The organism is Streptosporangiales bacterium (genome assembly GCA_009379955.1).
Lineage (GTDB): Bacteria > Actinomycetota > Actinomycetes > Streptosporangiales > WHST01 > WHST01.
Genome location: WHST01000002.1, coordinates 57,672 through 115,342 on the forward strand (window position 1 = coordinate 57,672; position 57,671 = coordinate 115,342).

Below are 57,671 nucleotides of genomic sequence, written 5' to 3' on the forward strand. Positions count from 1 at the left end.
GCCGACATCCAGCGGATGATCTGCCTGCCGAAGGGATGGCTGCAATGAGCACCTACCGCGTGCGCGCCGTACGGTGGGAGCACGGCTGGGAACTCCACGTCGACGGCGTCGGCGTCACTCAGTCTCACGGGCTCGGTGACGCTGAGATGATGGCTCGCGACCTCATCCACCGCCGTTGCGACATCCCCGTCGACGGCTTCGACCTTGACATCACGCCAGAGGTCGGTGACGGCCTCGATGACGAGGTCCGCGCCGCACGCGAGGAGGTCGCCGCCGCCGACGCCGCTCAACGTCGCGCCGCGGCCCGGTCACGCGCCATCGCCCGGCGGATGAAGGAACAGGGGATGTCCGGTCGTGACATCGCCGTCGTGTTGGGTGTATCGCCGCAGCGCGTGTCGCAGCTGACGCGTAAGGCCGGTTGACTCGGACCCTGCCAGGCGCCGGACGACCTTGACACGGTAGTGGTAAGGTTTCGTCGCGATGGACGGGCTGACGATCGCGGAGGCGGCGGCGACCACGGGGTGGTCGGCGCGCATGCTCCGGTACATCGAGGATGCGGGGCTGGTCGCCCCGCAGCGCTCGGCGTCCGGGTACCGCCTCTACGGTCCCGAGCAGCTGCAACGGCTGCGCACGCTGCGCGAGCTGCTGCAGGAGTTTGACATCGGGCTGTCCGAGATGGGCTTCGCCCGCCGGCTCCGTACGGAGGAGCCGCTGCGGACGTCCGTCGAGGAATGGCTCGCCGCGACACCCGCCCGGCCGGTCCACGTGGACGCGTCGGACTGGCTTCGCTGGGAACAGGACAAGCACGAGAAACTGCTGGCCACGGCGCCGGCCGTACCCGAGGAGCACAACAGATGACGGTTGACCACAAGGTCAAGGATCTCTCGCTCGCCGCCGCCGGGCGCAAGCAGATCGATCTCGCCGAGCACGAGATGCCCGGCCTGATGGCCATGCGAGAGCAGTTCGGCGAGAGCAAGCCGCTCGCCGGCGCGCGCATCACCGGCTCGCTGCACATGACGGTGCAGACGGCCGTCCTCATCGAGACGCTCGTCGAGCTCGGTGCGCAGGTGCGGTGGGCGAGCTGCAACATCTTCTCCACCCAGGATGAGGCGGCGTCGGCCGTCGTCGTCGGACCGAACGGCACGGTCGAGAACCCGGCCGGCGTGCCCGTCTTCGCCTGGAAGGGCGAGACGCTGCAGGAGTACTGGTGGTGCACCGACCAGGCCCTCACCTGGTCGGACGGCCTGCCCAACATGATCCTCGACGACGGCGGCGACGCCACCCTGCTCGTGCACAAGGGCGCCGACTACGAGAAGGCGGGATCGGTCCCCGACCCGTCCACCGCCGACACCGAGGAGTTCCAGGTCGTCCTCGAGCTGCTCACGAAGTCGCTCGGCGAGACCCCGGACAGGTGGACCCGCACGGCCGCCGCGATCAAGGGCGTCACCGAGGAGACCACCACCGGCGTCCACCGGCTGTACGAGATGGCGCGCGACAAGACCCTGCGGTTCCCGGCGATCAACGTCAACGACTCGGTGACCAAGAGCAAGTTCGACAACAAGTACGGCTGCCGCCACTCGCTCGTCGACGGTATCAACCGGGCCACTGACGTGCTCATCGGCGGCAAGGTCGCGGTCGTCGCCGGGTACGGCGACGTCGGCAAGGGCTGCGCCGAGTCGCTGCGCGGCCAGGGCGCGCGGGTGATCGTGACCGAGATCGACCCGATCTGCGCGCTGCAGGCGGCGATGGACGGCTACGAGGTCAAGACCCTCGACGACGTCATCGCCGACGCCGACATCATCATCACCTCGACCGGCTGCTACGACGTCGTGACGGCCGAGCAGATGAGCCGGATGAAGCACCTTGCGATCCTCGGCAACATCGGCCACTTCGACAACGAGATCGACATGGCCGGCCTCGCCCGCCTCCCGGGCGTCACCCGCGAGGTCATCAAGCCGCAGGTCGACCAGTGGACGTTCGCCGACGGGCACTCGATCATCGTGCTGTCCGAGGGCCGGCTGCTCAACCTGGGCAACGCGACCGGGCACCCGAGCTTCGTCATGTCGAACTCGTTCACCAACCAGGTGCTCGCGCAGATCGAGCTGTACACCAAGACCGAGGAGTACCCGCTCGGGGTCTACGTCCTGCCGAAGTACCTCGACGAGCAGGTCGCGCGGCTGCACCTCGACGCGCTCGGCGTCCGCCTGACCGAGCTGAGCAAGGCGCAGGCCGACTACCTCGGCGTGCCCGTGTCCGGCCCGTTCAAGGCCGACCACTACCGCTACTGACCGGCGCGCTGTCCCGGTCCTCGACCCTCGTGGTCGCGGGCCGGGACACCGGCCGTCACCTCTGTCATGGCGACGAAGAGACGTAGCGCGACGCACAGCGTCGCCGACCTCGGGCTGGCGCCGTTCGGCGTGCGCCGGATCGAGTGGGCGGCGCGCGCGATGCCGGTGCTCGAACAGGTGCGTACGCGGTTCGAGGCGGAGCGCCCGTTCGACGGCGTGCGCATCGCGGCCTGCATGCACGTCACCGCCGAGACCGCCCACCTCGTCCGCACGCTCGCGGCGGGTGGTGCCGACGTCGCCCTCTGCGCCGCCAACCCGCTCTCCACGCAGGACGACACCGCCGCAGCACTCGTCCGCGAGTACGGCATCTCCGTCCATGCCGCCGCCGGGGTCGACCGCGACGGCTACTACGCGCACATCGACGCGGCCCTCGACGCCAAGCCCGACCTCGTGCTCGACGACGGCTGCGACCTGACGAGCACCCTGCACGCGCACCGACCCGAGCTGCTCGACCGCGTGCGCGGCGGCTGCGAGGGCACCACGACCGGCGTCGTCCGGCTGCGGCAGATGACGAGGGCCGGCGCGCTGCGCGTCCCGATGCTCGCGGTGAACGACACCCGTACCAAGCGGATGTTCGACAACCGTTACGGCACCGGGCAGTCGACGGTCGACGCGATCATGCGGGCGACGAACATGCTGCTGGCCGGCCGCACCGTCGTGGTCGCCGGCTTCGGCTACTGCGGACGCGGCGTCGCCGAACGCGCGCGCGGTCTCGGCGCCCACGTCGTCGTCACCGAGATCGACCCGATCAAGGCGCTCGACGCCACGATGCAGGGCTACCCGGTCGAGCCGATGGAGGTCGCGGCCGCGCGCGGCGACGTCTTCGTCACGGTGACCGGCAACCGCGACGTCGTCACCGCCGACCACTTCGCGCTGATGAAGGACGGCGCGGTGCTCGCCAACTCCGGGCACTTCGACGTCGAGATCGACGTCCGTGCCCTCCGCGAGCTGGCCGACGACGTCGTCCCCGCCGTCCGCCCGCACGTCGACGAGTACGTCCTGCGCGACGGCAGGCGGCTGCTGCTGATCTCGGAGGGACGTCTCGCCAACCTCGGCGCCGCCGAGGGACACCCGGCGTCGGTCATGGACCTGTCGTTCGCCGGACAGGCGCTCGCCACGGCCTGGCTCGCGGCCAACGCCGACACGCTCGACCCGGGTGTCCACGACGTGCCCGAGGACATCGGCAGGGACGTCGCGGCACTCGCGCTGGAGGCGCTCGGCGTCCGCATCGACGCGCTCACGACGGAGCAACGCCGCTACCTCGGCTCCTGGGAGCACGGCTCCTAACGAAGCGCCGTGGGGCTCCAGCCGGGTTGCATGCGCAGGGCCTCGCGGCGGCGGCGTTCGGCGAGGACGGCGGAGAGGTAGACGTACGGCGGGTACTCCGGGGGTGGCGGGGGGGTGACCCGGCTCGACACCTGGGCGGCGATGCGGCGGCCGAGCTGGTCGGCGATCGCGGGGGTGAAGTCCTCGTACCTGGTGAGGTACTGCCGGGCGGTCAGCGCGAGGTCGTCGTCGAGCAGCGCCAGCTCCAGCGTCGCCGCCCAGGCCTCCGCGCCCTGCGGCATCTCGACCATGAGCCGGCGGCGCCCCGGCGTGCGCTCGCCGATGACCATCGTGCCGGTGAAGACGTCGCCGAGCCGCTTGCCCCGATGGTTCACGAACGACACGATGATCGACAGGAACCCGGCGGTCGCCCAGATCTCGATGACCCCGGTCAGGGCGCGGAAGAGCGCCTGCCGGAACTGTTCCGGCCCGCCGTCGTCGCGGACGACCCGCAGCCCCATGACCCACTTGCCGAACGTCTTGCCCCGCCAGAGGGTCTCGGCGACGGTCGGATAGCCGACGATGATCGTGACGTACAGGACGAGGTAGATCGCGGCCGCTGCGGCGCCGTCGAGGTCGAGTGTCGGCATCAGCCAGAACGTGACGGCGTAGAGCACGAACAGCTGCAGCACCATGTCGATGCACTTGGCCACGCCACGGCTCGCCAGCTTCGCGACACGGATGTCGAGGACGACCGCCTCACCGTTCACCAGCTCGGACACCGTGCACCCCCTCCGTCGTCGGCAACAGGTTACTGTGCTGACGTGGATCTGGACGTCTTCGTGTCGATGCATGCGCAGGAGTGGCGCCGGCTCGAGGAGCTCGTCAAGCGCCGCCGCCGGCTGACCGGCGCCGAGGCCGACGAGCTGGTGGAGCTCTACCAGCGAGTGAGCACCCAGCTGTCCGCGGTGCGGTCCAGCTCACCCGACCCCGGCCTGCTCACGAAGCTCTCCACGCTCGTCGCGCGCGCCAGGTCGGCGATCACCGGTGCGCACACGCCGGCGTGGCGCGACCTGCTGCGGTTCGTGCTCGTGGTGTTCCCGACCGTGGCCTACCGCTACCGGTGGTGGTGGCTGATCGCGGGCGCGGGCACGCTCCTCGTCAGCACCGTCACCGCCGCGTGGCTCGTCGCCAACCCCGACCTCCTCACCGAGCTCGCCCCGCCGGCGTACCTGAAGGAGTACGCGGAGGAGGACTTCGCGTCCTACTACGGCGAGTACGGCGCGAGCAGTTTCGCCGGCCGGGTGTGGACCAACAACGTCTGGGTGTCGGCGCAGGCACTCGCGTACGGCATCATGCTCGGCGTCCCGACGGCGTACGTGCTGTGGATGAACGCCGTCAACCTCGGTATCTCCGCGGCCATCATGATCGTGTACGGCAAGGCGGAGCTGTTCTTCGGCCTCATCACGCCGCACGGCCTGCTCGAGCTCACCGCGGTGTTCCTCGCGGGTGGCGCCGGCCTGAAGCTCGGCTGGACCATCATCTCGCCCGGCCCTCGCCGCCGGCTCGAGGCGCTCGCCGCCGAGGGACGCGCGGCCGTCAGCGTCGCGCTCGGCCTCGTCGGCGTCCTGCTGGTCGCCGGCATCGTGGAGGCGTTCGTCACGCCTTCGGGGCTGCCGACATGGGCGCGCATCGCCATCGGTGTCGTCGTCGAGGTCGCGTTCCTCACCTACGTGTTCACGCTCGGCCGCCGCGCGGCCCGTGCGGGTGAGACCGGTGACCTGATGAGAGGCGAACGCGACGACGTCCTGCCCAGTGCGGGCTGAAAAGCCGGGTCTCCGGTGCCTGTCGGCATAGGGTCGGGATCGTGACGAACGTGCAGCGCGAGATGACCCGCCGCGGCGAGTGGGCGAGGCAGGCGAACAGGTTCACCGACCGCATCATGGCGGACGGTTCGACGGCGTGGCCGGTGGAGCCGGGACGTTACCGGCTCGTCGTGTCGCTCGCGTGTCCGTGGGCCCACCGCTCGATCATCGTGCGCCGCCTCCTCGGGCTCGAGGAGGCGATCGGGCTGGCGGTCGTCGACACCGTCACCGGCCTGGTGGTCACCAACGACTTCCCGCAGATCTCGCTCGACCTCAGCACGCAGTGGCGTGCGCACGCGCGGCCCGACGCCCCCGACCTGTACCCGGCCGAGCTGCGCGACGAGATCGACGACGTCAGCACCGGGGTCTACGCCGACGTCAACAACGGTGTCTACAAGGCCGGCATCGCGACGTCGCAGGACGTGTACGAGGCCGCGTTCGAGGCGCTCTTCGCGCGGCTCGACCGGCTCTCCGAACGCCTCGCCACGCGCCGCTACCTCGTCGGTCGTGCGATCAGCGAGGCCGACGTCCGGTTGTTCGTCACGCTGGTGCGCTTCGACGCCGTCTACCACGGGCACTTCAAGTGCAACCGGCACAAGCTCACCGAGATGCCGGTGCTCTGGGCGTACGCGCGTGATCTCTACCAGACGCCGGGCTTCGGCGAGACGGTCGACTTCGACCACATCAAACGGCACTACTACGTGACACACCCGCAGATCAACCCGAGCGGCGTCGTGCCCGTCGGCCCCGATCCGGCTGGATGGACCACTCCGCACGGCAGGGAGGGGCTGCGGTGAACGGCGGGCAGATCACCGGCCTGGTGCTCACCCTGGTGGGCGTGGTGGCGGCCGTCGTGATGTTCCTGGTCTGGCGTCAGCAGCGGGCGTTCTGGCAGCGTGCCCGGCCGGCGGAGGCCACGGTCGTCGGCCATCAGCAACGCCGGCACCGGGAGACCTCCCGCAGTTCCGGCGACAGCGGTTCCCGGACGACCTACCGCTACTACCACGCGCTCCACCCGGCCTTCGCCTTCCGCACGGCGGAGGGCCTCGACGTGCAGACGGTGTCGGGCACGGGTGCCCGCGGGTATCCCAGGTACCACAGCGGGCAGCGGGTGCGGGTGAGCTACGACCCGCAGTCGCCCGATGACGTCTCGACGGGCAAGGGCGGCGAGGTCCCCGTCTTCCGCACGGTCATGCTGGCCGGCGTGGCGCTCGCGGTCGTCGGTCTCGTCGTGGTGGTGTTGACCAGTGTCTGAGCAGGAGACCAGGCCGGGGACCGGCACGCTGACGCAGCGGCTCGTGGCGGCGTCCGCGGACACACCGTACGACGTGCAGCCCACCCCCACCGGCTTCGTCGTGCGGCTCGACCTCGCCGACGAGCGCTGGTGGGAGTTGATGCACCGCTACGACGTCCGTCGCGCGTTCGTGATCGACGCGAGGGTCGACGAGGAGTCGGGCACGGTCGAGACGACGACCACGCTGTTCGGAGTCGCCTGGCAGTCCGGTGCGCAGGGCCGAGAGGTGCCGGTCGTGGCCACCGCGGGCACGGTGCTGGAGAAGGAGTTCGGCCACGAGGGTCGGGTGGTCGAGTTCGGCGATGCCGACAACGGCGCGATCCACAGCTGCTCGGCCGTCGAGGCCGCCGGCTGGATCTGGCGCGAGGTGACCGGTGCCGGCCTGACCAAGAAGAGGACCACGGCGCAGAAGATCGGCTTCGTCGTCGCGGTCGTGGCCGCGGTGATCGGCGGCCTCGGCGCGATCGCCGTGCTGGTGGGCCTGCTGGTGACGCGGGTCTTCTGACCAACCCGCCCCTGGCGTTCACCTCGTCGTCGCATCCCCGTCGCGTGGATCGGGCAGCCTTCCCCTCCCAGCCGTGGACGACCGAGGGAGCAGCAGATCACCGCGCAACGCGACCGGCCGGTCATCGTCCTGGGCTGTCCGCGGTCGGGGACGACCATGCTGCAGCTGATGCTGCACGCGCACCCGCGCCTCGCCGTCCCGCCGGAGACCCGCTTCGTCGAGCGGACCTACTTCGCGCGGCGGACGTTCGGCGACCTGCGCGACCCGGACAGCAGGCGCCGGCTCGCCGAGTCGATCGTGCGGCCCGCGGACACGAGGTTCGCCCATCTGCGACTCGACGCCGATGAGGTCACCGAGCGGATCGTGGCGGCACCGCCGACCGTCGGGTCCGCGTGCGCGGCGGTGTTCGAGGCGTACGCGGAGCGCTTCGGCAGGCCGCGCTGGGGCGACAAGCGTCCCGGCTACCACAACGTCGTACCGGTGCTGCGGCGGATGTTCCCCGACGCCGTGTTCGTGCACCTGCTCCGCGACGGGCGTGACTGCGTCGCCTCGCTCAAGCGCGCATCGTGGTGGAGGCGCTCGACGTACGGGTCGATCGTGAGCTGGATGGACGCCACCCGCAACGCCGGGCATGCCGCGCGAACGCTGCCGTCCGACGCGTTCCACGAGCTGCGGTACGAGGATCTCGTCGCCGATCCGCCCCGCGTGCTCGCGGAGCTGTGCGACTTCCTCGGCGAGGACTACGACGAGGCGATGACCCGTCCCAGGGACCTCGCCGGCGTTGCCGTGCCGACGCGCAAGATGCGGGTCGAGGGCACCTTGCGCGACGTCTCGACCGCGTCGATCGGCAACTGGCGGCAGGTGCTCGATCCGTGGGAGGTCGAGCTGTGCGAGGCCGTGATGGGGGACCGGCTGAGCGGCCTCGGCTACGAGCTGTCCGGAGCTGCGCGCCCCGACGCCGCGCACCGCCGTCGCTACCTGCGGGCCGCCGCCGCCACCCGCGCCCGCCGGTACCGGACGCTCGCCGCCGACCGCCTCGACCTTGCCCTGCACCGCCCCGCGATCGCGGCGTCCCCGGTGCGCCCTCGCTGATCACGTTAACGTGATCAGCACCGACTTCACCTCGTCCCTGCGCTGGGTGAAGTCCACGTTGATCACGTTAACGTGATCAGCAGGGCCCCCCGGAGCTACAGGCGGCCCGCCGCCTTGAGGGCGATGTAGCGGTCGGCGAGCGCCGGGGCGATCTCCTCGGGTAGCGCGTCGACGACCTCGGCGCCGTGCCGGCGCAGCAGCGCGGTGACGTGCCGGCGCTGCTGGCCGGTGCGTTCGGCGGACGCGGCCTCGTAGATGCCGGGCGCCTCGCCCCGCCGGCGCTCCATCTCGCCGACGTGCGGATCGGTGACGGCGGCCACCAGCACCAGGTGCTTCGCGGACAGCAGCGGCAACCGTGGGATGAGGCCGTCCTCGAGCGCGCTCGCCGACAGGTCGGTGAGCAGCACCACGAGGCTGCGCTGGCGCGCCTTCTCCAGTGCGACGGACGTCAGGCCGACCGCGTCGACCTCGATGAGCCGCGGCTCGAGCAGCGCCATCGCCTCGACCACGGAGTTGAGCACCTTCGCGCGGGAGGCGTGGCGCACCTGCGCGCGCACCTCGCGGTCGTACGCGACGAAGTCGACCCGGTCGCCGACCCGCGACGCCAGCGCGGTCAGCAGCAGCGCCGCGTCCATCGACGCGTCGAGACGCGGGATGTCGCCGACGCGCCCCGCGGATGTGCGGCCGGTGTCGAGCACGATGAGGATGCGGCGGTCGCGCTCGGGACGCCAGGTGCGGACGACGACGTCGGACCTGCGCGCCGTCGCACGCCAGTCGATCGAGCGAACGTCGTCGCCGACGACGTACTCGCGCAGCGAGTCGAACTCCGTGCCCTGACCGCGCACCCGCGCGGCCTGCCTGCCGTCGACCTCACGGAGCTTCGCCAGCTTGCCCGGCAGGTGCCGGCGGCTGGGGAACGCGGGCAGGATCCGGGCGGTCCACGGCACGTGGTGCGACCCCTGCCGCGCCGCGAGCCCGAGCGGTCCGTACGCCCGGACGGTGATCCGCACGGGATGCCGGTCGCCGCGCCTGGTGGGATTGAGCGTGGTGTCGAAGCGCCGCTGCTCCCCGGCGGGGATGTCGACGCGGTGCCGGCGCGGCGCGGATCCCGCGCTCGGCGGCCAAGCGTCGCGCAGCAGTCCGCGGACCCGTCGCCGGCCGGGGTTCGCGACCGTGAGCGTCACCGTCGCGGTGTCGTCGAGCCGGCAGGACGTGTCGCCCGAGCGGGAGATCCGCAGCTGCGAGACGCTGCCCGCGAACCAGAGGTCGACGCAGACGAGCACCAGCAGCAGCCCCCACGCACCGGCGAGCACCCACCAGCCGCCGGGGACGACGAGGACGAGAGCGGCGCCGACGAGCGCCGCGAGGGCAACCCTCCCGGTCAGGGCCACGTCAGCGCGGGACGGGCACGGTGGCGAGGATGCCGTCGAGGACGCTGTCGCTCGTGATGCCCTCGAGCTCGGCCTCCGGTCGCAGCTGCACCCGGTGCCGCAGCGTCGGCCGCGCGAGCGACTTGACGTCGTCGGGCGTCACGTAGTCGCGGCCGGCCAGCCACGCCCATGCCCGGCTGGTGGCGAGCAGCGCCGTCGCGCCGCGCGGCGAGGCGCCGAGCTGCAGGGACGGTGACTGCCGCGTCGCACGGCACACGTCGACGACGTAGCCGACGACCTCGGGGCGCACGGTGACGCCGCGGACCGCACGCTGCCCCGCGGCGAGCTCGGCCGGGCCGGCGACCTTGCGCACGCCCGCGGCCTGCAGGTCGCGCGGGTCGAAGCCCTGGGCGTGCCTGGTGATCACGTCGATCTCGTCGGCCCTGGTCGGCAGCGGCACGGCGAGCTTCACGAGGAACCGGTCGAGCTGCGCCTCGGGCAGCGGGTACGTGCCCTCGTACTCGACGGGGTTCTGGGTGGCCGCGACGAGGAACGGGGAGGGCAGCGCGCGCGGCTCACCCTCGACCGTCACCTGGCGCTCCTCCATCGCCTCCAGCAGCGATGCCTGGGTCTTCGGTGGTGTCCTGTTGATCTCGTCGGCGAGCAGCAGGTTGGTGAAGACGGGCCCTTCGCGGAACTCGAACTCCGCCGTCTTCGTGTCGTAGATGAGCGAGCCGGTGACGTCGCCCGGCATCAGGTCGGGCGTGAACTGGACGCGCTTCATCTCGAGCTCGAGTGTCGCGGCGAGAGTGCGGACCAGCAGGGTCTTGGCCACGCCGGGCACGCCCTCGAGCAGCACGTGGCCGCGGCAGAGCAGGGCGATCACCAGGCCGGTGACGACCGCGTCCTGGCCGACGACGGCCTTGCCGACCTCCTCGCGTACCGCGGCGAGCGCGTCGCGTTCGGGGCTCGACACCTCGACGGCGGGTGGCTGGTACGCCTGGGCAGGTGCCTGTGGCGGCGGGCCCTGTGGTGGCGGCCCCTGCGGTGGCGGTCCCTGGGGCGGCGGTCCCGCGGGTGGGCCCGACGGCATCCCGGGAGGCCCGTAGGCAGGCCCGTCCGGCTGCGGTGGCGTCGTCACAGAGGTCGTCCCCTCGGCATTCGTCTGGGTGGGTGATGGTACGGGGTCACGATCGGCGGACCTCGCTCTCCAGCGCGTCGAGGTCGTCCGCGAGACGCACCAGCGTCGCGTCGTCGGGTGGGGCGCCGCCGAACAGCAGCGCGGCCACCGGGGCCGGATCGCGGTCGACCCGTCCGGCGACGGCCGCGACGACGGCCTCGGGGTCGCTGCCGCGCGGGAGCCGCAGCAGTGGGCGCATCCGGGAGACGGCGCCGCGGCGCATCGCGTCGGCCGCGCGTTCTCGCGCGCGCAGGGACCGGTACAGGCGCGCCCGCCCCTCGGTCGTCTCGGTCGCACGGACCACGACGGGCAGCCGCTCGGTCACCACCGGGCCGAGGCGCCGCGCGCGGGAGAGCGCGAACAGGACGAGGGCGGCGATCGCGCCGAACGCCGCGATGCGTGCGGGCATCGGCACCAGGCTCGCGAGCGATCCGGTCTGTCCCGACGGGGCGTCGTCGGGACCGGGCAGCAGCCAGACGAGGTCCTCGTGCTGGCCCAACAGGTTGAGGGCGAGGGCGGCGTTGCCCTCCCGCGCGAGCCCGCCGTTCTGGAACGGGAACGCCGACCCGACGACGGTGATGGTGCGGTCGCCGTCGCGCACCTGCACGAGCGCCGCCGCGTCCTCGCCCGACGGGTAGCACGTGGTGCCGCCGGAGGTCGTGCGGTAGGAGGCCTGGCCGCCGAGCTCGGCGGCGCCGGCGCGCGTCGCGGCCGGCAGGTCGCACTGCGGCGCCAGCAGCGTCTCGTCGGACGGCGCCGCCGTCGAGGTCTCGACGAGGGCGGTGATCTGGGCGAGGCGGGAGTGGTACGGGGCGAGCAGGACGAGGTCGGCATCGGAGTCGGCGACCGCCTGGGCGGACTCCTCGGACAGGAACAGGGTCTCGGCGACGACGAGGGTGGTGCCGGCGCCGGCCCGTTCGACGGCCTCGCGGGTCGACGTCACCTCGTCGACGCCGACGCCGCGGTCGTCGAGCAGCTGGGCGAGTGCCCGGGTGCCCGACTCCTCCGCCGACTCCGTGGAGAGCGGCTCCTCGCTCCGGTCGCTGCCGACCAGCAGCACGAGGCCGACCGTCACGAGGACGACGAGCGCGAGCACGAAGAGGACGATAGGCCGCGCGTTGCGTGCGGCGGTGCTGGTCGACGGTGTGAGTGAGGTGCTCAAGTGCAGCCGGCTCCCGCTGTGGCGGTGGCGAGGGCGGGCTTGGCGTCGCGGACGCGCTCGTCGACCCGGGTGATCTCGTCGTACGAGGTGCGGCTGCCGCTGCGTCCGCCGTACCAGACGTCGTCGAAGATCCGCGCGGCCGCGCGCAGCTCGTCGACGTGGCCGGGCAGGCTGCGGGCGGCGTCGGTGGCGACCTCGTCGGCGGTACGGCCCGGCCGGCGGTCGAGCAGGGCGCGCTCTTCGAGGCCGAGTGCGATCGCGCGCATCCGGGCGCGGATCGCCTCGGCCCACTCCTCGGACCCGGCATGACGGGTGGCGGCGGCGCGCTGCTCCGCCGCGGTCATCGCCCCGCCTGTCTCGAGGAGCGCGGCCCTCGCCCGCCGCTGGGTGCGCTGCACCGTGCCGGCGCGACGCCAGATCAGGACGACCACCAGCACCACGAGCGCGACGAGGACGGCGATCCCGACCCACCCGCTGACCGTGGTGTCCTCGGTGGCGCTGAGGATCTTGTCGATGAACTCCGTCAGCCGCTCGAGCCAGCGTTCGAAGGGCGTGGGCTTGGCGTCCTGATAGATCGCCTTCCGCAGTTCCTCCTGCGCGGCACGCCGGGCCTCGTCGCGACCGATCACGATGGGCACACTCATGTCAGCCACCCGCCCTCACGCCCGGAGGCGGGACGGGCAGTGGCCGCGGTGGCATCGGGGGAGGCCGCACCGGACGCCTGCGGGGCTGCGGTTCCGGCGGCCGCCGGTCCGTGGGCGCGGCGAACGGGGTCGCCGGACCGATCAGCGTGAACTCGACGGGGAGGTCACGCAGCCGGCCCGAGGTGCGCGCCTCGCCCAGCGTCAGGTCGAGTCCCTCGGCGCGCATGCGCTGGTCGGCGTACGCGACCGCGGAGATCACCGACAGGAAGGGGGTACAGACCGTGCCGATCATCAGACCGCCGAGGAACGTGGCGATGAGGAGGATGACCGTCAGGGTGGTGGGGGAGAACGCGATGCTGAACGTGTACGCGAGCAGGCTGGCGACCGAGTAGAGGCCGCTGGAGATCGCGGCCCACAGCAGCAGACAGATCAGCATGGTGAGGCCGAAGACACCCGTCGCGCGCCAGCGTCCGGTGGAGGTGACCTGCCACGAGCGTGCGATCCCGCGGGCCACGTGGACGCGTTCGAAGACGATGGCCGCGGGCGCGAGCCACACCTGGGCGTAGAAGAACGCCGTCACCACCGCGAGCAGCACGACGGTCGCGAGATAGAGGTACGGTCCGACGGCGGGGATCGCGCCCGCGAACGCCGCCACGCCGAGCAGCAGGAAGGGCACCACCGAGGCGGCGCTCAGCATGAGCGCGTAGAGCACCAGCCAGCCGAAGCTGCGCTTGGTGTCGTGCCACACGGCACGCAGCGGAGCCGGCCGGCCGAGCATCGCCCGCGCGACCGTGCCCGACATCAGGGTGCTGAACGCGGCGACGGCCGCGAGCTGGAGGAGGCTGCCGACCGACTGGGCGCCGATGAACCCGAGCGTGGCGAGACTCGCGGCGAGCATCTGCGCCACCGGGTCGTCGTTGGAGAAGATCAGGGCGGCGAGCACACCGGCGAGGGCCAGGCTGACGACGAGCGCCGAGGCGTACATCAGTGCCGAGGGGCCCAGGGTCACCCGCGGGTAGGCGCGCATCGTGGTCACCGCGGCGTCGAGAACCTCGCCGACGCCGAGCGGACGCAGCGGGAAGACGCTGCGTCCCACCGGCGGTTCTCCTGCGGCCATGCGGCCATCCTGGCATGCCGGCACCGTGGCTGGTGACGTCGCATGCGACGGGTGTTACCGGGGCGTGCTGTACGGCGCGGGGCGGTCGTGGTACACAAGGGGCTGGGTCGGTCTCGGGGTAGTCCGTGTGTGTGTGTTTCCCCTACTTTCCGACCCGTTCACGCCGGGACGGTCAGGCGGCAAACCAGGGCTGTCCCGGCGTTTCCTCATTCCCACGCGACCCGCTCCGAGCGGTGCGCTGCCTCATCTCGGCCTCGAAAGTGAAACTATGTGCCCATGAAGGGACGCGTCCTGGTCGTCGACGACGACCCCGCACTCGCCGAGATGCTCGGCATCGTGCTCAAGAGCGAGGGCTTCGAGCCGCACTTCTGCCCGACGGGTGACAAGGCGATCGACCTGTTCCGAGAGACACGACCCGACCTCGTCTTGCTCGACCTGATGCTGCCCGGCAAGGACGGCATCGACGTCTGCCGCGAGATCAGGGCCGAGTCGGGCACGCCGATCGTCATGCTCACGGCGAAGAGCGACACGGTCGACGTCGTGCTGGGACTCGAGTCGGGTGCCGACGACTACATCGTCAAGCCGTTCAAGCCGAAGGAGCTCGTCGCGCGGGTCAGGGCGCGGTTGCGGCGTTCCGACGACCCGTTGCCCGAGGTACTCCAGATCGGTGACCTCACCATCGACGTGGCGGCGCACGAGGTGCGTCGCGACGACAGGTCGATCGGGCTGACCCCGTTGGAGTTCGACCTCCTCGTCGCGCTCGCCCGCAAGCCGCGCCAGGTGTTCACCCGCGAGGTGCTGCTCGAACAGGTGTGGGGCTATCGTCACGCCGCGGACACACGCCTCGTCAACGTCCACGTGCAGCGGCTCCGGTCGAAGGTCGAACGCGACCCGGAGAACCCGCACATCGTCGTCACCGTTCGCGGAGTCGGTTACAAGGCCGGCCCCGCCTGACCGATGTCCCAGGGGGAGACGTGACCACGACACGGCGCACGAGCCGTGGCCGTGCCGGCGCGTTGCCCCGGGCCGTCGGTCGTCGCACCGGTGCGGCGGCACGGTTCGTCGCGGTCTCCTGGCGCCGGTCCCTGCAGCTCCGCGTGGTCGGCTCGACGCTCGCGGTCTCCTGCCTCGTCGTGGTGCTCCTCGGCTGGTTCCTCGTCGCCCGCATCGAGGAGGGGCTGCTCGCCGAGAAGGTGAAGGCCGCGACCGAGGAGGCCTGGTCGGGCGCGCTCTACACCCAGGGCCAGCTCACGGCCCTCGGCGCGAGTGACCCGCAGGCGCTCGAGTCGCTGCAGGCGGGTCTCGTCACCGAGCTGGCCAACAGGGGTGGCACGGCCGGGCGCTACGCCATCGTCGTCCGCGCATCGACCCGTGACCTGCCGCCGGGAGCGCACCCGGCGCGGGCGACCGGCGGGGTCGATCTCGACAGCGTCCCGTTGTCGCTGCGGAGCGCGCTCGACACCACCCGGCCGCTCCAGCAGCGCTGGACCTACACGGCGATCACGTACAACGACCGGCGGGAGACCCAGCCGGGCGTGGTCGTGGGCACTCGGGTCGGGCCCTGGCAGCTGTACTACCTGTTCCCGCTGGAGCAGGAGCAGGACACCCTCGCGCTCGTCCAGCGCACCGTCGCGCTCGTCGGCGCCGCGCTCGTCGCGTTGCTGTGCGCGATCGCGTACCTCGTCACCAGGCAGGTCGTCACGCCGGTACGCATGGCCGCGCAGATCGCGCAGCGGTTCGAGGCGGGCAGGCTGACCGAACGCATGGCCGGCAAGGGCGAGGACGACCTCGCCCGGCTGGCCACGTCGTTCAACTCGATGGCCGCGAGCCTGGAGCGCCAGATCGGGGAGCTGGAGGAGCTCGGTCGCGTGCAGCGCCGGTTCGTCTCCGACGTCTCGCACGAGCTGCGCACCCCGCTCACGACGGTGCGCATGGCGGCGGACATGCTCTACCACGCGAGGGAGGGGTTCGACACCGACGCGGCACGTGCCGCCGAGCTGTTGCAGGCGCAGCTCGACCGGTTCGAGTCGCTGCTCGCCGACCTGCTGGAGATCAGCCGCTACGACGCGGGCGCCGCGAGCCTCGATGCGAGCGCGTGCGACGTCCGCGACCTCGTGCGTTCGGTCGTCGAGGCCGACGCGCCACTGGCCGAGCGGAGCGGCAGCGAGATCACGCTCGTGCTCCCCGACGAGCCCTGCATCGCCGAGGTCGACCCCCGCCGCGTCGACCGCATCCTGCGCAACCTCGTCGTCAACGCCGTCCACTACGGCGAGGGCCATCCGATCGAGATCCGCGTCGCGTCCGACGAGACCGCCGTCGCCGTCGTCGTCCGCGACCACGGCGTCGGGCTCGAGCCCGACCAGGTGCGGCGGGTGTTCGACCGGTTCTGGCGCGCCGACCCCGCACGGGCCAGGGGCGGTGGCGGCACCGGTCTCGGCCTCTCGATCGCGCTGGAGGACGCGCGGCTGCACGCCGGCTGGTTGCAGGCCACGGGGGTACCCGGCAACGGCGCGCTCTTCCGCCTCACGCTGCCGGTGTCCGCCGGCGAGGAGCTGCGCGGGTCACCACTGTCGATGGACCTCCCCGGCATGCCCGTGGTCGTCAGGGACGACGTGGAGGTCGCCTCATGACCCGTCGCCGACTCCACCTCGTCGCCGCGGTCGCCCTTGCGGCCGCCGTCCTGGTGAGCGGGTGTGCGCGGATCCCGACGAGCGGGCCGATCCAGCCGGGCAAGGCCGGAGCCGAGAGTGCGGCGGGGCAGCAGCCCGTCCAGGTGTTCGCCCAGCCGCCGCGCAAGGGGTGGACGCCGTCGCAGGTCGTCGCCGGCTTCTTCGCCGCGATGGCGAGTCCCGCGAGCGGCCATGCGGTCGCCCGTTCGTACCTGACGCCGGACATCCAGAACGGCTGGCCGAACGGCAAGGACCCCGCGGTGGTCGTCTACACCCAGGACGAGGACTTCCGACTGGAGATCGGGCGCGACAACACGGTGTCGGTCACCGCCGCGCAGCAGGCGACCATCACCGCGAAGGGCGAATACCGGCCCTCGCCCGAGGGCTCGACCATGCACCCGGTCTTCCGCCTGCAGCGGGTGGCGGGCGAGTGGCGGATCGGCAGCCTGCCCGGCAACCTGATGCTGACCGAGACCGACGTCGTGACGGCGTACACCCCGTTCGACCTCTTCTTCTTCGGCAAGAGCGCCGACGTCCTCGTGCCGGACTCGATCGTGCTGTCGGCGGCCGACCAGGACTCCTGGCCCACCGACGTCGTCAGGGCGCTGCTCGCCGGACCCACCACGGCGGTGGAGCACGGTGTCGAGACGGCGATCCCGAAGGGCACCGTGCTCGAACGGGCGCCGGTGCTCGACGAGAACGGCACGATGACCATCTCGCTCGGCGGGGCCGCGAGCACCCTGTCCGGCAGCCCGCGGCGCCGGATGATCGCGCAGATCGCGGCGACCATGATGCGGGTCGACGGGGTGAGCCGCGTCAGCGTGCAGACCGGCACCGCGCTGGACGGTCCGACGGCCGACGCCGACGCGTACCGCCCGTACGAGGCGTCGAGCGTGGTGGCGAACCTGCGCGGCTACTTCGTGCGCGACGGCAGGCTGATGAGCATCGACACGGCGACGGCCGAGGTCGAGAAGCTCGGCGGGCCGCTCGGCACCGGCGCGGTCACCGTGGGCAGGCCCGCGGTCTCGCTCGACGCCAGGTCGGCCGCCTCCGTCTCGACCGACCACCGCATGCTGTCCGTGGGACCGTTGCGCACCAAGGGCAGGCCGACGCTGCTGTACCAGGGCACCCGCCTGTCGGCCGCGTCGTGGGACAGGAACGGCGACCTGTGGGTCGTCGACAACACCTCGCGCGGGCCGCGGGTGCTGCTGTTCACCGACGGCAAGGGCCGACCTGCCGAGGTGCCGGTGACCGGGCTGTCGCGCTCGACGCGGCTCGACGTGAGCGCCGTGCGGGTGGCGTGGGACGGCGTGCGCGTCGCATTCGTGGCGACCGGGGGCCCGGCGGGTCAGCTGGTCGTCGGCACCGTCGCGCGCGACGGCAAGAAGGTGACGGTCGGCGCACTGCGACCGGTGGCGCCGTCCCTGGTCGACGTCGGTGACGTGTGGTGGTACGACCACCGCAGCCTCGCCGTCGCCGCGGGGGAGCAGGGCAGCCAGCAGGTGACGTACGTCGCGTCCGTCGACGGCCTGTCGATCAGCAAGGCGTCGAGCGTCGGCAACCTCAGCGGTGTGGCCGCCGCGTACAACATGCCGCTCCTGGTGAGCGACCGCGACGGCGAGATCGCCATCTCCCAGCCCGACGAGTTCAGCTCCCGCCCCGCCGGCCGCGGCACCTCCCCGACCTACCCCGGCTGACCGGCGGCCTCGGCCAGGACCAGGCGGGTCAGCTCGGTGCGGGAGGTGACACCGAGCTTCTGGAAGACCTTGCGCAGGTGGTAGTCGACGGTGCGCGGGCTGAGGAAGAGCTGGGCGGCGATCTCGCGGTTGGTCGCCCCCTCGCTCACGACGGTGGCGATGCGCAGCTCCTGCGGCGTGAGCGTGGTGAGGGTGCTCGGCTCGCGCTGCCTGGCGGTCTCGCCCGTCGCGCGGAGCTCGTCGCCCGCCCGGTCGGCCCACACCGCGGCGCCGATGCGGCGGAACGTGTCCTGGGCGGCACGCAGGTGAGTGCGGGCGTCGGTGCGGCGTCGTTCGCGACGCAGGTGCTGGCCGTAGAGCAGTTCCGTGCGGGCGCGTTCGAGCGGGCTCCCGGTGCCGGTATGCAGCTCCAGCGCCCGCACGTACGCCTCCTCGGCGGCCGTCCCCGACGCGAGCAGTGCCCCGCACCTGGCCGCGAGCGCGAGCAGGTCGGGCGCGCCGGTGGCGTCGGCCCAGGTGGCGAACCGCTCGTACGGTGCCTGCGCGCGCTCCGGCCGCCCGTCGCGGACGGCGGCCTCGACGAGCTCGGGCACCGTGATGAGGACGAGGCCCGGGTGCACGGCGGTGCGGTCGCGACCGATCGCCTCGAAGTGCGCCAGCGCCTCGGTGGCACGGCCGGTGGCGAGGTCGAGCAGGCCGAGCGTCCGGTACGCGACCGCGGCCGTGCTGCGCAGGTCGCGGTCGTTCGCCTCGGCCAGCACCTCGTCGGCGAGCTCCCTGGCCCGCTCCTCGTCACCGCGCAGCGCGGCGAGCAGCGCGAGCGAGCTCTGGTGCCGGCAGGCGGTGCTCGGCTGCCCCGACTCCACCGCGAAGCGGTACGCCTCCTCGGCGTGGGCCTCCGCCGTCGCGAACCGGCCCGCCGAGATCTCGTCGCCGACGACGTACTCCAGGATCCAGGCGAGCGTGCCGGCGGCACCCGACGCGCGCGCCCTGTCGGCCGCCGTGCGTCGCATCCGCAGGGCGAGGTCGCGCAGGCCGATGCCGTACGCCATGCCGCCGGCCCACGCCATCGTCGTCGGATCGGTCAGGCGCTCCAGCGCCGCGACGTCGTCGGGACCGAAGTCGTGGTCGCGCCCGGCACGGGAGCGGCACGCGCCGCGGAACAGCCGGATGAGCAGGTCGGTGTCGCCGCCGGTGTTCGCGGGCAGCCGCTCGGCGAGCACGGTGATCTCGTCCCAGGCGGTGCCGGCGTTGGCGTGGAAGCCGGCCTCGCCGAACAGCATGAGCAGCTCGACCGCCTGCCCGGACTCGGCGCCGACCAGGTCGGGGAGCACCGGCAGCAGCCGGGCCAGGGCGTCGGCGGGACTCCCCGCGCGCAGGTCCATCAGCGTCTGCAGCGCTCTCAGGTCGAGGCGTTCGGCGGCGGCGAGGGACGGCATACGTTCCGCGCGGTCGAGCAGGGCGTGGGCGGACGTCGCGTGCCCGCCGCGCCACCAGGCCCTGGCCGCCGCCACCCACCGACGGGCGCGGGCGTCGTCGGACCCGCTCAGCGCCGCGGCCCGTTCGAGCGCCGCGGCGGCCGCCGCCGGACCACCGCGCCTCATAGCACGCTCGGCCGAGCGTTCGAGCTCGTCGGCAGCGGCGTCGTCCGGCCCGTCGCTCGCCTGCCCCAGGTGCCAGGCGCGGCGGTCCGCCTCGGCGGGGTCGGCCTCGAACGCCGTCGCGAGCGCGCGGTGCGCCGACCGCCGCTCCGCCTGACTCGCACCGTGGTAGATCGCGGACCTGATCAGCGGGTGGCGGAACGCCAGCGTCGCGCCGTCCGCCACCAGCAGGTCGTCGAGCGCCCCGGTCTCCAGGGGCTGCATCGGGACGGGTGTATCCCCGCCGTCGTACGTCTTGGCGGCCCGGCGGATCGCGTCGACGCGTCCCGAGCCGTCGGCGGCGACGAGCAGCAGCAGCCGCTGGGCGCCGGGGTCACGTCGGCGGGCGCGGTCGAGGAACGCCTGCTGCATCCCCGCGGCGAGAGGCGCGGGCTCGCCCTGCGCCGCGAGGGACCGCGGGACCGCCGGCAGCTCCCTGATCGCGAGCGGGTTGCCGCCGGTCGCGACCAGCAGCTCGTCGCGCTCCGCCGGGGACAGCCGCTCACCGCCGTGCTCGGCGAGCAGGGCGCCCGCGGACTCGCGGTCGAGCCCGGCGAGCGGCACGTCGACGAGCCCGGCGACGTCGATCGCGCGGCCCTCGTCGGCGCGCGCGGCCATCGCCAGCGCGATCGGCTCGGTGTCGAGCCGCCTGGCGACGAACGCGAGGACGTCCATCGACAGCGGGTCGGCCCACTGCGCGTCGTCGACCAGGCAGAGCAGCGGCCGTTCGCCGGCGGTCTCGGACAGCAGGGACAGGACGGCGAGGGCGACGAGGAAGCGGTCGGGCGCCGTCCCTTCCGCGCGCCCGAACACGACGCCGAGCGCACGCGCCTGCGGCTCGGGCAGCCGGTCGAGCGAGCCGAGGACGGAGAACATTAGCCGGTGCAGGGTGGCGTAGCCGAGGTCGGCCTCGGGCTCGACGCCGGCCGTCCGCAGGACGCGCATGCCGTCCGCGCGCTCCGCCGCGTACGCGAGCAGCGCGCTCTTGCCGATGCCCGGCTCGCCGTGCAGCAGCAGGCCGCCCCCGGTGCCGGCGCGGGCGCGGTCGAGGAGGGCGTCGACCGCCGCCCGTTCCCTCACCCGACCCCTGAGCACGCTGCGAAGGCTACGGGGCGCCGCCACCGGCGACCAGACCGGCGATCTCGCCGATTCGACGGACGGTCACCCGGTCCTAACGTTCGAGCCACGAACCGACGAGAGGAGATCGAGATGAACGTGAACGACGAGGTCACGGCCTTCCTGGTGGCGTTCGAGGAGGCCGAGCGGACCGGTGACACGGCCGCGCACGAGGACCTGCTGACCGACGACTTCGTCGCCGTAGGCCCGCTGGGGTTCCTGCTGACGAAGAGCGACTGGAAGGACAGGCACGGCGACGGCGGCGGCCTGACGTACGACAGCTTCGAGCTCGCCGAGCGCGAACTGCGGCAGTACGGCGACACGACCGTCGGCATCGCGATGCAGAGGTCGCCGGGGAACTACCACGGCAACCCGATCCCGTCCGCGTCGCGCGTGACGTTCGTCCTCGTGCGCGACACCGGACGGATCCGCATGGCCGGCATCCAGATGAGCTTCGTGGCCGGCACCCCCGGGGCGCCCCCGATCCCCGGCAGGCCGTCGTGAGGCGCCCATCGCTCACCGGCCGGGTCGCGATCGTGACCGGCGCGAGCCGCGGGATCGGAGCCGCGACGGCACGGGCGTTCGCCCGGGCCGGTGCGAGCGTCGTCCTCGCGGCGCGCGACGAGCAGGCGCTGGCCGCGGTGGCGGAGGAGATCTCCGCCACCGGCGGCCGGGCGCTCGCTGTCCCCACCGACGTCGGCGAGGCGGCGTCGGTGCGACGCCTCGTCGAGCAGACGCTCGGGGCGTACGGCCGCCTCGACGCCGCGGTGAACAACGCGGCGGGCGGGGGACACCGGCCCACGCCGCTGGCCGACGTGGCTGTCGCGGACTACGACAGCGCGCTGCAGGTGAGCCTGCGCGGCGTCTTCCTCGCCATGAAGTACGAGATCCCGGCGATGCTCGACGGCGGCGGCGGCGCGATCGTCAACATGGCGTCGACCGCCGGGCTGGAGGCCGTGGGCGGGCTGGCCGGCTACGTGTCGAGCAAGTTCGGCGTCGTCGGCCTCACCAGGACGGCGGCACTCGACTACGCCGGCTCCGGTGTCCGCGTCAACGCGCTGGCGCCCGGGCCGATCCTCACCGAGCAGCTCGGGCGGGCGGGGGAGCAGGCCCAGCGGGCCGCGGCCGCCGCGCTGCCCGTCGGGCGGCTCGGTCATCCGGACGAGGTCGCGGCGAGTGCGGTGTGGCTGTGCTCGCCCGAGTCGTCGTTCGTCACCGGGGTCACGCTCCCCGTCGACGGCGGCATGCTGGCCGGCATGCCGCCCTTCCAACGAACCATGAAGGAGAGGGCGTCATGAACGAAGAGATGGTCCTGAAGACGTTGCAGCTCACTCACCTGGAGAAGCTCTACGGCTACCTGCCGGGGATGGTCGACGCGCTGCCGTCGATCTTCGGCCTGGACAAGGACAGGTACGCCGAGCTGACCGAGGGTTTCGCCGTGCACGCACGGCAGGCAGCGCAGGAGCTGCTCGACGACGACGCGTTCGCGTCCGCCGTCGACGCACTGCCGTTCGCGCCGGGCCAGACCGTGCTCGCCGTCGGCGACAGCATGACCGACGACCTGCAGTCGTGGGCCGAGATCCTGCGGCACGTCCTCGAGCTGCTGCGTCCCGACGACGGCGTCCGCATCGTCAACGGCGGCCTGTCCGCACACACGACCGCGATGGTGCTGCGGCGCTGGGTGCCGACCGTCGCGCAGCGGCCGGACTGGATCATCTGCTTCCTCGGCGGCAACGACGTCACGCGCGTCGGCCCGGAGCCGACCAAGTCGCAGGTGAGCACGGCGGAGACGGTGGCCAACCTGCGGGAGCTGCACCGCATCGCCGCGGCGCGCGCCGACGCCTCGTGGGTGTGGATCACGCCTGCGCCCGTGCACGAGGAGCGTGTCGCCGCGTTCCCGCCGTTCCGGATGGGCGAGTCGACGTGGCGCAACGACGACATCGTCGCGCTCACCGAGGCGATGCGGGACTTCCCCGAGCCCGTCGTCGACCTGACGACCGTCTTCGGCGTCCCCGCCGCCGACGACCTGCAGGGCCCGGACGGTGTGCACGCCTCGCTCGCCGGCCAGCAGGCCGTCACCCGCGCGCTCGTCACCCGCCTCGTCTCGTAGGTTCTGTCGCGACGACGACGGGCGGCGGGAGGGGCACATGGGTGAGGTCGGCGTACCGGGGCTGCTGCGCCGGGTGCTCGGGGACCGGGCCGACCAGGTCGTGCTCCGTACGCTGCCCGCGATGGACGGCCGCGAGGCGTTCGAGGTCGACACCGACGCGGCGGGACGGGTCGTGCTCGCCGGCACCGGCCCGGTGGCGCAGGCGGCCGCCCTGCGCGCGTACCTGCGGGAGCGCTGCGCCACGCAAGTGACGACCGACGTCTCGCAGCCGGACCTGCCCGACCGGTTGCCCGGCGGTGAGCCCCTACGGCGCGAGGCCGCGTTCGCGCACCGATACCACTTCAACGTCGTGACCTATGCCTACACCGCCGTGTGGTGGACTGGCCGCGCTGGGAACGCGAGCTCGACCGGCTCGCCCTGCACGGGGTGAACCTGCCGTTCGTGCTCACCGGCCACGAGGCCGTGATCCAGCGCGCGTTCCGCGGCCTCGACCCGGGCCTGGACGACGCCGGCGTCCGTGCCTTCCTCGGCGGTCCGGCGTACCTCCCGTTCGTCACCATGGGCTGCCTCGCCGGGTGGGACGGGCCCGCGACGCAGGGCTGGGTCGACCGGCGCGCGGAGCTGGGCGCGCGGGTGATCGGCCGTGCGCGCGAGCTCGGCATGCGCCCGGTGCTCCCCGGCTTCGCCGGGCACGTACCGCAGCAGCTCGCCGGTCGTGCCTCGACCCAGGTCGTGGACTGGACCGGCTTCACCACCCACGCGCTCGACCCGACCGATCCTCTCTTCGCCGACCTGGGGGAGCGGTACGTCGCCGCGCAGCGTGAGCTGTTCGGCGGCACCGACCACCTCTACCTGGCCGACCCGTTCATCGAGTCGGTGCCGCCGGCGCAGACGCTCGACGAGGTGGCCGCGACCGCGGCGGCCGTGTACGAGGGCATGCGCCGCGGCGACCCCGACGCGACCTGGGTGTTCCAGAGCTGGCCGTTCACGTACCAGGAGGACTACTGGAGCGCGGACCGGATCCGCGCGTTCCTCGGCGCCGTGCCCGACGACCGGACGATCATCCTCGACCTGTGGTCGGAGCACCGGCCGGTGACGGCCGCGCTCGGCTCCGGCAAGCCGTGGCTGTGGTGCATGCTGCACAACTTCGGCGGCCGGCCGGGGATGTACGGCAAGCTCGGGACGGTCGCGACGGCACCAGCGGCGTCGGGTGCGGTCGGCCTCGGCGCCACCATGGAGGACGACCGCGGCGACCCGGTGCTGTACGAGCTGCTCGCCGACGTCGCCTGGTCGGGCGCGGTCGACCTCGACTCCTGGCTCCCCGGCTGGGTCGACGCCCGTTACGGCCGGGTCGACGCGGAGACGGGTGACGCGCTGCGCCGGGCGTGGGGGCTGCTGCGCGACACCGTGTACGCCGCCGACGCGCCTGGCCCGCCGGGCGCGGTGCTGCTGCGCAGGCCGGTGGCCGACGGCGACCTCGTGCCGGCGCCGTTCCTGCTGTCCGAGGCGCCGCGGTGGCGGCAGGTGCCGGACGAGCTGTGGACCGCGTGGGAGCTGCTCGCCGGGGCGGCCACCGCGATCGCCAGCACCGGCCCCGACGCGGCCCGGACCGCGATAGGTCGCGACCTCGCCGACGTCGCGTACCTCGTCGTCGGCACGCTCGGCGACCACGCGCAGGCCGAGGCGGCGTCGGCGTACCTCGCCGGCGACGAGGCCGCCTTCGCCGCGGCGGCACGCCGGTTCCTCACCGGCATCGAGGACCTCGAACGGCTGCTCGCCACCCGCCCCGAGTACCTGCTCGGCCGGTGGCTCGCCGACGCGGCCTCGTGGGGAGAGACCGGCGACGAGCGGCATGCGTACGAGGCCGACGCGCGCCGCATCCTGACGCTCTGGGGTCCACCCGACGGGGCGCTCGTCGACTACGCGCGGCGCGGCTGGTCCGGCCTGCTCGGGACGTACTACCTCCCGCGCTGGCGCCGCTGGGTCGACGCGCTCGGCTCGGCGCTGCGGGCCGGCCGCCCGGTCGACCCGGTGGCGTTCGACGCCGACCTGCGCACGTTCGACGCCGCCTGGGTCGAGGACGGCCCCGCAGCTGGAACCCTGCCGACCGAGCCGTCCGGCGACACCGCCGCCGTCGCCTGCGACCTGTACGCCCGCTGGCACTCCCGGCCGACTTGACATGGCACTACCGGCAGCTGAGCCACTTGACATGGCACTACCTGGTCGAATGCCACCTGCGTCCCGATTTGTCGCCGGTAGTGCCATGTCAAGTGAGCAACCTCCCCGGTAGTGCCATGTGAGGTGGCAACGACCCACGGTCCACAAATCGACCGCCGGGTCTCGTGCCGCGGGTACCTGCGGCCGACGGTACGGGTATGGACGACGCGAAACCCCGGCTGCTCGCCGGTCTCCTCGACCTGGTGCTGCCGCTGTGGTGCGCGGGCTGCGGGCGGGTGCCCGGCCGGCTCTGCGCCGGCTGCACCTCCCGGCTCGCCGCCCCGGCGTACGCGGCGGAGCCGCGGCCGCCGCCGCCGGGGCTCCCGCCGGTGTGGGCCGCGGCGCCGTACGACGGGCCGGTGCGCGCCGCGCTGCTCACCTACAAGGAGCGCGGCCGGCACGGGCTCGCCGGTCCGCTGGGCGCGGCGCTGGCACGTGCCCTGGCCGCGGCCGCGCCGTCCGATCACGCGGCGCCGGTGCTGGTCGTGCCCGTGCCCTCGACCCGGCAGCGACTGCGTGAGCGCGGGTACGACCCGCTCGCCGGGCTCGTCACCCGGGCGCTCGGGCACGCGCGCGACGGGCCCGACCGGTGGCGGTACGCGCCGGTGCTCCGCCACGTGCGGCGGGTCGCCGACCAGTCGGGGCTCGACGCGCGGGCCAGGTCTGCCAACCTCGCGGGTGCGCTCGGGGTCGCGCGGGCCGACGTCGGCGCGGTCGCCGGGCGGTCCGCGGTCGTCGCCGACGACGTGCTCACCACCGGCGCCACCCTGGCCGAAGCGGCACGCGCGCTGCGTGCGGCCGGCGCCGAGGTCGTCGGTGCCGCCGTCCTGGCCGCGACGCCCCGCCGGTTCTGAGCCGCGCGGGCGGGTTCTGAGATGAGGGGAAGGTTCTCCGTACGCTCTACTGACAGACAGCTTCTCGTGGGCTAGCGTTCGGTCATTGGGCGTTTGAGGCCTACGGTGAGTAGTCGGCACCAGGAGGTGGTCGCGTGTCGGTGACCGCTCAGCGGCGAGAGCCGGAGTGCCGGGCCCGTAGTCGGTTGGCGCGCATGCGCGCGGCCACACAGCACGATGCCCCGCGGGCTACCAGCGGAAACGGCCGTTCCTCACGCCCACCGGTCGAGTCGAGCATGTCGCGAGGAGGGGGATCGTCCGTGCAGATCGTTGTCAAGGGACGTCACGTCAAGGTGCAGGACCGGTTTCGTCGGCATGTGACCGAGAAACTGACCAAGGTGGAGCGGCTCGTCGACGGCGCCGTCGCACTCGACGTGCTGGTCTCGAAGGAACGCAACCCGAGGCAGGCGAGCGTCTCGGACAGGGTCGAGATCACGGCGCGCTCCCCCGGGCTCGTCGTGCGGGCCGAGGCGCGGGCCGCCGACCAGTACTCCGCCTACGACAGCGCGTGGGCGAAGCTGGAGTCGCGCCTGCGCAAGCTGAAGGACAAGCGCAAGATCCACCGCGGGTCGAGGTCTCCGGTGTCGGTGGCCACCGCGACGGCGCCGCTCGCCGACGGACTCGTCGAGCCCTCCGCCAACGGCACGTCACCCGGCGACGAGCATGACTCCGAGGACCAATCGATCGTCCCCGTCGAGATGGAAGGCGACGGTCCGCTCGTCGTCAGGGAGAAGTCCCACCCCGCGGGCCCCATGTCGATCGACCAGGCGCTGCTCGCCATGGAGCTGGTCGGCCACGACTTCTACCTCTTCCGCGACACCGCGACCGACAAGCCGAGCGTCGTCTACCGCCGGCGCGGCTACGATTACGGCGTCATCCGCCTCGAGGAGGAGCGGGCCACGCAGGAGGCGTAGGCGACTCGGCGCGCCCCGGCAACTGGGAAGGCTGACCTTGCAGACCCCGACGCAGGGCTCCTTGCCGACGCCCGCCGCCCCTGCGCCGGACGCGCAGACCGACCCGATCCGGGTGCTCATCGTCGACGACCACGCGCTGTTCCGGCGCGGCCTCGACCTCACCCTCCGCCAGGAGGGCGACATCGAGGTCGTCGGCGAGGCGTCCGACGGGCGCGAGGCGGTGCGGCAGGCCGTCGACCTGCTGCCCGACGTCATCCTGCTCGATGTCCGCATGCCGCGCGGACACGGCATCGACGCCTGCTCGGCCATCCACTCCGAGGTGCCGAGCGCGAAGCTCGTGATCCTGACGATCAGCGACGAGGAGGCCGACCTCTTCGAGGCGGTCAAGGCCGGGGCGTCCGGCTACCTGCTCAAGTCGATCCCCGTCGACGAGATCGCGTCGGCCGTCCGTGCGGTGCACGGCGGGCACTCGCTGATCCCGCCGTCGATGGCGTCGAAGCTGCTCACCGAGTTCGCGGCCATCGCGAAGCGGGCCGACGGTGCACGCCAGCAGCTGCCCGCCCCCCGGCTCACCGACCGTGAGATGCAGGTGCTCGAGCTCGTGGCGCGGGGGATGAGCAACCGCGACATCGCCGCCGACCTCACCATCTCCGAGAACACCGTGAAGAACCACGTGCGCAACATCCTCGACAAGCTGCAGCTCCACTCACGCATGGAGGCGGCGCTGTACGCGGTCCGCGCGAAGCTCTTCGACGCGCAATGAGCGCAGGCGCGTGGACCAATGAGCGCAGGAGCTGACGAGCGAGCGCGGATTCATGACACCGGCGCCGGCTCGTCGACGTCGGGTGAGACGTGCGCCGCGTCGTCGGTCCGGACGCGCCGCAGCCAGATCGCGGCCAGGACCGCTGCGACCGCGAGGCCGGCGGCGCTGACGACGGCGACGACCTGCATGCCGCCGACGAACGCCTCGCGCGCGGCCCGGACGAGCGCGCCTGCCAGCGGCTCGGGCAGGGAGTCGGCGACGTGCACCGCGCCACCGAGCGTGTCCCGGGCGGCCGACGCGACGTTCGCCGGCAGGCCGGCGGGTGAGGTGCCGGAGAGTTCCGACCGGTAGACCGCGGCGCCGATGCTGCCGAGCACGGCGATGCCCAGGGCGCCGCCCAGCTCGTTGCCGGTCTCGGAGAGCGCTGACGCGGCGCCGGCCCTGGTCGGCGGTGCCGTGGCGATGACCATGTCGGTGGCCAGGGTCGTCGCCATGCCGACGCCGGCGACCATGAGCGTCGCGCCGCCGAGCAGCAGGGCCACGTGCGACTCGACGTCGACGAGGGCGATCACGGCGAAGCCGAGGGCACAGACGGCGAGGCCGAGGCCGACGACCGTTCCCGGCCTGACCCTGCGCACCAGCATGGTCGCGACGGTGACGCCGACGAGCATGCCGGCGACCACCGGCAGGTTGCACAGGGCGGCGGTGAACGGCCGCATCCCGTGGACGAGCTGGAGGTACTGCGTCGTGTACAGGCCGGAGCCCGCCACCGCGAGGATGGCGATCGTGCCGGTGACGATCGAGATGCTGAACGCCCGGTGCCGGAACAGTCGCACGTCGAGCGCCGGCTCGCTGAGTCGGCGCTGGCGGACGACGAACAGCGCGCCCACGGCGAGACCGGCGACCAGGGAGGCGCCGGCCCACGGGTCCGCGCCGTGCTCGGCGAACCGCTTGACCCCGTAGATCACCGCGAGCACCGCGGCGAGTGACATGCCCGCCCCCGCGAGGTCGAAGCGTCCCGGGCTCGGGTCGCGGGACTCCGGCAGCAGCATCCGGCCGAGCACGAGGAGCAGCAGCATGACCGGGACGTTGACGAGGAACACCGAGCCCCACCAGAAGTACTCGAGCAGCAGTCCACCCGCGATCGGGCCGACCACGGCGCCCCCGGCGAACGCGGACGTCCATGCGCCGATCGCGGTGCGGCGCTGCCGCGGGTCGGGGAACATCGTGCGGATCAGCGACAGGGTCGAGGGCGCCAGCGTCGCGCCGGCGATGCCGAGCAGGGCCCGGGTCGCGATGAGCATCTCGGCGCTCGTCGCGTACGCCGCGATGACCGACGCCAGCCCGAACGCGACCGCGCCGGCGAGCAGCAGCCGGCGCCGTCCGATCCGGTCGCCGAGCGTGCCCATCGTGAGCAGCAGGCCGGCCAGGCAGAAGCCGTACACGTCGAGGATCCACAGCAGCTGACCGCTGCTCGGCCCGAGGTCCGCGCTCAGGAACGGCAGCGCCATGAACAGCACCGACAGGTCCATCGACACCAGCAGGGCGGGGAGGAGCAGGACGACCAGGCCGAGCCAGGCGCGCCGGCCGGCGCGGGTCGCGTTCGCCATGAGGGCGACTATACAAATGTCTATGACTTATGTATAGGACGCTTGTCTAGAAAGTCGCTACGATCGGCGCATGGGACACCGAGAGGACCTGCTGGTCGGCGCCCTGCGCTGCCTCACCGAGCGCGGCTACGCCCGCACGACCGCACGCGACATCGTCGCGGCGTCCGGCACCAACCTCGCGTCGATCGGCTACCACTTCGGCTCGAAGGACGCCCTGCTGTACGAGGCCCTGATGGCGATCTTCGACCAGTGGGGCGACCAGATCGACGTGGCCACGGCGGACGACGACGCGAGCCCGCTCGAGCGGTTCGGGTCGATGTTCGGCAGCATCGTGGCGTCGTTCGCGAACGGTCACGAGATGCTCGTCGCGAGCATCGAGGTGATGGCGCAGGCCGAGCGGGTGCCCCAGATCCGCGAGCACTTCCGCGACGACTACGAGCAGGCACGCGAGGAGCTGGCCGCCTCCGTGCTGGCCGACGCCGAGCCCGTGGACGACGAGTCCGCGCGTGCCGTCGGGTCGTTCGTGCTCGCCCTGCTGAACGGCCTCGCCCTGCAGTGGATGATCGACCCCGAGCGTGCGCCGTCGGGCGCCGACATGGTGACCGCGCTCCGCGTGCTCGCCGGTCGCGAGGCGAGCGCGGCCGGGGACGGGTCGTAACATCGCAGCATGACCGTGTTTCCCGCCGCCCTCCTCCGCTCCGCTCCTCGCTCACGCCCGCCGGGTGTCGCGCGTCCGGGTCGCGTTCTCGCTGCGATGCTCACTCCGGAGGTCGCCTCATGACCGACCTCCCCCTGCGCGAGTCCGTCCGCCACGCCATGCCCGCGGTCCGGTCCGCTCTCGAAGACCTCGTCCGCATCCCGTCGGTCTCGGCCGACCCCGGTTCGGCCGCCTCGGTGCGGGACAGCGCCGAGCGGACCGCGGAGCTGTTCCGCGAGGCGGGTGCGCCGGACGTCGAGATCCTGCAGGTGGAGGACGGGCAGCCGGCGGTCGTCGCGCGCTGGCCGGCTCCCGAGGGCATGCCGACGGTGCTGCTGTACGCGCACCACGACGTGCAACCGGTCGGCGACCGGACCGCGTGGCGCACCGACCCGTTCGAGCCCACGCTGCGCGACGGCCGGCTGTACGGGCGCGGCACGGCCGACGACAAGGCCGGGGTCGCCCTGCACCTCGCCGCGATCAAGGCGCACGGCGGGAGACCGCCGATCGGGGTGACCGTCTTCGTCGAGGGCGAGGAGGAGATCGGCAGCCCGAAGCTCGCGCCGTTCCTGGAGAAGTACCGCGACCTGCTCGCCGCCGACGTCATCGTGCTGGCCGACTCGATGAACTGGAAGGTCGGCGTCCCCGCGCTCACCGTCTCGCTGCGCGGGCTCGCCGAGTGTTTCGTCGAGGTGCGCACGCTCGCCGGAGCCGTGCACAGCGGCATGAGCGGCGGCATCGTCCCGGACGCGCTCAGCACGCTGTGCCGGGTGCTCGCCAGCCTGCACGACGACGACGGCACCGTGGCCGTCGAGGGACTGGTGTCGGACGAGAGCGACCCGCTCGACCTCACCGAGGAGCGGGTGCGCGCCGAGACCGGCGCGGTCGACGGGCTGCAACTCGTCGGCACCGGCTCGCTCACGTCCCGGATGTGGAGCAGGCCCGCGGTCTCCGTGCTGGCCGTCGACGCGCCCCGCATCGCCGACGCGGTCAACGTCCAGGTCCCCGTCGCGCGGGCGAAGGTGAGCATGCGGATCGCGCCGGGCGACGACGCCGTCCGGGCGCAGGAGGCGCTGCGCCGCCACCTCGAGACCCACGTGCCGTGGGGCGCGCAGGTCACCGTCACGCCGGGGGAGCTCGGGCAGGGGTACCGGGTCCCCGCCGACGGCCCCGCGTACGACGCCGCACGCGCGGCGTTCGGTGCGGCCTGGGGTCACCCGCCCGTCGACGTCGGCGTCGGCGGATCGATCCCGTTCCTCGCGGCGTTCAACGCCGTGTTCCCCGACGCCGCGCTCCTCGTCACCGGCGTCGAGGACCCCGACGCCGGTGCGCACGGCACGAACGAGAGCCTCCACCTGGCCGAGTTCGAGCACGCGTGCGTCGCCGAGGCGCTGCTGCTCACCGAGCTCGCGGATCGGCTGACGGAGCACTAGATGGAGAGATCGGCGACGCACGCCGCGAGGCGGACGTCGCGGGTGACTCCGTCGCGCGCGTCCTCCGTCCTGCTGCTCCTCGGGGTGCTGCTCATCGCGGCGAACCTGCGACCGACGCTGCTCAGCGTCGGCCCGTTGCTGCCGATGATCCGGGCGAGCGAGGGCCTGTCGGCGAGCGGGGCGGGCGTGCTCAACGCGCTGCCGCTCGTCGCGTTCGCCGGCACCTCGATCCTCGTGCCGCGGGCCGGCCGCCGGCTCGGCATCGAACGCGCGCTGCTCGTCGCGCTCGTCGTCCTCGCCGTCGGCACGGTGCTGCGGTCGCTGCCGTCGCTCGGTGCACTGTTCGGCGGCACGGTGGTGCTGTGCGTCGGCATCGCCGGCGCCAACGTGCTGCTGCCCAGCCTGATCAAGCGCGACTTCCCCGCGCGGGTGAGCGTGATGACCGCGTTCTACGGGGCGACGATGACGATCGTCTCCGCCGTCGCGGCGGGCGTGGCGGTGCCCCTGGCCTCGGTGCTGCCCGGCGGGTGGCGCGGCTCGCTCGCGTGCTGGGTGGTGCTGACCGCCGTCGCGATCGCCGTCTGGGCGGTCGCGGCGACCCGCGTCCCGGGACGCACCGCATCCGTCGGCGCGACATCGCCGGTGGGCATCCCGTGGCGGTCCGCGCTGGCGTGGCAGGTCACGGTGTTCATGGGCCTGCAGGCGTTCGCGTTCTACGTGCTCGTGGGCTGGCTGCCCACCCTGCTGCACAGCTACGGCATGAGCGACGAACGCGCGGGCCTGATGCTGCTGCTGTCGCAGGGCGTGAGCGTGGTGACGTACCTGCTGAGCCCGCTCGCGATACGGCGCTTCTCCGACCAGCGGTTCGTCGCGGCCGCGACGGCGCTCCTGCAGGCCGGCGGCTGGCTGGGCCTCATGCTCGCTCCCGGCCTGGCCGTCGTGTGGGTCGTCGTGCTCGGGGTGGCGCTCAGCGTCTCGATGGTCCTGGCCCTGTCGTTCTTCAGCCTCCGTGCCGCCGACCCGCACGGTGCCGCGGCCCTGTCCGGCATGGGCCAGTCGCTCGGCTACCTGCTGGCCGCGGCAGGTCCCGCGATCTTCGGGGTGCTCGGCGAGGTCACCGGCGGCTGGACGGTCCCGCTGGTCATCGTCACCGCGATCGCCGTCGGCCTCGCGACGACCGGCCTCTTCGCCGGCCGCGACCGCCAGGTGACCGGCGACCAGCCGTCCTGACCGGGCACGTCGGTCGCGGTCGCCCCCGACCCCCGCTGGGGACCCCGGTCGGGGTGCGGGCGACCGTTGGGGACCCCGGTGGGGTGCGCTCAGGCGACGTCGAGGACGAGGCCCGGTCTCGCGACGGTGATCGGGCCGTCGTAGGCGGTGGCCGCCGCGCGGCGCGCGTCGGCCGGGTCGGTGCCGGGCCACAGGTGGGTGAGGACCAGGTGGCCGACACCGGCCCGCGCGGCGTAGCCGCCGGCGTCGCGTGCGCTGCCGAGCCGTCCCGCCTCCTCGGCGGGGACGGCGTCGGTGTGCGTGGCCTCGCAGAGAAAGACGTCGGCGTCGCGGGCGAGGTCGACGACCGCGGGGCTCGGGCCGGTGTCGCCGGTGTACGCGAGCACGGAGCCCGCGACGCCGATCCGGTAGCCGTTGTCGGGCACGCTGTGCGGCAGGTCGAACGCCTCGACGTCGTACGGCCCGACGCGGCGGACGTCGCCCGCGGGGAAGTCGTGCAGCGTGTACGCGCCGGCCAGCATGCCGGGTCGGTCGAGTGCGAGCACCGCGTCGAGCGCGCCGGGCGGCGCGTACACCGGGAGTGCGGGCGGCGGGACGTCACGTAGGGCCAGTGACCGCAGCAGCGGGTTGAGGTCGGCGCAGTGGTCGGGGTGGCGGTGGGTGACGAGCACCGCGTCGACGTCGTCGGGCTGGTGGGTGCGCAGCAGCGCGGGCATCGTCGCGTACCCGGGGTCGACGAGCAGCGTGAAGTCCTCGTGCTCGACGAGGTAGCCGCTGCACGGCTGGTCGGCCGTCGGCCAGGCGCCGCAGCCGCCGAGCACGGTGAGTCTCACACCTACCTCCTAGGCGCGCTTGACGGCGAGCCGCAGCGGTTCCGCGAGGTGCGCGGGCGTGACCTGCTCGACCCGGACATCGTCGCAGCCCACCCAGCGTGCCGCCTCGCGTAACGCCGTGGCCATCGGCCCGACCGTCGACCTGCGGGCGAGCGACACCTGCCGCGCGACGACGGTGGAGTTCTCGCGTGCGGGGTCGACCCGCCCGGCGAGCTCGCCGCCGGTGAGCAGCGGCATGGCGAAGTAGCCGTGGATCCGCTTGGGCCTGGGGACGTACGCCTCGAGCCGGTGGGTGAAGTCGAAGAGCCGTTCGGTGCGGCGGCGGTCCCAGACGAGGGAGTCGAACGGCGACAGCAGGGTGGTGCGGCAGCGTCCGGTCGGGGTGTCGGCTAGCGCGTCGGGGTCGGCCCATGCGTCGACACTCCACCCCTCGACGGCGACGGGGACCAGGCCGGTGGCGGGCAGCACGGCCTCGACCTGGTCGATCCTGACCCGAACGTAGTCGGCGAGGTCGGCCTTCGCCGCGACCCCCATCGCGCGTCCGGCGCCGGCGACGAGCCGGGTGAGGCAGGTCTCGTCGTCCTCGTCGTACCGGAGCTCGGCCGGCACCGCCCGCTCGCTCAGCTCGTAGATGCGGCGCCACCCGCGCCTCTCGACGCAGACGGCGTCGCCGATGTCGAGCAGCCACTCGACCGCGATCTTGACGTCGGACCAGTCCCACCACGGCCCGCCCTTCTTGGCGCCGCCGAGGTCGGTGGCCGACAGCGGTCCCTCGGCCCGCAGCTGGGCGTGCACCTCGCGCACGGTGCGCTCGTGCACCTGGTGCCACCGGCGGCCCTTCGCGCGGCGCTCCCGCCGCCGGAACGCGTAGTGCGGCCACTCCTCGAGCGGCAGGATGCAGGCGGCGTGCGACCAGTACTCGAACGTGCGGGGCGGCTGCGCCCAGTACGCCCGCTCGACCCGGGGGCGGCCGACGGCGCCGAGGCGCGCGTACGGCACCAGCTCGTGCGAGCGCGCCAGCACCGAGATCGTGTCGAGCTGCACCGCGCCGAGACGGCGCAGGACCGCGCCGGTGTCACGCACGTCGCGGGGCCCGTAGAGGCCCTGGGCACGCAGCGCCAGCCGGCGCGCGTCGGTGCGGCTGAGGATGGCCTGCGGGCGGGGAGCCTTGCTCATGAGTCAGGAGCGTACGGACCCGCGCCGACAGTGGCCGGGGGTCAGTTGGAGGCGGCGGTGCTGTCGCGCCTGGCGGAGGTCTCCGCGGCGGCGTCGACGGGCTCGCCGCTCACGTCGGGGGCGTCGCCCGGCACGGCTGGTTCGAGCCGGTCGCGGGAACGCTCGGTGACCGTGCCGTGGATCGGGCTGACGTGGTCCTCGGCGTCGGCCTCGTGCAGCGGGTCGAGCTCGACGTCGGCGAAGATGTCGACCGCGACGGCGAAGATGCCGCCGACCACGACCACGCCCACCGAGATCCAGAAGAGCAGCCAGTTACCCAGGATGAGAGCGACTCCACCGAGGGTGAAGCCGGCGAGGATGATCACGACGGCTATCCACGACACCGCACGGCCCCGGTTGCGCTCGCCGTCCGCCATCTTCGCCTCACTCGCTCTCACGCTTGGACGCGCTCGCCTCCTCGCTCGCCTCCGGCAGGCGCCGCGACGACACCCTGCCCCGTCCGGCAGGCGTCGCGACCCCTACCTGCGGCTCGCTCGTCAGCTCCTGCGCTCACGCCGATCCTGTCCGGGCCAGTATGCCGTGTCGGGTCCGATTCCGTCCGGCGGCATGACCACTCCCGGCGAGGCGCTCTACCATGGGTCGGACGAGGGTAGTGCCGTCGGCAACTGCCCCGGCCACGCGCATGCCATCCGAGGAGTCAATTCCAGTGCCGGTACTCATCGACAAGATCCTTCGCGTAGGCGAGGGGAAGCAACAGCGAGAGCTGCGTCGGATCGCGTCGCGGGTGAACTCCATCGAGGACGATTTCACCGAGATGTCCGACGAGGAGCTCCGCGAGCAGACCGACGACTTCCGCAAGCGCTTCGAGAACGGCGAGTCCCTCGACGACCTCATCTACGAGGCGTTCGCGACGGTCCGGGAGGCCGCCAGGCGCACGCTGGGGCAGCGGCACTACGACGTCCAGCTGATGGGCGGCGCGGCGCTGCACAAGGGCAACGTCGCCGAGATGCGCACCGGTGAGGGCAAGACTCTCGTCTCCACCCTGCCGGCCTACCTCAACGCGATCGCCGGCGAGGGCGTCCACATCGTCACGGTCAACGACTACCTGGCCAAGCGCGACGCCGAGTGGATGGGCCGCGTCCACCAGTTCCTCGGCCTCGAGGTGAGCGTCGTGCACCCCGAGCTCAACCACGCCGCCCGGCGCAAGGCGTACGCCGCCGACATCACCTACGGCACCAACAGCGAGTTCGGCTTCGACTACCTGCGTGACAACATGGCCGGCTCCCTCGACGAGTGCGTGCAGCGCGGGCACTTCTTCGCCGTGGTCGACGAGGTCGACTCCATCCTCATCGACGAGGCGCGCACCCCGTTGATCATCAGCGGCGCCGCCGACCAGGCCACCAAGTGGTACGCGGAGTTCGCGAAGATCGCCCCCCGCCTCAAGCGCGAGGCCGACTACGAGATCGACGAGAAGAAGCAGACCGTCGGCATCCTCGAGACCGGCGTCGACAAGGTCGAGGACCACCTCGGCATCGAGAACCTCTACGAGGCCGGCAACTCGATGCTCGTCAGCTTCCTCAACAACGCGATCCGCGCCAAGGAGCTCTACAAGAAGGACAAGGACTACGTCGTCACCGACGGCGAGGTCCTCATCGTCGACGAGTTCACCGGTCGCATCCTCTACGGGCGCCGCTACAACGAGGGCCTGCACCAGGCGATCGAGGCGAAGGAGGGCGTGGCGATCCAGCAGGAGAACCAGACCCTCGCCACGATCACGCTGCAGAACTACTTCCGCATGTACAAGCGGCTCTCCGGCATGACCGGCACGGCCATGACCGAGGCCAACGAGTTCTGGAAGACCTACAAGCTCGGCGTCGTCCCGATCCCGACCAACAAGCCGATGATCCGCGCGGACGAGGCCGACGTCGTCTACAAGACCGAGGAGGCGAAGTTCGACGCGGTCGCCGACGACGTCGCCGACCGGCACGACGAGGGCCAGCCCGTCCTCATCGGCACCACCAGCGTGGAGAAGTCCGAGTACCTGTCCCGGTTGCTGAAGCGCCGCGGCGTCACGCACGAGGTCCTCAACGCGAAGTACCACGCCAAGGAGGCGACGATCGTCGCCAAGGCGGGACGCAAGAGTGCCGTCACCGTCGCGACCAACATGGCCGGTCGCGGTACCGACATCGTCCTCGGCGGCAACCCCGAGTTCGAGGCCGACCTCGAGCTGCACAAGAAGGGCCTGACCCCGCTCGAGACCCCCGAGGAGTACGAGGCGGAGTACACCGACGTCCTGTCGGCGTGGAAGGAGAAGGTCGCGGAGGAGCACGAGGAGGTCGTCGAGCTCGGCGGCATGTACGTCCTCGGCACCGAGCGGCACGAGTCCCGCCGCATCGACAACCAGCTGCGCGGCCGGTCCGGCCGCCAGGGCGACCCGGGCGAGTCGCGGTTCTACCTGTCGCTCGAGGACGAGCTGATGCGGCGTTTCAACGCCAACGTCGTCGACTCGGTGATGACCCGGCTGAACATCCCCGACGACGTGCCGATCGAGTCCAAGATGGTGACCCGTTCCATCCGCTCGGCGCAGACCCAGGTCGAGCAGCAGAACTTCGAGACACGCAAGAACGTCCTGAAGTACGACGAGGTCATGAACCGCCAGCGCGAGGTCATCTACTCCGAGCGCCGGCAGGTGCTCGAGGGCGCCGACCTCTCCGACCAGGTCCACGACATGATCGACGACGTCGTCGAGGCGTACGTACGCGGCGCGACCGCGGAGGGGTTCTCCGAGGACTGGGACCTCGACCAGCTCTGGACCGCCTTCAAGACCCTGTACCCGGTCAGCGTCACCCTCGACGAGCTCGAGGAGGAGTCCGGCGGACGCGAGGGGCTCGCGGCCGAGCTGATCGAGGAACGCATCAAGGAGGACGCGCACGAGGTCTACGCGCAGCGCGAGGAGGAGCTCGGCTCCGACGGCATGCGCGAACTCGAGCGCGACGTCATGATGGAGGTGCTCGACCACAAGTGGCGCGAGCACCTGTACGAGATGGACTACCTCAAGGAGGGCATCGGGCTGCGCGCGATGGCCCAGCGCGACCCGCTGATCGAGTACCAGCGGGAGGGCTTCGAGCTCTTCACGTCGATGATGGACGCCATCAAGGAGGAGTCCATCGGCGTCCTGTTCAACGTCGACCTCGAGCAGCGCGTGGCGTTGAAGGCGGCCAGGGCGGCGGCGAAGGCGGACGCCGAGGCCGACTCCGATGCCGAGGCCGTGACCGGCGGCGGTGTGGGCGATGACGAGGCGGCGGACGAGAAGCCGGCTCGTCCGGCCGTCCAGGCCAAGGGTTTCACCGGTTCGAAGAAGCCGCAGCGGCTCTCGTACTCGGCGCCCAGCCTCGACGGCGACGGTGACAGCGAGGCCGGCCGCACCAAGGCGGCCACGGCGACGGACGACGACGAGTTCGCCGGCACCTCACGCAACGCGCCGTGCCCGTGCGGCTCGGGCCGCAAGTTCAAGCGCTGCCACGGCGACCCGCGAAACCGCGAGTAGCCCCGGGTCGGTCAGGCGAGCTCGAACGCGGTGCAGCGCCAGCGGCCGCGCCACGGCTCGAGTCGCAGCGCGACCGCGCGGACACGGTCACCGCGCCGGACGAGTGCGCAGGCCTCGGCGACCGTCGGCGTCGGGCGGGAGACGCGCACCGACCTCACGTGCACCGGCGGGCGTGGCGTCAGGTCGACGGTGGGCCGGGTGCGGGCGAGGGTGAGTGCCCGCTCGGTGACGGCCTCGTAGACGCCGTCGGACGTCCACGGCAGCAGCTGTCCGTGCGGCCGCAGACCAGTGAGCGCCTCGAGGAGCGCCTGCGCCAGCCGGCCGATCCACGGCCGGTGGAGCTCGGGCAGCGGACCGTCCGACTCGTCGTCGTCCGGGTCGTCGACCGGCACCTCGTGCGTCAGGTCGGCCTGCGGATCGGAGACCAGGCGGAGGGGCACGGGTCGGCGACGCGGTGCGGGCTCCGGCTGCGGCCGGGTGACGACGGGCGGCGCGATCGCCGGGGACGCGAGGGCGAGCGAGCCCTGCAGCCACGCGGCGGCGGTCGGGAGTGCGGGCACGTGCGCAGCCTCGTCGTCGTACGGCGGCTCGCTGTGCGGTGTCGGGAGGCGGTGCAACCGGGTCGGCGTACACGTGGTCATCTCGGGCTCCTCGGGAAGGTCGTCAGGACGCGGGTGCGCGCAGGCGCTGGCCGGGATGGATCAGGTCCGGGTCGGCGCCGACGACGCCGCGGTTGGCCGCGTACCACCGCGGCCATGCGCGGGCCACCTCCGCGGAGGACGGTCGGCCGGGCAGCTGCGCGGCCGCGAGGGACCAGAGGGAGTCGCCCCGCCGGACGACGACGGTCTGCGCGCGCTCGTGCGGGCGGCGCTTCTTCGGCGTGGTGACGGGGCGGTCGGGTGACGGCAGGCGTTCCTTCGCCGCCACACCGGGACCGGTGGCGGCGGTCCCGGCGCCGAGCGCGGGACCCGAGGCGGCCTGCGCGGAGTGGCCCGTCGTCGCGGTGACCGCGAGGGTCGCGCCGAGCGTGGCCTCGAGCAGCCGGCGGACCAGGGCGGGGGTCACGCGGCGGGCGAGTGCGGCGGCGCACCGCCCGAGGGCGCCCGGCAGCCGGCCGAGCAGGCAGAGCAGGAGGCAGCCCGCGAACCACGTCACGACGAGCCAGGCAGCGGTCGCGGTGGCGGCCGCGAGCGCGGACTCGTAGTCGAGGTGGCCGCCGCGGGCGATCAGGGCGAACGGCTCGGCGGACGCCCAGGCGAGCGCGCCGGTGAGCGCACCGACGCCGCCGAGCAGTGCCGCGAGGCGCCAGATCGCACCATGGAACCGGACGTTTGCACGCCGAACAGTCATGTTGACCCCTGAATCATATGTTTAGCTATGTTTGCTTTCATACGCCTCCACTGAGCCACGGTCAAGTGGGTGGTGCAGAATTCGTCCATGCGATGGGAGCGGCTCTTCGCCGACCTGGAGACCGAGCTCGCCGCCGCCGAGGCGGCCGAGCGCGACGTCGAGGTGGCGGAGCGCACCAGGGCCGAGGTGGCGAAGCTGCGCCTCGTCGACCGCCTGCGGGTGGCCGGCGAGGCGTCACTGACGGTCGAGCTCGCGGGCGTCGGGTCGTGGGCGGGCCGGGTCGTCGACACCGGTCCCGACTGGGTGCTGCTGCGCGGCGACCCGCGAGGCGACGCGCTGGTGGCGCTCGACGCGGTGCGCACCGTGAGCGGCCTGCCGCCGCGCTCGGCCGTGCCGGGCAGCGAGGGCCGGGTGGCCGAGCGCTTCCGCATCGGCGCCGTGCTGCGCGGCGTCGCGCGCGACCGGGCAGGCGTGCAGGTGTGGGTGCGTGACGGCCGCACGCACGCCGGCACGGTCGACCGGGTGGGCGCCGACTACCTCGAGCTGGCCGAGCACGAGCCCGACCTGCCACGACGCACGGCGGCGGTGCGCGGCGTGTGCCTGGTGCCGTTCGCCGCGCTGGCCGCGGTCGTCGTCAGTCCGCAGGTTCCTCGTCACCGGTGAACGGGTGGGCGCGGATGAACCGCTGGGTCTCGCTGTACTTCTGCTGGATGTAGTCCTCCAGCGCCTGCGCCTCGACCCGCCACTGCCCGCGGCCGCCGACCTTGATGGCCGGCAGCTCCCCGTTGCGCACCAGTGCGTACGCCTGCGACGCCGAGATGTTGAGCTCGTCGGCGACGTCGGACAGCCGGAGGAACCGCGGTGGCATGGCCGCAGTCTCCCACGACGACGCACCCCCGGAGCGGAGCCTCGGCGGATCTGGGGACAACCCGCCCGTCCGCCGGCCGGTTGTGCACAGCCACTTGGCTCCGGCGGTGGCCGTGGTGCAGCATGTCCGGCACTGCCACGAACTGTCGTGGAGGGGGAACGGATGAGCGGGGCAGCGAGATGACGACCGAGGGCATGCCGCCGGCCGCGCGGGTGCGTGGTCCGCGCTGGAAGGACGCCCGGTTGATCGTCGGGCTGCTGCTCGTGCTGGTGTCCGTCGCGGTCGGGGTGCAGGTGTTCCGCACCGCCGACCGCACGACGGCGGTGTGGGCGGCAGCGCGCGACCTCGACTCCGGTGCGGTCCTCGCCGCCGGCGACCTCGTCCAGCGCCGCGCCCGCCTGCTCGAGAGCACGTCGAAGTACGTCTCCGGCGCCCGGCCCCCGGTGGGCTACGTCGTCGTCCGTCCCGTGGGCGACGGTGAGCTGGTGCCGCGCGGCGCGCTCGTCACCCCGAGCAGGGCCCAGGAGCGGCGGTTGGTGACGGTGCCGGTGAGCCGCGGCCACCTGCCGGCCGGGCTCGCGGCGGGGCAGCGGGTCGACGTCTACGTCACGCCGACGAGCCGGGGCGGTGACACCGAGCCGGCCGCGCTCGTCGCGGCCGCGGCCGTCGTCGCCAGTGTGGGCGACTCCGGCGGGCGGCTCGGGTCGGCCGCCGGCGACGTCAGCGTGGTGCTGTCCGTGCCACCCGACCTGGTGCCCGGGCTCGTCGACGCCGTACGCCACGGCGAGGCCGACCTCGTCCGCATCCCACTCGGCAGCACGGCCACGGCGACGCCGCAGGGGAGCGGGAGCCCGTGAGCATCCCGGTGGTCACCGCGATCGCCGACACCCGCGCCGAGGCCGTCCTCGTCGCGACGCTCGACAAGGGAGACCGGTCGCTGCAGGTGGTCAGGCGGTGCGTCGACGTCGCCGACCTCGTCGCCACCGCGCAGGCGGGACTCGCTCGCGCGGCCCTGGTGTCCGCGGGTCTGCGCCGGCTCGACCGCGACGTGCTGGCGCGCCTCGCGGGCGCCGGCGTCGCCGTCGTCGGCGTCGTGCCTCCCGACGACGAGGCGGCCGAGCGCAGGCTGCGCCAGCTGGGCCTGACCGTCGTCGCGACGCTCGACGCCGACTCCGCCAGGCTGCACGCGGCGGTGCGCGAGGCACTGGCCGGTCGGCCCGCGGTCACCGACCCGTGGCCCGCGCGCGGGGAGCGTCCGGCGGGCGACACCGCCGCCCCGCTCGACGCCGGCGAGCCGGTCGACGGCCGCCTGGTCGCGGTCTGGGGACCCACCGGCGCGCCCAGCCGCACCTCGGTCGCGGCGGGCGTCGCGGGCGAGCTCGCCGAGCTCGGCGTCGGCACCCTGCTCATCGACGCCGACACCTACGGCGGCGCGGTGGCCCAGCTGCTCGGCCTGCTCGACGAGGCGCCGGGCCTCGCCGCCGTCGCGAGGCAGGCCAACGTCGGAGCCCTCGACGCCGCGGGCCTGCGGGCCGCGGCCAGGCGCGTCCACCCGCACCTGGGCGTGCTGACCGGACTCACCCGCGCCGACCGGTGGCCCGAGCTCGGCGCGGCCGCGCTCGACCGGGTCTGGGAGCTCGCGCGCACGGTCGTGCCGTACACGGTCGTCGACTGCGGCTTCTCGCTCGAGGAGGACGAGGAGCTCAGCTACGACACCACCGCGCCGCGGCGCAACGCCGCCACGATCTCCGCGCTCACCGCCGCGGACGACGTCGTCGCCTGCTGCGCCGCCGACGCGCTCGGCGTCCAGCGGTTCGTCCGCGGGTACGCCGAGCTGCGCGAGCTGGTGCCCGACACCCGGGTCCACGTGGTGTGCACGCGGGTCCGTCCCGGGCCGGTCGGTCCGCGTCCCGAGGCGCAGGTGGCGTCCGCGCTCGAGCGCTACGCCGGTGTCCGACCCGCCGCGATGGTCCCGGACGACCGCGCCGGCTACGACAAGGCGCTGGCCCGCGGCCGGTCGCTGATCGACGTCGCCCCCCGGTCGCCCGCGCGGGCGGCGTTGCGCACGTTCGCCGCCACTCTCGCCCGGACCGAACCCGTGAGGGGCACCCTCACCGTGCCATGACACGGTGAGGGTGCCACTCACGGGGCCAGCGCCCGGACGCGACCGACGCTCGTCGCCGCCCGTACGCTCACCGCCATGACGGTGATGCGTGAGGAGATCGCAGAACAGCCCGAGGCGTTGCGCCGCACGCTCGAGGCGGTGCTGCCCGAGGTGCCTGCGCTGGCGAGGCTCGGTGCCGAGACGCGGCAGGTGCTGTTCATCGCCCGCGGCTCCTCCGACAACGCGGCGGTGTACGGCAGGTACCTGGTCGAGGTGGGCGCGGGGCGCCTCGCGACGTTGAGCTCGCCGTCGGTCGCCACGACGTACGGCAGGCGCATCGACCTCGACGGCGTGCTCGCGGTGGCGCTGTCGCAGTCGGGACGCACCGAGGAGATCGTCGAGACGCTCGCGTGGGCGGCCGACTGCGGTGCCCGCACGGTGGCCGTGACCAACGAGGAGCACTCGCCGCTCGCGGCGTCGGCGGAGGTCGCCCTGCTCACCAGGGCGGGGGTCGAGCGGGCCGTGCCCGCGACGAAGACCTACACGACACAGCTCGCCGCCCTCGCCGTGCTCGGGCTCGCCCTCCGCGGCGACGACCCCGCGTTCCGCGAGGCGCTGCACCGGGTGCCCGACGCGGTGGCGGCCGTCATCGACCCGCACGACGGCGTCGCCGAGCTGGCCGGTCGGCTCACCGAGATCGACGGGCTCGTCGTCTCCGGACGCGGGTACGCCTACTCGACGGCTTTGGAGCTTGCGCTGAAGTTCAAGGAGGCCTGCTACGTCTCCGCCGAGGGACTCTCGTACGCCGACCTGCTGCACGGACCCATCGCCGTGCTCGACGGCGACACCCCGGTGCTGCTCGTCGCGCCGGGCGAGGGGCCGGTGCTGGCCGGCATGACGGCGCTCGCGCACCGGGCCCGCGCGCTCGCCTCGCCGGCGTACGTCATCGGCGGCGACGCCGGGCTCGTCGCGGCCTGCGACGCCCATGTGCCGGGGCCCGACCTGCCCGAGTACCTCGCCCCCATCGGCCTCGTGGTGCCCGGGCAGCTGCTCGTGGAGTCGGTCGCCCTGCGCATGGGCATCGACCCGGACGCTCCCCGCGGCCTGCACAAGGTCACCCAGACCGACGGCGCGTCCTAGCAGACCCGCCCGTGCGAGCATGAGGACGTACGCTGCACTGCTGACGCGCGCCCTGCGGAGGTGGTCGTGCCCGAACGGTTGAGTCCACTCGACGTGTCGTTCCTCTACATGGAGGAGCAGACCACGCCGATGCACGTCGGCACCCTCGCGCTCTTCGACGGCGACGACGCGTTCGACCTCGAACACCTCACCGGCCTGATCGAGCGGCGGATCGCGCGGGTGCCGCGCTACCGCCAGCGGGTGCGGCCGGTGCCCGGACGGCTCGCCAACCCGGTGTGGGTCGACGACCCGCACTTCGACGTCAACTACCACGTACGGCAGTCGGTGCTGCCGCGTCCCGGCACCGACGCGCAGCTGCGCGAGCTGGTCGGGCGGGTGATGAGCAGGCCGCTCGACCGCAACCGCCCGCTGTGGGAGATGTACCTCGTCGAGGGCATGGAGGAGAACCGGTTCGCGATCCTCAGCAAGACCCACCAGGCGCTCGTCGACGGCGTCACGACGGTCGAGATCGGGCAGGTGATCCTCGACGCGGAGGCGGCCGACCCGGTGGGGGAGCCGGAGCCCGAGTCGTGGCACGCGGGCCCGGAGCCGACCTGGCTCGATCTCGTCGGCGACGCCGCTGCCGGTGCGGTCAGGCGTCCGTCCATGGTGGCCGACACCGTCCGCAGCGCGGTCGGTGACATGCGGTCGGTCGCCGAACGCGCCTGGGACGCCGCGAGCGGCGTGTTCGCGGTGGCGACGACGGCCGTACGCCCGGCGCCCCCGTCGCCGCTGAACGGTGTCATCGGCAGCCACCGCCGCTACGCGACCGCGTCGACCGATCTGGAGGACTACCGGCGCATCCGCGACTCGCGGGAGATGCGCAGGGAGAGCACGGTCAACGACGTCGTCCTCGCAGTCGTGGCCGGTGCGCTGCGGGAGTGGCTGCTGATGCGCGGCGAGCCCGTCGCGCCGCAGACGACCGTCCGCGCGCTGGTCCCGGTGAGCGTGCGCGAGGACGAGCAGACCGGCCAGACCAAGAACGCCATCACGACCTACCTCGTCGACCTGCCCGTCGGCGAGAACAACCCGCTGATGCGGCTGCACCAGGTGACCTACGCGATGCGCGCGCACAAGGAGTCGGGCCAGGCGGTCGGCGCCAACACGCTCATCGCGCTGTCGGGCTTCTCGCCGACGACGCTGCACTCGGTCGCGGCCCGCACGGCGAGCGGGCTCTCGCGCCGGCTGTTCAACCTCGTCGTGACCAACGTGCCCGGCCCGCAGGTCCCGCTGTACGCGGGGGAGAGCCGCATGCTCGAGGCCTACCCCGTCGTGCCGCTCGCGAAGGGCCAGGCCGTCAGCATCGGGCTCACGTCGTACGACGGCAACGTCTACTTCGGCCTCAACGCCGACCGCGACCTGTTGCCGGACGTCGACCTGCTCGCCGACTGCCTCGTCGACTCCCTGACGGAGCTGGTCGAGACGGTCAAGTGATCATGGTGCTATCCGACAGGGGGGAGTGAACGCGATGACCTCGCCGGGGGACGGCAGGACAGGTCTCGTGCTGGGTGCCGGCGGCGTGCTCGGCGCCGCATGGCTGATCGGCGCGCTGCGGGCGTTCGAGGAGGTCACCGGCTTCGACCCGCGCACGGCCGACCGGCTGCTCGGTACGTCCGCGGGGTCGATCCTGGTCGCGGCGCTGGGTGCGGGCGTCGACACGAACGGGCTGCTCCACCACCAGTTCGGGATCATCACCGAGGGCGCGCCGCAGATCGACTTCGACCCCGACACCGACAGCGGCGGCAAGCTGCCGCCCTGGCCGAAGCCGGGCATCGGGTCGCGGGAGCTGCTGTTCAAGAGCTGGCGGCATCCCCGGCAGGTGCACCCGCAGGTCGCGCTCTACTCCGTCGTCCCCGAGGGGCGCGGCGACCTCCAGCCCGTCGGACGCCTCGTCGACTCGGTGAACGAGGGGGAATGGTCGCCGCACCCGAGCTGCTGGGTCGTCGCGGTCGACTACGAGGAGGGCAGGCGCACCGTGTTCGGGCGCGACGGCGCTCCCGAGGCGCGGCTGCGCGACGCGGTGATGGCCTCGTGTGCGGTGCCCGGCTGGTACCACCCGGTCACCATCGGCGGGCGCCGGTACGTCGACGGCGGCGTGCGTTCGTCGACGTCGGCCGAGCTGCTCGCGAAGCTCGACCTCGACCGCGTCTACGTGTTCGCGCCGATGGCGTCGTACGAGCTCGACCAGCCCAAGTCGGTCGGCACGGCGTTCGAGCGCGGCGTGCGCCGCTACGTCACCCGCGGCCTCACCGCGGAGGTGGAGCGGTTGCGCGCGGCGGGTATCGCGGTCGAGGTGTTCACGCCGGGTCCCGCCGACCTCGAGGTGATCGGCCCGAACCTGATGAACCCCCTGCGTCGCACCGACGTGCTCGAGACCTCGTTGCGCACGATGACGGAACGCCTCGAAGCCGCGCAGTACGTCGACGTCGACGGTAGGAGCTGACAGATGCGGATCTACCTTCCCTCAACGCTGCCCCGCTTGGCTGCAGCGGCGCGGGCGGAACGCGTCGAGCCCGCGCCGGTCGTCGCGTACGCCGTCACCCCTGCACTGCGCGAGTCGTACGCCGAGGGCGATCTCGAGGAGCTCGAGTACGCCGCGCTGACGGCCGCCGCGCGGCAGTCGTTGCGGATGCTCGCCGACGACCCGGCCGCGCCGCGGCGCCGGGTCGTGCTCGCGGCGGACGTGCCCGACCACGCGACCGATCCCGCGGGTGACCTCACGAGCGACCCCGCCGCGGTACGGCTCGCCGCCGCCGTCCCGTACGACGCCGTGGTGTCGGCGCACGTCGACGACGACCTGGCGCTGGAGGACGTCGCCGCGGCCGCCGAGGCGCTGCCGGCCGCCGCCGCAGGCGACGACGACGCCGCGTTCACCGTCGACGGCGCGGAAGCCCATGAGCTCGCCTGGTACGCGGTTCAGGAGATCCCCGACCTGCTGGCGGTCTGACCGCACTTCTCAGAGCTTCACCTCACGGAGTTGGACTTCACCTCGTTCCGGCACTGGGTGAAGTCCACGTTGATCATGTGAACCACGGGAGGACCCTGGCGGGCCATCCCCCACGGGTGAAAGGTGTCTACCCCGGCTGGGGTCCCCAGCGGCGGCGACTGGTCACGTCCCGTTGAGGTGAAAGCGCTGCTGGACATCGTGATTCGGGGGTTCCCGTCGCCTGCAGCATGTGCGAACCCCCGACTCGCGATGTCACCACCACGGCACGCCCGCTGGGGTCGTGCCGGGACCCGTGAGGGGCACCCTCACCGTGCCTGGGCACGGCGAGGGTGCCGCTCACGGCGTGCCTGGTCGCCGCCCTATTTTCGAATGAACGTGATCAACGGTGCGCTGGTATTCCTGGCATCGTCATGGCGACGGGCGCACACCCCAGAGGTAGGTGACGGCTCGGCGCCGCCGCCTTGTCCCCTGCTCGGCCTGGGGTCGCAGCCAGTCGGTCAGGCGTTCCACCTGCGCCGGGGACAGAGCCTGCTGCACGGCCTCGGCCATCGTGGGGATCCGGGGATTCCCCGCGATGTGCGCGGCGGTCTCCCAACGGGTCGGCTCGGCCCGGTAGATGTCGACCTGATACCGCAGGTGCACGGGCTCGAATCCAGCCCGCTCCGCCAAGCGCACCAGGTCTCGTTCGTCGAAGTCCAGCATGGGATCCGACTCGGGTGGCTGGATGGCGTCGTACACCGCCTTGACCTTGGCGGCGAGGTCGACCACTGGCTCGACGTCATAGCCGGCGAAGCAGCCAGTCCCCTCGTCATTGATGAATCGGTTGATCGGCTCGAACAGCGACAGCCGACCGCCAGGTCGCAGCACGCGGAAGAACTCTGCGAACGCCGACGCCTTGTCGGATTCGTAGATGAGTACCGACCGCAACGTGACAGCGTCGACGGTGGCATCGCCGATCGTCCTCAAGTCGCTTGCCCGCGTCTGCACGAACTCGCACCGCGCCGCGATCCCGAGCCGATCAGCCCTCTCTTCGCAGAGGCTCAGCAGGTCCGCGGAGATGTCCGCGAAGATCACCGACCCCGCAGTGCCGACTCGCTCGGCCGCGGCGAAGGCGATGAGCCCGTCCCCGCAGCCCACGTCGAGCACCGTGTCACCTGGCGCCGGGGCCGCGTTGGAGACGACCTGGTCGCGAATCGGACCGAGGAATTCCATGGTGCGTCGCAGCGATTCCGCGTTGCCGCCGTGACGGCGAGACGCCAGCCACACCGACCACTCGTCCTGCCCGGCCTCGGCCATCGTGTCCCCTTCAGCCCCGATGTGGACTGTACTGGTCCCATGACGAGTGGCATGTCGTCGTCTTCGCCCGCCCCTACCGAGAAGAACTCCCGGCAGGGGCGGGCGCGTACCTCGTATCCTGCAGAGCGTGTCCGGTGGGGTGAACGACGAGGAGCGGATCGCGCGGCGACGCGCGGCGGTCCCGGCGATCTCGTACCCCGAGCAGCTGCCGGTCAGTCAGCGCAGGGACGACCTGCTGGCGGCGATCCGCGACCACCAGGTCGTGATCGTGGCCGGGGAGACGGGATCCGGCAAGACCACGCAGCTGCCGAAGATCTGCCTGGAGCTCGGCCGCGGCGTGCTCGGCACCATCGGCCACACCCAGCCACGCAGGCTCGCGGCCCGGACGGTCGCCGAACGCGTCGCGGAGGAGCTCGGCACCGAGGTCGGCCAGGTGGTCGGGTGGAAGGTGCGCTTCACCGACAGGGTCGGCGACGAGACGCTCGTGAAGCTGATGACCGACGGCATCCTGCTGACCGAGATCCAGCACGACCGCCTGCTGCGGCAATACGACACGCTCATCATCGACGAGGCGCACGAACGCAGCCTCAACATCGACTTCATCCTCGGCTACGTCAAGCGACTGCTGCCCCGGCGCCCCGACCTCAAGGTGATCATCACCTCGGCCACCATCGACCCGCAGCGGTTCTCGAAGCACTTCGATGACGCGCCCGTGGTCGAGGTCTCCGGCCGCACGTACCCGGTCGAGGTGCGCTACCGACCGGTCGTCGAGGACGCGGAGAACGCCGACCGTGACCAGACGCAGGCGATCCTCGACGCCGTCGACGAGCTCTACACCGAGACCGACGGCGGCGACATCCTCGTGTTCCTCAGCGGCGAGCGCGAGATCCGCGACACCGCCGACGCGCTGGAGAAGCACCTCGAACGCCAGGTGATCCCGGTCGAGGTGCTGCCGCTGTACGCGCGGTTGTCGTCGGCCGAGCAGCACAAGGTGTTCCAGCGGCACGGCAACCGCAGGATCGTGCTGGCGACCAACGTCGCCGAGACGTCGCTCACCGTCCCCGGCATCGAGTACGTCGTCGATCCCGGCACCGCCCGCATCTCCAGGTACAGCCACCGCACCAAGGTGCAGCGGCTGCCCATCGAGGCGATCTCGCAGGCGTCCGCGAACCAGCGCAAGGGTCGCTGCGGCCGCGTCGCCGACGGCATCTGCATCCGGCTCTACACCGAGGACGACTTCCTCGCGCGGCCCGAGTTCACCGACCCCGAGATCCTGCGCACCAGCCTCGCGTCGGTGATCCTGCAGATGTACGCCGCGGGGCTCGGCGAGGTCGCCGACTTCCCGTTTCTCGACCCGCCCGACAGGCGCAGTGTCGCCGCGGGCGTGCAGTTGCTCGAGGAGCTCGGCGCGCTGCTGCCCAAGGCGAAGAACGTGCGCAAGCGCCTCACCGACCTCGGCCGCACGCTCGCGAGGCTCCCGGTCGACCCGCGGCTCGCGCGCATGGTGATCGAGGCCGACCGCAACGGCTGCGTGCGCGAGGTCACCGTCATCGCCGCGGCACTGTCGATCCAGGACCCGCGCGAACGTCCCGCCGAGAAGCAGCAGCAGGCCGACGAGGCGCACCGCAGGTTCGCCGACGACGACTCCGACTTCGCCGCGTACCTCAACCTCTGGACGTACCTGCGCGACAGGCAGCGCGAGCTGTCGTCGAACCAGTTCCGCCGGCTGTGCAGGAACGAGTACCTCAACTACCTCAGGGTGCGGGAGTGGCAGGACGTCGAGGGCCAGCTGCGGCAGATCGCCAAGGGTCTCGGCATCACCACGCGCAAGGCACCCGCCGACGCCGAGCGCATCCACCGGTCGGTGCTCGCGGGCCTGCTGTCGCATATCGGCCTGCGCGACCCGGACAAGCGCGACTACCTCGGTGCCCGCGGCAGCAGGTTCGCGATCTTCCCCGGCTCCGGCCTGTTCAAGAAGAACCCGCAGTGGGTCATGGCCGCCGAGCTCGTCGAGACGTCGCGGCTGTGGGCGCGCGGCGTCGCGCGCGTCGACCCCGCCTGGGTCGAGTCGCTCGCCGCGCACCTGGTGAAGCGCAGCTACAGCGAACCGCACTGGGAGAAGAAGCAGGGCGCGGCGATGGCGTACGAGCGCGTCACGCTGTACGGCATCCCGATCGTCTCCCAGCGCAAGGTGCAGTACGGCAGGATCGACCCCGAGCTGAGCCGGGAGCTGTTCCTGCGGCACGCGCTCGTCGAGGGCGACTGGGAGACCCACCACGCGTTCTTCCACGCCAACCGGCGGCTGCTCGACGAGGCCGAGGACCTCGAACGCCGTGCCCGCCGCCGCGGCATCGTCGTCGACGACGACGCGCTGTTCGCGTTCTACGACGCGCGCGTCGACGCGGGCGTCATCTCCGCGCGGCACTTCGACAGCTGGTGGAAGAAGGTGAAGCGGCAGCAGCCCGACCTGCTCGACTTCGACCCGGCGGCGCTGGTCAACGACGGCGCCGACGCCGTGAACGAGGAGGACTACCCCGACACCTGGTGGCAGGGCGACCTGGCGCTCCCGCTGGTGTACGAGTTCGACCCTGGCGCGCACGCAGACGGTGTCACGGTCCGCATCCCGCTCGCCGCGCTCAACCAGGTCGACGCCGACGAGCTCGGCTGGCAGGTGCCCGGCCTGCGCGAGGAGCTCGCGACCGCGCTGATCCGCGCCCTGCCGAAGGCGGTCCGGCGCCACTTCGCGCCCGCGCCCGACCACGCGCGCGCCGCGCTCGCCGAGCTGGAGCCGCGCCGCGGCTCGCTGCTCGACGGCCTCGCGCACGAGCTGCGCCGCCGCACCGGCGAGCAGGTGCCACGCGACGCGTGGCAGCCCGACCGGGTGCCCGACCACCTGCGCGTGACGTTCCTCGTCCACGACGAGAGCGGGCGCACTCTCGCCGAGGGCAAGGACCTCGACGAGCTGCGGCGCCGGCTGCGGACCGAGATGCGCGAGACGATCGCCGCCGCAGCCAAGGACGTCGAGCGTCCTGCCCTGCGCACCTGGGACGTGGGCACCCTGCCCCGGTCCCGCGAGGAGGAGCGCGACGGTTACGTCGTGCGCGCGTACCCGGCGCTGGTCGACGAGGGCGACAGCGTCGCCGTCCGACTGCTCGAGACGGAGGCGGAGCAGCGCCGCGCGATGTGGGCGGGCACCAGGCGACTGCTGCTGCTCGACCTCCCCGCGCCGGTCAAGGTCGTCGACGGCCGGCTCACCACCGCGGCGAAGCTCGCCCTCAGCCACAACCCGCACGGCAGCATCGGCGCGCTGCTGCGCGACTGCGCCGAGTGCGCGGTCGACGCGCTGATGACGGATGCCGGCGGCACCGTCTGGGACGAGGCCGGGTACGCCCGGCTGCGCGACGCCGTGCGTCCCGAGTACGCCGACACCGTGACCGCGATCGTCGGGCACGTCGAGCACATCCTCGCCGCCTCGCACGAGGTCGAGGCGCGCCTCTCCGACGTGCCCGACGCATGGGCGCAGGCGCGCGACGACATGCGCACGCAGCTCGCCGGACTCGTGTACCCAGGCTTCGTCACCACCACCGGCCTCCGTCGCCTGCCCGACGTCGTGCGCTACCTGCGGGGGATCGCTCGACGGCTCGACCGGCTTCCCGCCGATCCCGCGCGCGACCTCGACCGGCAGCGCGCCGTCGAGCTGGTCACCAAGGCGTACGACGAGACGCGACGCTCGGCGCCGTCGGACGGCTCGGCCGACGAGACGCTCACCCGCGTCCGCTGGATGATCGAGGAGCTGCGGATCAGCCACTTCGCGCAGGTGCTCGGCACCGCGCACCCGGTGTCCGAGACGAGGATCTACCGCGTGCTCGACGCCGCGCTCTGAACCGCTCTCCGAAACTCACGCCGAACATCCGGTTAACGGAAACTGAACCGCGCTGAGACATTGTCGGCGAAGATGAGAAAACCCGGGCGGTAGATGAGAAATCCGTGGTGCTGCTGGTGTCCGCCCACGTTTGGGTATGCCATGAGTCATCGTTTCGTAAAGTGACCCACCCAGCCCCGGGAGACATTCATGCGGCCTCGCCTTCTCGTCCTGTCGCGACAGGGCCGTGCCAGCCTTCCGGCACGCGCCTGGCCGCACTTGACGGCCCTGGCCGACGTCCGGGAGGTCGTGTGCGACCGCGCACCCGACCCCTCCGTCGCGGCGGAGCTGTTGGCCGACGTCGACGTGCTCGCCGCCACCAACCTCTGCCTGCCGCGCATCGACGAGGCCCTGCTCGACGCGGCACCGCGACTCACCGGAATCGTCCTGTACGCCACGGGTTACGACCACCTCGACCTCCCCCTGCTCCGTGAGCGTGGGATCGCGCTGTCGGTGCTGCCCGACTACGCCACGGAAGCGGTGGCGGAGACCTGCCTCGCCCAGCTGCTCGCCCTCGCCACCCGGTTGCACCTCGCCCACGACCGCAGCCGCGGCAGCGTCCCGCCGTCGACCTCGTTGCGCGGGGTCGAGCTCGCGCGACGCACGCTCGGCGTCGTCGGGGTGGGCCGCATCGGCGCGCGCGTGGCGGAGCTCGGCCGCGCCATCGGGATGACCGTGGTCGGTCACGACGTCGACCCGGTCGTGAGGCACGAGCGCGCGGCGGCGGGCACGGCCATGGTCGACCTGAGCGAGCTGCTCGCGGCCGGCGACGCCGTCGCACTCTGCGCGAGCGCCAACCAGAGCGGGCTGCCGATCATCGGCGCGCCCGAGCTGCGCCTGATGCGCGCTCGCGCCTTCCTCGCCAACGTCGGACGTCCCCAGCTCGTCGACACCCCTGCCGTGCTCGCCGCGGTACGCGCCGGCCGGCTGCGCGGGTACGCCGTCGACGAGATCGTCCTCGACCCGGTGCGCGACGCCGACCTGCTGACCGAGGGCCGGGTGCTGCAGACCGGGCACAGCGCCTGGTGGCGCGACGAGGTGCTGCGGCGCGGGGGAGACCACTGGTTCGAGCACATCGCCGCCATGCTCCGCGGAGCGCCGCTCGACGTGGTGACCGGCGACGAGAGCAGCACGGCACGGCTCGCGGGGGTCGTCGGCGCAGGAGGCGGACGGGTCGAGGCCACCGCGTGAGGGAGCGCCGTGTCCTCGTCGCCGCCTGCGCCGTGCTGTGGGTCCTGGCGCCGGTCGCGCTCGCGGCCGCGCGGTGGCCGACCTGGTGGACCTGGATCGCGCCCGAGCAGACGCCGATGACCTGGTTGCAGAGCGTCGTCCTGATCCTCGCGTCCACCGGCTGCCTGCTCCTCGTCGTGGTGCTCGGGCGTGCCGGCGCCCCGCGGGTTCGGATCTGGCTGGTCTTCGGCGCGGGCCTGTGCCTGCTGGCGCTCGACGAGCGCTTCGCCGTCCACGAGCGGGTCCGCGACGGCTACCTCGCCCCCCGCGACGTCCGGGTGCCCTTCCTGCCGTGGGTCGGGCCGGGCGACTTCCTGATCCTGGGCGTCGCGGTGGTCGGCCTCGTCGCCCTGCCGTTCGTCTGGCGGGCGTTCGCCCCCGACCGTGCGGCGCGCGCGGCGCTGGTCGTCGGCGTCGTCCTCGCGGCGGTCGCCGTCGGCGCCGACTCGATCGACCCGTCGCGCTGGTCGGTGGGGGCCGAGCGTCTGGAACAGACCCTGGAGGAGGTCGTCGAGCTCGGCTCCGGCCTCGCCCTGGCGTGTGCGGTCGGCCTGCGCCTCCTGGGCGAGCTCGGCGGACGGCAGCGTCCCCCTGTAACGTCCGAGTGAGTGGTGGCTCCGGCGACCACTTCCTCGGACATTACGCGGAGAGGGAGACCACCGACATGGACGCTGTCACGCAGGTTCCGCAGCCGGTGAACGAGCCGATTCTCGGGCACGCACCGGGGAGCGCGGAGCGCGCGGCGCTGGAGGAACGGATCAAGGAGCTCGCCGGGCACCGGCACGAGCTGACCATGACCGTCGACGGCGAGCAGCGCATGGCGGCAGGGGAGCCACTCGACGTCGTCCAGCCGCACGACCGGCACCACGTCCTCGGCGTCACCAACAACGCCACGCCCGACGACGTCCGCGCGGCCGTGACCGCGGCCAAGAGCGCCGGGCCGGAATGGCAGGCGCTGTCGTTCGACGACCGCGCCGCGGTCTTCCTGCGTGCGGCCGAGCTGCTGGCCGGCCCGTGGCGTGCCACGGTCAACGCCGCGACGGTGCTCGGCCAGTCCAAGTCGGCGCAGCAGGCCGAGATCGACGCGGCGTGCGAGCTCATCGACTTCTGGCGCTTCAACGTCCACTTCGCGGCCACGCTCTACCGCGAGCAGCCGCTGTCGGTGCGGGGCGTCTGGAACCGCGTCGAATACCGGCCGCTCGACGGCTTCGTCACGGCGATCACGCCGTTCAACTTCACGGCGATCGCGGGCAACCTGCCGACCGCGCCCGCGCTCATGGGCAACACGGTGGTGTGGAAGCCGTCGGTGACCCAGGCGCTCGCGGCGCACCAGACCATGCGCCTCCTGGAGGCCGCCGGCCTGCCGCCCGGCGTGATCAACCTCGTGACCGGTGACGGCCTCGCGCTGGACGCGGCGCTGCGCGACCCCGGTCTCGGCGGCCTGCACTTCACCGGCTCGGTGAAGACGTTCCAGACGCTCTGGCGCACCATCGGCGAGAACATCGCCTCGTACCGCCAGTACCCGCGCATCGTCGGCGAGACCGGCGGCAAGGACTTCCTGTTCGTGCACCCGTCGGCCGACGTCGACCCACTGCGGGTGATGATGACGCGCGGCGCGTTCGAGTACCAGGGCCAGAAGTGCTCCGCGCTCTCCCGTGCGTACGTGCCGCGGTCGGTCTGGCAGCGGCTGCGCGACGACCTCCTCGACGAGGTCAGGTCGCTCACCGTGGGCGACGTCGCGGCCGACCTGTCGACGTTCATGGGTGCTGTGATCGACGACCGCTCGTTCGCCAAGCTGTCGGAGGCGCTCGGCAGGATCAAGGGCGCGGGCTCGACCAACGTCCTCGTGGGCGGCGAGGCCGACGACACCACGGGCTACTTCGTCCAGCCGACGGTCGTCGAGTGCGACGACCCCGGGCACGAGCTGTTCACGACCGAGTACTTCGGCCCGATCCTCGGCGTCCACGTCTACGACGACGCGTCGTGGGAGGACGTCGCGAGCCAGGCGGCCGACGTCGCGCCGTACGCCCTCACCGGCGGCATCGTCTCCACCGACCGGCGGGCGATCGCGCGGCTCTCCGACACGTTCCGCTTCTCGGCAGGCAACTTCTACATCAACGACAAGCCGACCGGATCGATCGTCGGGCAGCAGCCCTTCGGCGGCAGCCGGGCGAGCGGTACGAACGACAAGGCCGGCTCGGCGCTCAACCTCTCCCGCTGGGTGAGCACCAGGTCGATCAAGGAGACCCTCGTGCCGCCGACCGACTACCGCTACCCCCACATGGGCTGACCTGCCGGACGGCGAGCCCGGCGGACTTGTCAGAACCCGAGTGGGCTATAGCCTGCTCAGGTTCTGACAGGTCGGCGTACAGGGGGACGGCGTGACGGTGGACGAACGGCAGCCGGGCGAGCGGCGTTTCGGCGAGGAGGGCGGCCTCCTCACGTACGGCACATACCTGCGGGTGCCCGAGCTGCTCGACCAGCAGCGGCCGCTGGCCCAGCCGCCGGCGCACGACGAGCTGCTGTTCATCACGGTGCACCAGGTGTACGAGCTGTGGTTCAAGCAGCTGCTGCACGAGCTGGAGGGCGCCAGGGCGGCGATGTACGACGGGCAGCTGTGGTGGGCGCGCCACCTGCTCGGCCGGGTCAGGACGATCGAGCGCGTGCTGATCGAGCAGCTCGACGTCCTCGAGACGATGACCCCGCAGGACTTCCTCGCCTTCCGCACCAGGCTCGCGCCGGCCAGCGGCTTCCAGTCGGTGCAGTTCCGCGAGCTGGAGTTCCTCTCCGGCCTGAAGGACCCCGCGTTCCTCGACCGCCTCCGCGACACGTCCACCGAGGAGCGCGAACGGCTCGAGCGCAGGCTCGCCGAGCCGACCCTGTGGGACGCGTTCCTTCACGTCCTGCGGACCGCCGGCCTCGACACCACCGAGGAGTCGCTGCCCGACTCCCTGGTGCGGATCGCCGGCGACCGCGGCACGTACGACGAGGTGTGGGCCCTCGCCGAGCGGCTGATCGAGCACGACGAGGGTGCCGCCCTCTGGCGCGCGCGCCACGTGCTGATGGTCGAGCGGCAGATCGGCGCGAAGTCGGGCACCGGCGGGTCGTCCGGCGGTCCCTACCTGCGCCGGCGGCTCGACCTGCGCTACTACCCAGCGTTATGGGAGCTGCGCAGCAGGTTGTGATACCACTCGGCATGTGACGCGAGACGCGAACGAGCTACCGTCGTCCTGTGTCGGGGTGTGCGGATGTCTCACCGGGGAGATGTAGCGATGCATGACAGGCTCGACGACGCCAAGGACGACCTCCTCGACCGCGCCGCAGAGGTGGGCATCAAGGCCTCGGGCGGCCACGAGAACAAGGAGTCGCTCGCCCGGCTGCTCCGCCTCTACTACCGGCACGTGCCCGCCGAGGACATCCTCGCCCGCGACCCCGTCGACGTCTTCGGCGCCGCGGTCGCGCACCGCCGGCTCGCGCGTACCCGTCCCGAGGGTCGCACCCTCGTCCACGTCTATACCCCCACCCAGGACTCCCACGGATGGGAGTGCGGGCACACCGTCGTCGAGATCGTCACCAAGGACATGCCGTTCCTGGTCGACTCCGCGCGCATGGAGCTGCAGCGCCAGGACCTCTCGCTGCACCTGATCGTCCACCCGCAGGTGTGGGTACGCCGCAACCTCAAGGGCGAGCTGCAGGAGGTCTGCCTCGTCGACGACACGTCGGACGTGCCCGACGACGCCGTCGTCGAGTCGTGGATGCACCTCGAGGTCGACCGGCAGGTCGACGACGAGGCCCTGCAACGGCTCGAGCGCGACATGACCCGCGTGCTCACCGACGTCCGCGAGGCCGTCGAGGACTGGCCGCGCATGCAGCACACGATGCTCGCCCTCGCCGACGAGCTCGAGAGCGACGTGGCGGAGCCTGTCCACGCCGAGGCCGAGGGCGCGGTCGAGCTGCTGCGCTGGCTGGCCGACGACCACTTCACGCTGCTCGGCTACCGCGAGTACGACCTCGTCGACCGTGACGGGGAGGACGCTCTCGTGGGCATCAACGGCAGCGGCCTCGGCATCCTGCGCGCCGACCGTCCCGCGTCCAAGAGCTTCGCCAAGCTGCCGCCCGAGGTGCGTGCCCAGGCCAGGCAGCCGCGGCTGCTGTTCATCACCAAGGCCAACTCGCGTGCCACCGTGCACCGGCCCGCCTACCTCGACTACATCGGCGTGAAGAAGTTCGACGACGCCGGCCGGGTCACCGGTGAGCGCCGGTTCCTCGGGCTGTTCACGCACCAGGCGTACAGCGAGAGCATCACCCGCATCCCGGTGCTCAAGGAGAAGTACGCCGACATCCTCACCATCTCGGGCCTGTCGCCGGGCAGCCACGACGGCAAGAA

Annotated in this window: 52 protein-coding genes (1 of these 52 only partly in view); 37 read left to right on the top strand and 15 right to left on the bottom strand. The window is 72.6% G+C overall.

Translation table 11 applies throughout. The features are described 5' to 3' along the window. Positions 1-44 precede the first annotated feature (44 nt). The 4 genes from GEV10_01080 to GEV10_01095 all read left to right on the top strand — a co-directional run bounded on the left by GEV10_01080 (position 45) and on the right by GEV10_01095 (position 3,635). Positions 45-422 (top strand): hypothetical protein, encoded by a 378-nt coding sequence (locus GEV10_01080; GenBank protein ID MQA77071.1) that lies wholly within the window; start codon positions 45-47, stop codon positions 420-422. Between the two features lie 58 nt (positions 423-480). Then, on the top strand, positions 481-858 hold the full coding sequence (locus GEV10_01085; GenBank protein MQA77072.1) for a MerR family transcriptional regulator: 378 nt from the start codon (positions 481-483) through the stop codon (positions 856-858). Next, positions 855-2,288, top strand: coding sequence for an adenosylhomocysteinase (locus GEV10_01090; GenBank protein MQA77073.1), 1,434 nt, complete (start codon positions 855-857; stop codon positions 2,286-2,288). Before GEV10_01085 ends, GEV10_01090 begins: the two co-directional genes overlap by 4 nt. A 66-nt stretch (positions 2,289-2,354) precedes the next feature. Further along, positions 2,355-3,635, top strand: a complete 1,281-nt coding sequence (locus tag GEV10_01095) for an adenosylhomocysteinase (protein MQA77074.1) — start codon at positions 2,355-2,357, stop codon at positions 3,633-3,635. On the opposite strand, the gene GEV10_01100 is transcribed toward GEV10_01095, so the two are convergent. After that, on the bottom strand, positions 3,632-4,468 hold the full coding sequence (locus GEV10_01100) for an RDD family protein (protein ID MQA77075.1): 837 nt from the start codon (positions 4,466-4,468) through the stop codon (positions 3,632-3,634). The genes GEV10_01095 and GEV10_01100 overlap by 4 nt on opposite strands. On the opposite strand from GEV10_01100, the gene GEV10_01105 reads away from it, so the two are divergent. From GEV10_01105 to GEV10_01125, 5 genes are all read left to right on the top strand, one after another. Further along, positions 4,439-5,440 (top strand): stage II sporulation protein M, encoded by a 1,002-nt coding sequence (locus GEV10_01105; protein ID MQA77076.1) that lies wholly within the window; start codon positions 4,439-4,441, stop codon positions 5,438-5,440. The two genes, GEV10_01100 and GEV10_01105, sit on opposite strands and share 30 nt — an antisense overlap. 62 nt (positions 5,441-5,502) lie before the next feature. Next, positions 5,503-6,276: a glutathione S-transferase family protein gene (locus GEV10_01110; GenBank protein ID MQA77077.1), complete on the top strand. Its 774-nt coding sequence runs from the start codon at positions 5,503-5,505 to the stop codon at positions 6,274-6,276. Then, positions 6,240-6,734, top strand: coding sequence for a DUF3592 domain-containing protein (locus GEV10_01115; GenBank protein MQA77078.1), 495 nt, complete (start codon positions 6,240-6,242; stop codon positions 6,732-6,734). Before GEV10_01110 ends, GEV10_01115 begins: the two co-directional genes overlap by 37 nt. Then, positions 6,727-7,278 (top strand): hypothetical protein, encoded by a 552-nt coding sequence (locus GEV10_01120; protein MQA77079.1) that lies wholly within the window; start codon positions 6,727-6,729, stop codon positions 7,276-7,278. The genes GEV10_01115 and GEV10_01120 overlap by 8 nt, the downstream gene beginning before the upstream one ends. A gap of 156 nt (positions 7,279-7,434) precedes the next feature. Then, on the top strand, positions 7,435-8,370 hold the full coding sequence (locus GEV10_01125; GenBank protein ID MQA77080.1) for a sulfotransferase: 936 nt from the start codon (positions 7,435-7,437) through the stop codon (positions 8,368-8,370). 95 nt (positions 8,371-8,465) lie between these two features. Here GEV10_01125 and GEV10_01130 read toward each other — a convergent pair whose 3' ends face one another. From GEV10_01130 to GEV10_01150, 5 genes are all read right to left on the bottom strand, one after another. Then, positions 8,466-9,761, bottom strand: a complete 1,296-nt coding sequence (locus GEV10_01130; GenBank protein ID MQA77081.1) for a DUF58 domain-containing protein — start codon at positions 9,759-9,761, stop codon at positions 8,466-8,468. Between the two features lies 1 nt (position 9,762). After that, the gene (locus tag GEV10_01135) at positions 9,763-10,833 is read right to left on the bottom strand and encodes an AAA domain-containing protein (GenBank protein ID MQA77082.1); all 1,071 of its coding nucleotides are present in this window, start codon (positions 10,831-10,833) and stop codon (positions 9,763-9,765) included. Between the two features lie 94 nt (positions 10,834-10,927). Further along, positions 10,928-12,373 carry a DUF4350 domain-containing protein gene (locus GEV10_01140; GenBank protein MQA77083.1) on the bottom strand — a complete coding sequence of 482 codons (1,446 nt, stop codon included), beginning with the start codon at positions 12,371-12,373 and terminating at the stop codon, positions 10,928-10,930. Further along, on the bottom strand, positions 12,079-12,726 hold the full coding sequence (locus tag GEV10_01145) for a DUF4129 domain-containing protein (protein MQA77084.1): 648 nt from the start codon (positions 12,724-12,726) through the stop codon (positions 12,079-12,081). Before GEV10_01145 ends, GEV10_01140 begins: the two co-directional genes overlap by 295 nt. Before the next feature lies 1 nt (position 12,727). Further along, positions 12,728-13,843, bottom strand: a complete 1,116-nt coding sequence (locus GEV10_01150) for a hypothetical protein (protein ID MQA77085.1) — start codon at positions 13,841-13,843, stop codon at positions 12,728-12,730. 276 nt (positions 13,844-14,119) lie between these two features. Here GEV10_01150 and GEV10_01155 point away from each other — a divergent pair, with 276 nt between their 5' ends. The 3 genes from GEV10_01155 to GEV10_01165 are packed head-to-tail and all read left to right on the top strand — an operon-like array spanning position 14,120 to position 18,209. Further along, on the top strand, positions 14,120-14,797 hold the full coding sequence (locus tag GEV10_01155) for a response regulator (GenBank protein ID MQA77086.1): 678 nt from the start codon (positions 14,120-14,122) through the stop codon (positions 14,795-14,797). 20 nt (positions 14,798-14,817) lie between these two features. Further along, positions 14,818-16,473, top strand: coding sequence for a HAMP domain-containing protein (locus GEV10_01160; protein ID MQA77087.1), 1,656 nt, complete (start codon positions 14,818-14,820; stop codon positions 16,471-16,473). Continuing rightward, positions 16,470-18,209 carry a hypothetical protein gene (locus GEV10_01165; GenBank protein MQA77088.1) on the top strand — a complete coding sequence of 580 codons (1,740 nt, stop codon included), beginning with the start codon at positions 16,470-16,472 and terminating at the stop codon, positions 18,207-18,209. Before GEV10_01160 ends, GEV10_01165 begins: the two co-directional genes overlap by 4 nt. Here the strand turns inward: GEV10_01165 and GEV10_01170 are convergent. Next, the gene (locus GEV10_01170) at positions 18,197-20,971 is read right to left on the bottom strand and encodes an AAA family ATPase (GenBank protein ID MQA77089.1); all 2,775 of its coding nucleotides are present in this window, start codon (positions 20,969-20,971) and stop codon (positions 18,197-18,199) included. The two genes, GEV10_01165 and GEV10_01170, sit on opposite strands and share 13 nt — an antisense overlap. A gap of 87 nt (positions 20,972-21,058) precedes the next feature. On the opposite strand from GEV10_01170, the gene GEV10_01175 reads away from it, so the two are divergent. The 8 genes from GEV10_01175 to GEV10_01210 all read left to right on the top strand — a co-directional run bounded on the left by GEV10_01175 (position 21,059) and on the right by GEV10_01210 (position 27,862). Next, positions 21,059-21,469: a DUF4440 domain-containing protein gene (locus GEV10_01175; protein ID MQA77090.1), complete on the top strand. Its 411-nt coding sequence runs from the start codon at positions 21,059-21,061 to the stop codon at positions 21,467-21,469. Next, positions 21,466-22,263, top strand: a complete 798-nt coding sequence (locus GEV10_01180) for a glucose 1-dehydrogenase (protein ID MQA77091.1) — start codon at positions 21,466-21,468, stop codon at positions 22,261-22,263. Before GEV10_01175 ends, GEV10_01180 begins: the two co-directional genes overlap by 4 nt. Then, complete coding sequence (locus tag GEV10_01185; GenBank protein MQA77092.1) at positions 22,260-23,075, top strand: hypothetical protein; 816 nt, start codon at positions 22,260-22,262, stop codon at positions 23,073-23,075. Before GEV10_01180 ends, GEV10_01185 begins: the two co-directional genes overlap by 4 nt. Before the next feature lie 37 nt (positions 23,076-23,112). Continuing rightward, positions 23,113-23,505, top strand: a complete 393-nt coding sequence (locus tag GEV10_01190) for a hypothetical protein (GenBank protein MQA77093.1) — start codon at positions 23,113-23,115, stop codon at positions 23,503-23,505. Further along, positions 23,451-25,253 carry an alpha-N-acetylglucosaminidase gene (locus GEV10_01195; protein MQA77094.1) on the top strand — a complete coding sequence of 601 codons (1,803 nt, stop codon included), beginning with the start codon at positions 23,451-23,453 and terminating at the stop codon, positions 25,251-25,253. The genes GEV10_01190 and GEV10_01195 overlap by 55 nt, the downstream gene beginning before the upstream one ends. A 218-nt stretch (positions 25,254-25,471) precedes the next feature. Further along, positions 25,472-26,146, top strand: a complete 675-nt coding sequence (locus GEV10_01200) for a ComF family protein (GenBank protein MQA77095.1) — start codon at positions 25,472-25,474, stop codon at positions 26,144-26,146. 194 nt (positions 26,147-26,340) lie between these two features. After that, complete coding sequence (gene raiA, locus GEV10_01205) at positions 26,341-27,099, top strand: ribosome-associated translation inhibitor RaiA (protein MQA77096.1); 759 nt, start codon at positions 26,341-26,343, stop codon at positions 27,097-27,099. Then, positions 26,849-27,862, top strand: coding sequence for a response regulator (locus GEV10_01210; GenBank protein MQA77097.1), 1,014 nt, complete (start codon positions 26,849-26,851; stop codon positions 27,860-27,862). The genes raiA and GEV10_01210 overlap by 251 nt, the downstream gene beginning before the upstream one ends. A gap of 50 nt (positions 27,863-27,912) precedes the next feature. Here the strand turns inward: GEV10_01210 and GEV10_01215 are convergent, their stop codons facing one another. Next, positions 27,913-29,472, bottom strand: coding sequence for an MFS transporter (locus GEV10_01215; protein ID MQA77098.1), 1,560 nt, complete (start codon positions 29,470-29,472; stop codon positions 27,913-27,915). 70 nt (positions 29,473-29,542) lie between these two features. Between GEV10_01215 and GEV10_01220 the strand changes: the two genes are divergently transcribed. From GEV10_01220 to GEV10_01230, 3 genes are all read left to right on the top strand, one after another. Beyond that, entirely contained in the window at positions 29,543-30,130 is a 588-nt protein-coding gene (locus GEV10_01220) for a TetR family transcriptional regulator (GenBank protein ID MQA77099.1), read from the top strand. A 119-nt stretch (positions 30,131-30,249) separates the two neighbouring features. Further along, entirely contained in the window at positions 30,250-31,602 is a 1,353-nt protein-coding gene (locus GEV10_01225) for a M20/M25/M40 family metallo-hydrolase (protein MQA77100.1), read from the top strand. Then, a complete protein-coding gene (locus tag GEV10_01230) occupies positions 31,603-32,832 on the top strand; it encodes an MFS transporter (GenBank protein ID MQA77101.1) in 1,230 nt (409 codons plus the stop codon). It abuts the gene before it with no gap. 89 nt (positions 32,833-32,921) lie between these two features. Here GEV10_01230 and GEV10_01235 read toward each other — a convergent pair whose 3' ends face one another. The 3 genes from GEV10_01235 to GEV10_01245 are packed head-to-tail and all read right to left on the bottom strand — an operon-like array spanning position 32,922 to position 35,278. Then, positions 32,922-33,665: an MBL fold metallo-hydrolase gene (locus GEV10_01235; GenBank protein MQA77102.1), complete on the bottom strand. Its 744-nt coding sequence runs from the start codon at positions 33,663-33,665 to the stop codon at positions 32,922-32,924. A gap of 9 nt (positions 33,666-33,674) precedes the next feature. Further along, positions 33,675-34,841, bottom strand: a complete 1,167-nt coding sequence (locus GEV10_01240) for a winged helix-turn-helix domain-containing protein (GenBank protein ID MQA77103.1) — start codon at positions 34,839-34,841, stop codon at positions 33,675-33,677. A gap of 41 nt (positions 34,842-34,882) precedes the next feature. Next, positions 34,883-35,278: a hypothetical protein gene (locus GEV10_01245; GenBank protein ID MQA77104.1), complete on the bottom strand. Its 396-nt coding sequence runs from the start codon at positions 35,276-35,278 to the stop codon at positions 34,883-34,885. Positions 35,279-35,547: 269 nt separating this feature from the next. Between GEV10_01245 and secA the strand changes: the two genes are divergently transcribed. Further along, positions 35,548-38,388 (top strand): preprotein translocase subunit SecA, encoded by a 2,841-nt coding sequence (gene secA / locus GEV10_01250; GenBank protein MQA77105.1) that lies wholly within the window; start codon positions 35,548-35,550, stop codon positions 38,386-38,388. Between the two features lie 11 nt (positions 38,389-38,399). Here the strand turns inward: secA and GEV10_01255 are convergent, their stop codons facing one another. Beyond that, on the bottom strand, positions 38,400-39,029 hold the full coding sequence (locus GEV10_01255; GenBank protein MQA77106.1) for a hypothetical protein: 630 nt from the start codon (positions 39,027-39,029) through the stop codon (positions 38,400-38,402). 22 nt (positions 39,030-39,051) lie between these two features. After that, complete coding sequence (locus tag GEV10_01260; GenBank protein ID MQA77107.1) at positions 39,052-39,738, bottom strand: hypothetical protein; 687 nt, start codon at positions 39,736-39,738, stop codon at positions 39,052-39,054. Positions 39,739-39,825: 87 nt separating this feature from the next. Between GEV10_01260 and GEV10_01265 the strand changes: the two genes are divergently transcribed. Beyond that, positions 39,826-40,401 carry a hypothetical protein gene (locus tag GEV10_01265; protein MQA77108.1) on the top strand — a complete coding sequence of 192 codons (576 nt, stop codon included), beginning with the start codon at positions 39,826-39,828 and terminating at the stop codon, positions 40,399-40,401. Here the strand turns inward: GEV10_01265 and GEV10_01270 are convergent. Continuing rightward, entirely contained in the window at positions 40,373-40,606 is a 234-nt protein-coding gene (locus GEV10_01270) for a helix-turn-helix domain-containing protein (GenBank protein MQA77109.1), read from the bottom strand. The two genes, GEV10_01265 and GEV10_01270, sit on opposite strands and share 29 nt — an antisense overlap. 467 nt (positions 40,607-41,073) lie before the next feature. On the opposite strand from GEV10_01270, the gene GEV10_01275 reads away from it, so the two are divergent. The 6 genes from GEV10_01275 to GEV10_01300 all read left to right on the top strand — a co-directional run bounded on the left by GEV10_01275 (position 41,074) and on the right by GEV10_01300 (position 46,836). Then, complete coding sequence (locus GEV10_01275; protein MQA77110.1) at positions 41,074-41,463, top strand: hypothetical protein; 390 nt, start codon at positions 41,074-41,076, stop codon at positions 41,461-41,463. Continuing rightward, entirely contained in the window at positions 41,460-42,731 is a 1,272-nt protein-coding gene (locus GEV10_01280) for a chromosome partitioning protein (protein ID MQA77111.1), read from the top strand. The genes GEV10_01275 and GEV10_01280 overlap by 4 nt, the downstream gene beginning before the upstream one ends. An 84-nt stretch (positions 42,732-42,815) precedes the next feature. Next, entirely contained in the window at positions 42,816-43,850 is a 1,035-nt protein-coding gene (locus tag GEV10_01285; protein MQA77112.1) for an SIS domain-containing protein, read from the top strand. A 66-nt stretch (positions 43,851-43,916) separates the two neighbouring features. Then, positions 43,917-45,323: a wax ester/triacylglycerol synthase family O-acyltransferase gene (locus tag GEV10_01290; GenBank protein ID MQA77113.1), complete on the top strand. Its 1,407-nt coding sequence runs from the start codon at positions 43,917-43,919 to the stop codon at positions 45,321-45,323. A gap of 34 nt (positions 45,324-45,357) precedes the next feature. After that, complete coding sequence (locus tag GEV10_01295; protein MQA77114.1) at positions 45,358-46,332, top strand: patatin-like phospholipase family protein; 975 nt, start codon at positions 45,358-45,360, stop codon at positions 46,330-46,332. Between the two features lie 3 nt (positions 46,333-46,335). Next, entirely contained in the window at positions 46,336-46,836 is a 501-nt protein-coding gene (locus GEV10_01300) for a hypothetical protein (GenBank protein ID MQA77115.1), read from the top strand. A 408-nt stretch (positions 46,837-47,244) separates the two neighbouring features. Here the strand turns inward: GEV10_01300 and GEV10_01305 are convergent, their stop codons facing one another. Next, positions 47,245-48,132 (bottom strand): methyltransferase domain-containing protein, encoded by an 888-nt coding sequence (locus GEV10_01305; GenBank protein MQA77116.1) that lies wholly within the window; start codon positions 48,130-48,132, stop codon positions 47,245-47,247. Positions 48,133-48,178: 46 nt separating this feature from the next. Here GEV10_01305 and hrpA point away from each other — a divergent pair, with 46 nt between their 5' ends. The 6 genes from hrpA to GEV10_01335 form a co-directional block, all read left to right on the top strand. Beyond that, positions 48,179-52,015, top strand: a complete 3,837-nt coding sequence (gene hrpA, locus GEV10_01310) for an ATP-dependent RNA helicase HrpA (protein MQA77117.1) — start codon at positions 48,179-48,181, stop codon at positions 52,013-52,015. Between the two features lie 189 nt (positions 52,016-52,204). Next, complete coding sequence (locus tag GEV10_01315; protein ID MQA77118.1) at positions 52,205-53,245, top strand: hypothetical protein; 1,041 nt, start codon at positions 52,205-52,207, stop codon at positions 53,243-53,245. Next, entirely contained in the window at positions 53,242-53,892 is a 651-nt protein-coding gene (locus GEV10_01320) for a hypothetical protein (protein ID MQA77119.1), read from the top strand. Before GEV10_01315 ends, GEV10_01320 begins: the two co-directional genes overlap by 4 nt. A 56-nt stretch (positions 53,893-53,948) precedes the next feature. Continuing rightward, positions 53,949-55,574 carry an L-glutamate gamma-semialdehyde dehydrogenase gene (gene pruA, locus GEV10_01325; protein ID MQA77120.1) on the top strand — a complete coding sequence of 542 codons (1,626 nt, stop codon included), beginning with the start codon at positions 53,949-53,951 and terminating at the stop codon, positions 55,572-55,574. 97 nt (positions 55,575-55,671) lie between these two features. Continuing rightward, positions 55,672-56,469 carry a tryptophan 2,3-dioxygenase gene (locus GEV10_01330; protein MQA77121.1) on the top strand — a complete coding sequence of 266 codons (798 nt, stop codon included), beginning with the start codon at positions 55,672-55,674 and terminating at the stop codon, positions 56,467-56,469. A gap of 87 nt (positions 56,470-56,556) precedes the next feature. Further along, positions 56,557-57,671 carry the beginning of an NAD-glutamate dehydrogenase gene (locus GEV10_01335; protein MQA77122.1) on the top strand. Its footprint extends 3,772 nt past the window's final position, so only the first 1,115 of its 4,887 coding nucleotides appear in the window; the start codon lies at positions 56,557-56,559; its stop codon lies off the right edge, out of view.

What these genes read in the sequence shown, in the direction of transcription:
- GEV10_01080 (MQA77071.1), top strand. Translation starts at nt 45, where the DNA reads ATGAGCACCTACCGCGTGCGCGCCGTACGGTGGGAGCACGGCTGGGAA.
- GEV10_01085 (MQA77072.1), top strand. Translation starts at nt 481, where the DNA reads ATGGACGGGCTGACGATCGCGGAGGCGGCGGCGACCACGGGGTGGTCG.
- GEV10_01090 (MQA77073.1), top strand. Translation starts at nt 855, where the DNA reads ATGACGGTTGACCACAAGGTCAAGGATCTCTCGCTCGCCGCCGCCGGG.
- GEV10_01095 (MQA77074.1), top strand. Translation starts at nt 2,355, where the DNA reads ATGGCGACGAAGAGACGTAGCGCGACGCACAGCGTCGCCGACCTCGGG.
- GEV10_01100 (MQA77075.1), bottom strand. Translation starts at nt 4,468, where the DNA reads ATGCATCGACACGAAGACGTCCAGATCCACGTCAGCACAGTAACCTGT.
- GEV10_01110 (MQA77077.1), top strand. Translation starts at nt 5,503, where the DNA reads ATGACCCGCCGCGGCGAGTGGGCGAGGCAGGCGAACAGGTTCACCGAC.
- GEV10_01115 (MQA77078.1), top strand. Translation starts at nt 6,240, where the DNA reads ATGGACCACTCCGCACGGCAGGGAGGGGCTGCGGTGAACGGCGGGCAG.
- GEV10_01125 (MQA77080.1), top strand. Translation starts at nt 7,435, where the DNA reads ATGCTGCAGCTGATGCTGCACGCGCACCCGCGCCTCGCCGTCCCGCCG.
- GEV10_01135 (MQA77082.1), bottom strand. Translation starts at nt 10,833, where the DNA reads ATGCCGTCGGGCCCACCCGCGGGACCGCCGCCCCAGGGACCGCCACCG.
- GEV10_01145 (MQA77084.1), bottom strand. Translation starts at nt 12,726, where the DNA reads ATGAGTGTGCCCATCGTGATCGGTCGCGACGAGGCCCGGCGTGCCGCG.
- GEV10_01150 (MQA77085.1), bottom strand. Translation starts at nt 13,843, where the DNA reads ATGGCCGCAGGAGAACCGCCGGTGGGACGCAGCGTCTTCCCGCTGCGT.
- GEV10_01155 (MQA77086.1), top strand. Translation starts at nt 14,120, where the DNA reads ATGAAGGGACGCGTCCTGGTCGTCGACGACGACCCCGCACTCGCCGAG.
- GEV10_01165 (MQA77088.1), top strand. Translation starts at nt 16,470, where the DNA reads ATGACCCGTCGCCGACTCCACCTCGTCGCCGCGGTCGCCCTTGCGGCC.
- GEV10_01175 (MQA77090.1), top strand. Translation starts at nt 21,059, where the DNA reads ATGAACGTGAACGACGAGGTCACGGCCTTCCTGGTGGCGTTCGAGGAG.
- GEV10_01185 (MQA77092.1), top strand. Translation starts at nt 22,260, where the DNA reads ATGAACGAAGAGATGGTCCTGAAGACGTTGCAGCTCACTCACCTGGAG.
- GEV10_01190 (MQA77093.1), top strand. Translation starts at nt 23,113, where the DNA reads ATGGGTGAGGTCGGCGTACCGGGGCTGCTGCGCCGGGTGCTCGGGGAC.
- raiA (MQA77096.1), top strand. Translation starts at nt 26,341, where the DNA reads ATGCGCGCGGCCACACAGCACGATGCCCCGCGGGCTACCAGCGGAAAC.
- GEV10_01210 (MQA77097.1), top strand. Translation starts at nt 26,849, where the DNA reads ATGACTCCGAGGACCAATCGATCGTCCCCGTCGAGATGGAAGGCGACG.
- GEV10_01215 (MQA77098.1), bottom strand. Translation starts at nt 29,472, where the DNA reads ATGGCGAACGCGACCCGCGCCGGCCGGCGCGCCTGGCTCGGCCTGGTC.
- GEV10_01220 (MQA77099.1), top strand. Translation starts at nt 29,543, where the DNA reads ATGGGACACCGAGAGGACCTGCTGGTCGGCGCCCTGCGCTGCCTCACC.
- GEV10_01225 (MQA77100.1), top strand. Translation starts at nt 30,250, where the DNA reads ATGACCGACCTCCCCCTGCGCGAGTCCGTCCGCCACGCCATGCCCGCG.
- GEV10_01230 (MQA77101.1), top strand. Translation starts at nt 31,603, where the DNA reads ATGGAGAGATCGGCGACGCACGCCGCGAGGCGGACGTCGCGGGTGACT.
- GEV10_01240 (MQA77103.1), bottom strand. Translation starts at nt 34,841, where the DNA reads ATGAGCAAGGCTCCCCGCCCGCAGGCCATCCTCAGCCGCACCGACGCG.
- GEV10_01255 (MQA77106.1), bottom strand. Translation starts at nt 39,029, where the DNA reads ATGACCACGTGTACGCCGACCCGGTTGCACCGCCTCCCGACACCGCAC.
- GEV10_01260 (MQA77107.1), bottom strand. Translation starts at nt 39,738, where the DNA reads ATGACTGTTCGGCGTGCAAACGTCCGGTTCCATGGTGCGATCTGGCGC.
- GEV10_01265 (MQA77108.1), top strand. Translation starts at nt 39,826, where the DNA reads ATGCGATGGGAGCGGCTCTTCGCCGACCTGGAGACCGAGCTCGCCGCC.
- GEV10_01270 (MQA77109.1), bottom strand. Translation starts at nt 40,606, where the DNA reads ATGCCACCGCGGTTCCTCCGGCTGTCCGACGTCGCCGACGAGCTCAAC.
- GEV10_01285 (MQA77112.1), top strand. Translation starts at nt 42,816, where the DNA reads ATGCGTGAGGAGATCGCAGAACAGCCCGAGGCGTTGCGCCGCACGCTC.
- GEV10_01295 (MQA77114.1), top strand. Translation starts at nt 45,358, where the DNA reads ATGACCTCGCCGGGGGACGGCAGGACAGGTCTCGTGCTGGGTGCCGGC.
- GEV10_01300 (MQA77115.1), top strand. Translation starts at nt 46,336, where the DNA reads ATGCGGATCTACCTTCCCTCAACGCTGCCCCGCTTGGCTGCAGCGGCG.
- GEV10_01305 (MQA77116.1), bottom strand. Translation starts at nt 48,132, where the DNA reads ATGGCCGAGGCCGGGCAGGACGAGTGGTCGGTGTGGCTGGCGTCTCGC.
- GEV10_01315 (MQA77118.1), top strand. Translation starts at nt 52,205, where the DNA reads ATGCGGCCTCGCCTTCTCGTCCTGTCGCGACAGGGCCGTGCCAGCCTT.
- pruA (MQA77120.1), top strand. Translation starts at nt 53,949, where the DNA reads ATGGACGCTGTCACGCAGGTTCCGCAGCCGGTGAACGAGCCGATTCTC.